Source organism: Algibacter sp. L4_22 (assembly GCF_023473045.1).
Lineage (GTDB): Bacteria > Bacteroidota > Bacteroidia > Flavobacteriales > Flavobacteriaceae > Algibacter.
Genome location: NZ_JAMCOK010000004.1, coordinates 346,028 through 403,698, shown reverse-complemented (window position 1 = coordinate 403,698; position 57,671 = coordinate 346,028). Strand labels below are relative to the sequence as shown.

The window sequence follows — 57,671 nt, the reverse complement described above, 5'->3', positions numbered from 1 at the left end:
TAGATCTATCATATTAACAAATTTACTTATGGATTTATCGCTCAAAAACTTCCTCATAGAAGCTTCTGCATCTGCCGCAGTATTCCATCTTAAAACTATTAAAACCTCATTTTTCTCTTCATTAAATCCACTTTCTCTACTAATAAATCCAGGTTGTTTGAGACTATAATTGCTTAATACCTTAGAATCTTCTTTCCAGAAATCTGAAGCATTAATAGTCCGTTTATACTTAAAACTTAATATTTCAACTATATATGTTCTATTTGAATCTTTATTTGTGTTACAACTTAAAATGGTTGAACACACTAGAAAAATTAAAATGTATTTTATTTTAAATTGTTTAAATAAACTAAACTTTGCATTCTCTGTTTTCATGTAAGCGAATTCTATCTCTATACTGGTTTATAATTCTTACACAAAGGTACGGTAATATAATTACTATTTAATGATACATCATATCTGTTGTATGGTAAATTATATCCAAACAGAAAATTATACTTTAAGCTTAGGTTTAACAAAAAAACCACCTTTTCTTTTTGCTTTATATATCGTTAAAGTAGCCATTACACTCCAAATTAAATTGGAAACAAAAGAAGGCAATGCATTGTAATAATAACAATTAATTGCTATTAAAAGTGCCCCAAAAAGGTTTAAGTACTTAGAGTAGTTAATGTACTTATTATTTTCTACGAGTGTTAGTCCGTAAGCCAGAACTAAAAAGCCAGAACCTGACCATCCCAATACATCAATTAACAATTTCATTTTTCTAAATTTGCTACATTTTTTTGTGGTTAAACTATGAAGCAAATTTGCGGTAAGATGAATAAAGTAAAATGATAAAAATGCATTTTTAAATGGTAATTTTACGCCATTTAAAACTTATTCCTAAACTCTATAGGCGTAATACTTTGATGTTTTTTAAAATACTTTACAAAATTTGTGGGTTCATCAAAACCTAGTATATATCCAATTTCTTTTACACTATCTGTAGTATGTACCAGCAAGCGCTTTGCTTCTAGAATCTATCATTTGTTTTGGAGTAATAGCCATTATTTTTAATGTGGAGCTGTTTAATCGTTTTTGAGTAACGTTTAATTGCATAGCGTATTTACTAACTGCTTTTTGTTCTTTATATTGTTTATCGAGTAAGTCTCTAAATTTAACAACACATTCTAAATCTGGGCCTTTATTAATTTTTGCGCTATATTGATTCTGCCTTTGTCTTTCGGATAATAGTAGTAAATTCTGAAGATAATTTCGAAGAATATCCGATTGATAATTGTCTATATTAGTTTGTAACTCCGTTTCTATAAGTTGAAAAAAGCGATTAAAAATAGACGTTAAACCGTTTACATCAATAGTAGAAATAGAATACAAATCATTAAAAAGCATGCTGCTTCTTAAAAACTTTGTATCGTATTCTGTTTTGCAAAAAAAGTTATCTGTAAATAAAAGCACTAAGCCATCTATAGGCTCTTCACTATCAAAACACTGAACACTATTTTTATCTACAAATAGAATAGAATTTGGTTGTATGTCTATTTGGTTAAAATCGACCATATGCTTCGGCTTCCCTTTTTTAAACCAAATAATCTGATAGAAATCTGTTCGGTGAGGTATAGTTAAATCATCAAATAAATCGATATAAAGTTCCCTTAAGTTCACAAGTTCAAGCTCGTGAGGTAAACCTTCTTTAAAACCATACTTTTTAATTTCTGATGTCACTTACAGTCGTGTTTATTAGAAACGCAAAAGTATGTTATTTTTTAATGCACTCATCCTAAACCAAATTATTGGTTATACTCAATAACTCTTCAGTTTTAGAAACATTATAAACATTTGGATGTGCTGGAGAAAAGTAGCCTTTTGAATCACCTTTATCGTTATCAAAATACAAACCTGAATCATTTTTATAGTCCTCAGGCAATGCTAAATCTGCTAAAATATCAACTCCTTTTTCTGCAGGAGACCAATGTTAACCATACGCTTCTTTAACCATTTTAGTATTTAATAACGAGCCAGGTTTTACAGCTATAATAGTAATTTTAGATTCTTGTTTCGCTAAATTAAAGCTTCACATAGTTAAAGCTAATTTACTTTACGCGTATGTACTATTTTCTGAGTTTTGCGTCTTCCTTATTAAAACAGTATAAGAAACTGGTGCTTGTGCAGCAGAATTTAAATTGATAATTCTTGGTGCTTCTGATCGCTTTATGCTTTCTAATATGGCATTTGTCAAAACATTTGGTACTATTTAATTAACAATGATCCTGATGTCTAATCCCTCTTTTGTTTTAAAAATTCCAACGTTATTTATTAGTACATCAATTCGAGGTATTTCTAAAACAGACTTAATAAAACAAAACAAAAAAACGGTAAGAGTTTCCCCTTACCGTAGTTTTCTTTTTCTAGCAATTTTTATTTTTTATTTAAACGTTTTTAATGATGAACGTAACATCCAAGCCATTTGTTCATGCATTTGCATAATACCGGTAATAAAATCGGCCGTACCTTCATCGTTATGTGCTTCGGCGTTATCACCAATACTTTCTCTTATAAATTTAATCACGGTTTCATGATCTTCTAATAAAACCTTCATAAAACTAGCACTATCGTTAGTGTCTGGTCCGTTTTCTTTCAATTCAGAAAGTTCTATAAACTGTTGCATGCTACCTGGAGAATAAAAGCCTAACATACGAATACGTTCTGCAACTTCATCAATAGTATTTTCTAATTTACCATATTCTTCTTCAAAGAAAACATGCTTACTATGGAAATCGATACCCTCGACATTCCAGTGTGCATTTCTATATTTAGTATACATAACATATTCATCGGCCAGTAGTTGTTTTAACATTTCTACTACCGCTTTTCTATTATCTTTTTCAATGCCTATGGCTGCTGTTATTGTTTCCATTTTCTTTTTATTTTTTTGTTATTATAGTATAAAGATACTAGAAATCAAGCGTTCCAATTAACCCAAAACATTTAATAATTAACTCTAAAAAATTATGGCTTAAAAACTCCATATGTTACGCTTTAAACATAAATTTATTTTTTACCATTCCCAATTACGGTATTCTTCAATCCATCTTTTGTGTTGAGCCATAAATAGTTAAAAAACGATTTCGTTTTGTCGCGCTCTACTTCAATATCACCATATCTGTAACCGTTTACATCCGTTTTAGAGCCATCATTTGTAAAAACGTTAACTAGTGCAGTCAAAGTTTTATTTATGCCTAACCGATCTTCATTTAAAATAGAAAATTTAAAATCCTCATATTTCATTTTCATATCTCCTGTAGATTTAAAATCATTTCCATAAATAGTGAAATACATATCGTGAATCTCCCCAAGAACTCTAACATTAGCCTGAGATTCTAAAAAAGGATTAATTGTAACAGCTTTCAAATCTTTTAAATTAGCCGAAGCGTTAAAAGAATCGGCAGTATCTAATGAGTTAAATTCCCATTTAAATTCCAAAGGAGCTTCTCCCATAAGCTTTGTGGTGACTTTAATTTTCGTTTTCTGCTTATTTATATTAGATAGATTATCGATTTGAGCATCTAAATTTTCGAAAGAAATAGACACAGGATCGATACCTTTATCTACTCTTTCAGAATAAAATACATTAGAATTTTCTATAGAAAAAGTTTCAATATCTAATTGAATTGGTAGGTTTCGAAGTTTTGTTCCATAGAGTAATTTTTTCGTAGTATCATCCGCTAATAGTTTATCTCTAAAAAGATGTAATTCTGAATTATTCAAGCTGAAATTATGAGCAGAAACTAGAAAACTATCATTTACTGTTTTTAATCTAAATTCTGTTGAAGCCCCATCTGTAACTTTAAAATCAACATAATCGTGTTCCTTTACTAATTTTTCAGAAAGTTCCTGTTGTTTATATTTTGAAGTTATAGATAAATCTTCGAATTTTAGGTTGTTATTTTTATATGAAAGCGTTGCTACTTTCAGCATTTCAAAACGACCCAAATCTAAATACAAATTGGTTAACGATAAGTTTGAATTGTGGTAATCAAAAGGTGTTTTATTCTGAAGAAGTAATGAATCTGTTTTAAATTTAGACAATTCAAAAGAAACATTTTCTACAGAACATTTAATACTATCTGAATCTTTTTTGAAAACTATAACATTAGCATTTTCCACATTTACAGCATCAGTATTAAATTGCTTTTTATTCAAAAGTAACCAATAGGCAACATCCTTTATTTTAAGTGTTTCTATAGTTATTTCTGCTTCTGTTTTTTTAGTTTTTAAACTAAAAAACTTTAATTTCATGCTATTAAACTCCATATTACCGAACAGAATATCTAAGTCTAAATCCTCATAGGTTAACTCTAGATTATCTGGTAATTGTTTGGAAACAAGATTAGAAATTAAATGTTTTCCGTAAAGCTGTACTCCCAATATACCTATCAATAAAATACCAACAACCCCAAGAATAACTAGGGGCAGTCGGTTTTTTAATACACTATATTTTTTATTAGATTTAGGATTTACCTTCATCTGTAAATTGTTTAATTAATGGCTCTTTTTCTAATCCCACACTATCAGGTTCTATGTACTTTTTAAATTCGGCAACACTTTTAATTTGCAAATAATTTTTACCATCTAGCACAACTGGATATTTAAGCAATTGGGGTTCATTCACTAGAATTTTTATCCAATCGTGCGCTTCCAAAACGGGTTTGTTTTTTCCATGTTTTTGAATAAAACTAGGGGCATCCGTATTTATCAAATCCATAATCCCTATACCCAACCCGTTAGCCAATTCTGCCCATTGCGTTCCTGTTACCTTGGTCTTGGAAATATCTACTCCTAGCAACTTTTTATCCGATGCATTTGTATAAGCATATACTTGCTTGCCTATAGAATTATCTGAATGATAATAAATTGTAATTTTTCGTTTGTTTTGTGAAATCACGCTCATAATTTTTTAGTTTAGCTAAAGATACCTCGAACCTACTTTTTTGATTAGCTTTATCACATTCTTTTGTAACTCAAAAGAACACCTTAGCCTATTATTGTTAGTCTATTAACTATATTGTCAATGCTAAATAAAATACAATGATTAATACATTCTTATGGATTTTATATGGGGTAATCACCCTCTGGAGCATCATTAGTATTATACTGCATGGTAGCCGGCCAACAAAATCATTAAGTTGGTTTTTGGCCATTTTGGCATTGCCTTTTGCAGGACCTATGCTATACTATTTGTTTGGTGTAAACCGGAGAAAATTTAAGTTCTTTCGTTTAAAGCAAACCCAAAAACGAAAGCTATTTGACGAGAAATATAAAGATATAAAAGAGCTAGAAAATCAAGTAGAATTTAATTCTTCTAAAAACAAAAAACTATCTCACCTTATCGAAAATAGTACATTTCTAGCTCCATATAGTGGTAATGATGCAACTATTCTAAGTGGAGGAAAAGAAACCTTCGATAGTATTTTTGAAGCTATAGAAAAAGCTGAAAAATTTATTCATTTACAATATTATATTTTTTCAGTAGGTGAATTAACAGAACGTTTTTATGAACTATTTAAAACGAAGATTGCACAAGGCGTTGAAGTTCGCTTAATTTATGATTCTTTTGGAAGTTCTGCTTTTCGAGGTAATACTATCAAACGTTTCCGAGATATTGGTGTAAAAGCATATTCTATGATGCCTATTCGGTTTGGAAATCTACTTTTCACCTTGAATTATAGAAATCATAGAAAAATTATTATTATCGATGGAACCGTTGGTTTTACTGGCGGTGTAAACGTATCGGACAAATATATAAAACCCATATCAGACCTTGGAATTTGGAACGATTTACATATTAAAGTAGAAGGTCCTGTGGTGAATAGTTTACACAGAGTTTTTATTAAGGATTACTATTTTGCGAGTCAAGAAGAGCTTCTTCTAAAGGAAAAATATCTTCCAAAAACTGAACGCAAAGGACATCATATCATACAAATTGTTGCAGCAGGTCCCGACTCCAAACAACCAGCTATTATGCAACAATATATTAGTATGATAACGTTGGCCGAAAAATGTATTTGCATTGCCAATCCTTATTTTATTCCAAGTACAGCTGTACTGCAAGCTTTAAAAATTGCAGCACTTAGCGGTATTGAAGTTAAAATATTAGTTCCCAAAGTATCCGATTCTAAAATGGCCAAGTTAAGTATGTTTTCAAGGTTTGAAGAGCTTTTAGAGGTTGGGATTAAAATATACTTGAGATCCGATTTTTCGCATAGTAAAATGATTCTTATTGACGGGGAAATTGCCTCAATTGGATCGGGAAATTTTGACTATCGAAGTTTTGAACATAATTTTGAAACCAATGCCTTGATCTATGATGATGGTTTAACACAACAAGTTGAAAAAGAATTCGATAGTATCTGTGACAAAAATATCCCTCTAGATTATGAAAGCTACAAAAACAGACCAATATGGACACGACTACTAGAGGGGTTAGCCAAATTTTTTAGTCCATTATTGTAAATCTAAATAAATGAAATTCTTAATTTATATACTATTATTTATGAGTGTACAAAACACGAAAGCACAACATATTATACCTGAAGTTATTAAGAAAGAAGCCACTATTGCACTTGCTTATTATCCCAATTTGAAAAATACAGAAGTAGAGTTTCGTTTTAAAAACGATATTAAAAAATCGACTATGCTTGCTCAACCCGTTTTTTGGAGTCTTCTTAAAACACGAAAAAAAAGAAAGTATTTAGTTTTAGTAAGTCGGAAATTTAAAATTTCAGGCAAAGAATTTAAAACTGTAGATGTAGAAAGCGACATTTTAATTGGGTGGTTAGGTCATGAATTAGGCCACATATGCGACTATCAAAATAGAAATAGTTTAAACCTTATTTGGTTTGGAATTAAGTATGCATTTTCCGATAATTATATTAAAGAAGCAGAGCGCACGGCCGATTCTTATGCAGTATCATCTGGTATGGCTGAATATATTTTGAAAACTAAACATTTTATATTGAATAATGCTGAAATTGAAGAAGCCTACAAAGCGCGTATCAAAAAATATTATTTATCTCCAGATGAAATTATGATTTTAGTAAAAGAGCGCGAAGCTAAAGAACAGTAAACTATTTTATAACTTGGATTCTACAAAGGCTTCCCATTCCGCAAATCGTTCTTGCCCCATAACACGTTCCATTTTTACTTGCCCTCCTTTCTTTTTGTGACTTCCGCTCCAATCATGAAAAACAGATGGCAAAACCGTTTTCACTTTTACACCTTCCAAAGCTTTAGAGCGCGCTATTTTATAATTCTTATTAGCATCTTTTAGGAAATTATCTAAGGAATTCACCAATTTAGTGTTATCGACTTCAGATTCGGTTCCTAAATACCAACAATGGTAAAAATCATCATCAATTCTATTCGCACAAAGCGTATACTCAGGAATTTCAATATTAAATTCCTTTTCAAGATATTGTACCGCATCATCAAGTTTATTCACCGATAATTGAGAACCAACAGTATTTAAAAAGAATTTTGTTCTACCTGTAATTTTTATTTCAGCACGTTTGATATCTGTAAACTCAATAGTATCTCCAATAAGATAGCGCCACGCTCCTGCAACGGTACTAATTACCAAAACGTAATCTTGATTCAGCTCCACCTCCGAAATTGATAGGGAAGGCGCATTTTGAACCAATGAACCATCGGTTTGAATATATTCTGGTTTAAAAGGAACAAATTCAAAATAGATACCATTATCGGTTACCAATTTCATAGCATCGGTCTCTGGTCGTTCTTGAAAAGCGATAAAACCTTCGGAAGCTAAATAGGTATCGATAACCGTTATGGGCTTACCTAGAAGTGCGTTAAAACTCTTTTCGTAGGGTCCGAAGGCAACACCTCCAGAGGTATAAACTTGTAAGTTAGGCCAAATTTCATGTATGTTTTTTAAACCATGATAGTCTATAACCTTTTTCAACATGAGTTCTATCCAAGATGGAATTCCACTTAAAGCACCAATATCCCAATCGGCAGCTTTTTCGGCTATACGTTGCACACGTTGGTCCCAATCGTCAATTTGAGCAATTTCTTTACCTGGTTTATAATAGTTTTGAAACCAAAACGGAATATTGCTAGCACTAATACCGCTAATTTCACCTTCTAAAGCATTGTTGTGTTCTTCAAGATGTGTAGAACTCCCGAGCATCATTATTTCTTTTTCAAAAAAATCTGCTGGCAAATCAAAATTTCTTAGAGCAAGAACTTGTTGAATTCCAGCATTACGAATAGATTTAACCATAGCATTTGTTACAGGAATACGTTTACTGGTTTTGCCAGTAGTACCAGAGCTTAGCGCGAAATAATCGGGATTACCTGGCCAAGTAATATCCTTTTTTCCTTCCTGCACATCTTTCCACCAATTTTTGGTTATTTGGTTATAATCATTAAAAGGAACATTGTCTCGAAACGTATTTTCGGGATTATCAGATTTTAGAATATCTTTAAAACTATAACGTTCTCCAAATTTGGTGTCTTTTGCCGTTTCTAACAAATCTTTTAGAACTTCTCGTTGCTCCTCTGCTGCATCAAATTCCGAAGAAATGATTTCTGTTGCATGAATAATTCCTTTAATTATATTTCCTATTATAGCCATTTTTACTGGTGTTATATATTGATATTTCATCTAACCTGCTCACCCATATCAATTAAATCTTAAATTTAATAAAAATTAAACATGCTTCAATACATTAATTGAACAGTTTGCGGATTATTACCTCAAAAATCAATTAAAAACAAAGAATACTTTAGCTGTATCAAAATAATTTTTAATGCAAAAAATATTAAATAACAATCAACAAAAAACCGATGAAACAAAATTGCCCCAACGGTTTTAAACACTAACCAAAATTGTAAATAATTAATTATGCATTAACTACTTGTTCCTTATGTTTCCCCTCTCGGGTTTCTTCTATAATTTTATCAATAAATACTGGTAAATCATTAGGGTTTCTACTGGTAATTAAACCTTGATCTACAACAACTTCTTGATCTACCCAATGCGCTCCTGCATTAATAATATCATCTTTAATACTGTGATATGATGTTACTTTTCTATTTTCAACAACTTTAGCACTTACCAGCAACCACGGTGCATGACAAATGGCAGCAACAGGTTTGTTGCTTTTAAAAAATGCTCTTATAAACTCTAAAACATTATCGTGTGTTCTTAATAAATCGGGATTTGCTACTCCTCCTGGAAGTACTAAAGAATGGTAATCTGCTACATTAGCATCATCTACCAATTTATCTACTATTATAGATTCTCCCCAATTATTATTATCCCAACTTTTTATTTCCCCTTCTTTAACAGAAATGATATCGACTGTAGCTCCTTCGTTTTTCAATGCTCTTAACGGTTCAAAAAGTTCCGATTTTTCAAATCCGTCTGTTGCCAAAATAGCTATCCTTTTATTTTCCAATTTCATTTTATAAATGCTTTTTAATTAATAATAAGTTCACAATCGATATATAAATAACCGATTACTTCAAAATTAAGCTTAAGCTATAAAAATGGTGTGCTCTATCGATAAAATTTTAAACTCATATCATTTTTACAGCATCCAAAAAGATTAGTTAACGTTCCTTTAATTACAATTTATTGACGTTAAAGAACTTAAATAGGGTTACCAACTCTATTAATTCAGTTTAAACCCTTTAATTAATACGTTTCAAAAAAAAAAACTTTTTTAATTGATAATGTAATGAACAAATTTTATTTTTGTTGAATATCAATTAATTGCGAAACGCCTTAGCTTTTAATTCCTACAACCAATGGATCCACATTTAGACCCTTTCTTTGAGTTATCGATGGATTGCTTATGCATTGCTAATTACGAAGGGTATTTTCTTAAAATTAATCCTGCTTTCGTAGAATTATTGGGGTATTCTGAAGCTGAATTAAACTCAAAATTAATTTCAGATTTTATTTATGAAGAAGATAAAGAACGTACAGCTTCAAATAGAAATAATTTAAAAAACAATAAACCTTTAATTAATTTTGAAAATAGATATGTATCCAAATCTGGTAAGATTATATGGCTGCATTGGACAGCTATTCCTGTTGAAAAAGATAAATTAGTATACGCCATAGCTAAAGATATTACTCATAAAAAAGAACTTGAAAATGAGCGCATATCTCATTTAAGTAAACTTAGTGAAGCCAACGATAAACTCAAACAACTTAATTACACAACCTCTCACGATTTAAGATCCCCTGTTAATAATTTAATATCCTTGGTAGATTTATTGGATTTAAGCAAAATAGAAGACCAAGAGACTCTAAAAATACTTAGTTATATAAAAATTTCTGCGGAAGGCCTAAATACCTCATTAAACGCTTACGTTGAAGCCTTTAAACAAAAAAATATTTTAGACGAAAAATTAGAGCTCATTCATTTTAATACCATCTTCCTTAAAGTGCAAAATTCTATAAGCGCTTTGATACAAAAGTCTGGTGCCGAATTTCAATTAGATTTTTCTAACTTAGAAAGGGTCCATTTTAACACCGCTTACATGGAGAGTGTTTTTCTGAATTTTATTACAAACTCCATTAAATATTCCCGTCCTGATGTTCCGCTAGTTATTTCGATAATTTCCGACAAAAAAAACGGAAAAAGTATTTTTAAATATTCCGATAATGGTCTTGGTTTTAACATGGAAAAAGTAGGTCATCTTATTTTTAAATTAAACCAGAGATTTCATGGAAATGAAGATAGTAAAGGTGTTGGTTTATATTTAGTTTATAACCATGTAACCAACCTTGGCGGTAGTATTAACGTGGATAGCGCAGTTAACCAAGGAACTACTTTTACTATTAGTTTTAATGCATAAATTCCATTATTAAAAGTTGGTTTAATCTATCTCAGTACGTTTTTCTATAATTTGTTAAGCTACTTGCTTTATTTACAAAACAACTGTCCTTTTAAATAAAAAATACACCATAAAAATGTTTCTATAGTGCATGTTTTAAAATATTTTGTTTAACAATAATTACAAATCATTAAACATTTTGTATATTTATACCATAATTTTAAGAAGCTTATTTCGAGAAATTACAAATTAAACAGAAAATATGTTCGGACTATTCAAAAAAAAATCGAAAAAAGAAAAATTACAACTTCAGTATGAAAAGCTTTTAAAAGAGTCTCATACCCTATCTACAACAAATAGAAAAATGAGTGATCAAAAAGTATTTGAAGCTGAAGAAGTAATGAAAGTATTGGAAAATTTGAGCTAATATCCTTTGATAAAAATGGCAAAAGATAAAAAACCAGATAATGTAGTTTTTAATACAGAAACCCAAAAGTATGATGCATCAATTAAACCCTATGCTACTTCTGTTGGTGCTCCAGTAATTACGACAACAGATACAATTGCTTGGAAGAATAGAAGTATTACTAAAATAAACCACAAGGTTGAAGCAAAATATTTAGAACTAAAAGCTGAGTACGAAAAAATGATGCAAGAGTTTGAATATAACAAGCTCATTTTTGAGGCTAAATTCACTTTCGAACCTATTATTGGTGAAGTCTACCACCTTTACAAAAGAGAAAATGGAGACTCTTTTCTTTCTATTATAGCTCCTGAACAATGCAAATTTAATCCATTGGGTAGTTTTTATTTAAATGCAGACCAAACCTGGGAAAAAATATAATTTCACCATGACAGAAACAAAAGTATTTACAGAAATAGAATTAGACCGCATTATTGAAATGGCTTGGGAAGATCGCACGCCTTTTGAGGCTATCCTATTTCAATTTGGATTACCTGAAAAAGAGGTTATTAAAGTGATGCGTGGCAACCTAAAAGAGTCTAGCTTTAAACGTTGGCGTAAACGTGTAAATAGCGGAGTGAGTAAAAAGCATTTAAAGAAACGAAACCCAGATATTACTCGTTTTAAATGCTCTAGACAAAAAGCCATTTCTGGCAATAAGATTAGTAAACGTTAATCCAGATAGTTTACCACGAATACTAAAAAATTGAAAATTGTTTATTCAATTATATTATCACTAAAAAACAAATAACTTCTTGAAAAGGCAATCCATAAATATTGTTTGGTTAAAGCGAGATCTTCGCTCGCAAGATCACGAGCCTTTACAAAAAGCGGAACAAGCCGGTATTCCATACCTTATTATTTATCTATTTGAACCTTCTATAATAGAATATCCAGATACAAGCCCGAGACATTTAAAATTCATTTACCACTCTATTTCGGCGTTAAACACAACATTAGAAACTTATAAAAGACGTGTTGAAGTTTTCTACGGAGAAGCTATTACTGTTTTTCAATATTTGAATAACGTATTCGATATCAAATCTATTTTTAGTTATCAAGAAAGCGGAATTCAACTAACTTGGCAACGCGATAAACAGATAACAAAATTCTGTAAAGAGAATACTATTTTATGGCAACAATCTCAACGAGATGGTATTGTTAGAGGTCTTAAAAACAGAAATACATGGAACAAGCACTGGCACCAAACCATGCATACGCCAATTATAAAAAACATCTATTCTGTTTCTAAACTAGCTTCTATTAATCATCATTTTTTCATACCCGAAAAATTAGAAAATCAATTAAAAGCATATCCTAAACATTACCAACCGGCAGGTGAAGTAAATGCTTGGCGTTACTTAAAATCGTTTGCAGCAAAAAGAGGTTTTAATTACCAAAAACATATATCTAAACCTACAGAAAGTAGAATGTCTTGCAGCAGACTTTCGCCCTATTTAGCCTGGGGAAATATAAGTATAAAGCAAGCTTTTCAATTTATAGGCACACACCCAAACGGTACAAAAAACAGCAAAGCATTTTCGGCAATGTTAACCCGTTTGCATTGGCATTGCCATTTTATTCAAAAGTTTGAAGTAGAATGTACCTACGAAACACAATGCATTAATAAAGGTTACGAGCTTTTGTCGCACAATAAAAACGAAGGCTATATCAAAGCATGGAAAACAGGGCACACAGGTTACCCTATAATTGATGCTTGCATGCGTGCTGTAGAGCAAACAGGATGGATTAACTTTAGAATGCGTGCTATGGTCGTGTCTTTTTTAACACTCAATTTAGACCAAGATTGGAGAGACGGCACTTACCATTTGGCGCGGCAGTTTTTAGATTACGAACCAGGAATTCATTTTCCTCAATTTCAAATGCAAGCTGGCACTACAGGCATTAATACCGTACGTTTATATAACCCTGTAAAAAACTCGCAAGAACACGATCCGGAAGGTGTTTTTATAAAAAAATGGATTCCAGAACTAAGCGCTGTTCCAACTTTACACATTCATGAACCTTGGAAAATGACAGCCATGGAACAAACGTTTTGCAACGTTATTATTGGTGAAACCTATCCAAACCCTATAGTAGATTTACAAGAAAGTTCGAGAATTGCGAGAAACAAAATTTGGGGACATAAAAAACACCCTGCTGTGTTGCAAGAAAAGAATAGACTTTTACAAACTCACGTCAATAGAAACTAATGAAAAAGGAAAATCTGCCAGAGAAAATATGTGTGGTTTGCGACAGACCATTTACATGGCGTAAAAAATGGGAGAAAAATTGGAACGACGTTAAATATTGCAGCACACGTTGCAGAAAGAATAAATGAAAAGCATCAACTTAATATTTCCACATCAATTGTTTCAGGAATCACCAATTTTTGAAACCACTGCTCCTATTTATATAATTGAAGAATATTTGTTTTTTAAGCAATACCCGTTTCATAAACAAAAAATAGCGTTTCATAGAGCTTCAATGAAGTGCTACACAGATTTTCTTCGGAATAAAAAAAACCTCGAAGTAAATTATATTGAAGCTATTAACGATTTATCGGATATTAGAAAGTTAATAGTTCAGTTAAGTAAACAAGAAGTAAAACACATTAACTACGTAGACCCAACAGATAATTGGCTTCAAAAAAGGATAGAAAAAACAAGTGAAGAGCACGGCATTTCAACAACCGTGTATACCTCGCCTTTATTCTTAAACACTAAAGATGAACTGGCTAATTTCTTCCGAAAGGATAAAAAGAAATACCATCAATCTACATTTTATACCGAACAGCGTAGAAAAAGAAAGATATTAGTCGATTCGGAAAATAACCCATTGGGAGGCAAATGGAGTTTTGATGCTGAAAACAGAAAAAAATATCCTGCTAAAAAAACACCACCATCTGTTCAGTTTCCAGATAACGACACCTATTATTTAGAAGCAAAAACATATGTAGAAAAGCATTTTTCGAATCACTTAGGTAAACTTACCGAACACTCTCTATACCCTACTAATTTTATAAGCACAAACAATTGGTTACAGCAGTTTTTTGAACAACGTTTTATGGAATTTGGAACTTATGAAGATGCTATAGTTGCAGAAAACTCGATACTAAACCATAGTGTATTAACGCCTATGCTAAACGTAGGTTTGATAACGCCTAAGCAAATAATTGATGCTTGCTTATTATATGCTGAAGAGAACAATGTACCTATTAATTCTACAGAAGGTTTTATTAGGCAAATTACAGGTTGGCGCGAATTTATAAGAGGCGTTTATGAAGCTAGAGGTAGTGAAGAACGCACCACTAATTTTTGGGGATTTAAAAAGAAAATTCCTAAATCGTTTTACGATGGCACCACAGGCATAGCACCTATAGATAAAACTATTAAAAAAGTGCTGCAAACTGGCTATTGCCATCACATAGAGCGCTTAATGGTTTTGGGGAACTTTATGATACTTTGTGAGTTCGATCCAGATGAAGTTTATAAATGGTTTATGGAACTCTTTATTGATGCTTACGATTGGGTAATGGTAACCAATGTATACGGAATGAGTCAGTTTGCAGATGGCGGATTAATGGCGACAAAACCTTATATAAGCGGCAGTAATTATTTAATGAAAATGAGTAATTATAAAAAAGGAGATTGGCAAAACACTTGGGATGGGCTTTTTTGGCGCTTTATGCATACGCATCGCGACTTCTTTTTATCGAACCCTAGATTAGGCATGTTGGTGAAAATGTTTGATAAAATGACCCCTGAAAAGCAAAAGCAACATCTTAAACATGCAGAGCAATATTTAATATCCCTAAAAAACTAATATTATGCTATTTAATACAACACATACTAATGATGCTTTTGTAAAAGAAAGTGAAAACATAGTTGGTAAATCCTTTTCTTTTTTAGAAAAAATAAAAATGAGAGGGATTGGCTCTAGTAGATTTATGATTGAAGAATTAAGCCAGAAACTACAACCAAAAAACCTACAAGATCTTGCCATTAATTATGCTAACATAGAACTAAGGCCAAAAGGAATTATTATTCATTTCACTAATAGGCTCGATCGCTATTCGTGGATAATCCCCTATTATAGATTGGTTACATATAGCACTAAAACCTATACTATACATGCTAACGGACATTTTATTAAGTTCAAGAAAAACAAAAATTATATTGATAATAAAAAATTTACTGATAAAATGATTAACTTAAAAATTAGCTTTTTAAAATTAGATTATTACGATGCTTAAAAGCAATTTTTATCCTGAAATAACAAACTATGAAACAGCTCCTTCTAATATTTTTAATAACAACAAATATGCAAACAAATACTATATTTAAATTTGAAAAAACATCGGATATTACTAATTGGACAGTTGTTAACGATGATGTTATGGGTGGAAAATCGTCGGGAGGATTTTATCTAAATGAAGAAGGAAATGGTGTTTTTAAAGGCCATGTTTCTTTAGAAAACAATGGAGGATTCTCTTCCCTAAGATATCGATTTGATGAAATAAGTACAAAATCCTTTTCTAAAATTATATTGAAAATTAAAGGCGATGGAAAAAAGTATCAGTTTAGAATAAAATCGAAAGCATCTAATAAACACGCTTATATTTCTTATTTCAACACATCAAAAGATTGGGAATCTATAGAATTCTCATTGTCAAAAATGTATCCAACTTTTAAAGGAAGAAGGCTAGATATGCCAAATTACAACGCAAATGATATTGAGGAAATCGCATTTTTAATTGCTAACAAAGCGGCAGAAGATTTTAAATTAGAAATTGACTCTATCGTTTTAGAATAATTAAATTTCACTAATAGATGTAGCAATAAGCTTATTTATTAGTAAGCACTAAAACAAGAAAAGCCAATCTCTTTATCTGAGATTGGCTTTTCTATATATTGAAACTCTAAATTAATCTAGCACAAACTTAAAGCCAGCCGAAATAATACTTGATGAAAACGTAGTATCTCTATCATATTGATAGAACTTTAAATCGATACTTTTTAAACCATATTTCCAGATATGTGCTTTGGCGAAAATATCGGTGTATGAAACTCCAAAACCATATTGATTTGCAGAATATTCTGAAAGATCATAATCTGACGTATAAAACTCATCTGTAGATAAAGCTTCTTCATAAGGATTAAAATAATCTGCTGCAGTTTGATTATAATACCTATACGACGGATAAAGTGTAAACTTATCTGTAATTTTTATTGGCAACTCAATACTCGCCGTATGAGAGTTAATACCCCAATCATCATAATAATAACGATAAAAAGTACGTACGGTTAAAATTTCATTAATGTACCAATTTAAACGTCCGCCAGCAGCCACTTTAAACCTAGAATCGGGTAAGCGCTCCACAGCGTCTGCAAGTTGAAAATTATCTATAAAAGAATCGGCTACATCACCAAAATAGACTCTTTGAAAAGGTGTAGATAACAAACCATCTTGCTGAACAAAATCTAAAGCCAACGAACCTTGTAGATTTTTATGAAGTATTTGTGAGAACCCAAATCCTAACGAATAAGAATTCCGCCCTTTACTATCAAACTCTCCAAATCTAGGGTTATAATTAGTATTGCCCGTAATAGTGTTTTGAGTAAATACTCGATCATTTAAACCATTCCCTCCTGCCCCAAAAGGTCTTAATTCCGTTGGGTAAATAGGATTCCAAGTATCAAGGTACACATTTCCGCTTATACTAACCTCGGTATTCTTTTCATTAAAAAGTTTGGAATACGTTCCACCAAATCCAACAGAAAAATAATCGTACTCTGAGGAAATAGCTAGCTTAGCCGACCAAATATCATTTCTATCGTCAGAGCTATGACTATAACTTCCTGTTAAATTTGCCCAAGTATCACTGCTTGAAGCCCCAGAAGATGCTTGAAACGGATCTGCTGGTCCGTCATCAAAAGGATCTATATTACTCGATGAAGCAGACGTATATGCAGAAATACCTGCATCTATAGTTAACACATCATCATCATTCAACGGGATAGAAACTACAAAAGTTCCTGTAACATCCGTTAATTCTTCGGTACCAATACCTCCACTTACCGCCGCATTATCACCATCTTGACTATAAAAACTAGTTAAAAAATCTATTTCGGTAGTTTCTAAAACCCTTTTTTTATAGACTTTGGTATCGTCTTGCCCTGTTTGTGCGTAACCTTTCACGAAAACGAATACACACAACAAAATTATAAGTTTTTTCAATTTATTTTATTTTTTTAAAATTTCTAAATACAGATATATAATGAGAGTTTTGGTTAATTACAGCCGCAACCACCACCTGTTTTTCCTCCGTTTGCCCCTACTGCTGCTTCTCTATAAGAGTGTGCCGTAGAAATATTACGATCTACTTTTTTATCAGATAATACCATATCTGGATCGTTTATATTCACTTTTTCATATTCTTTAACCACAACACAACTACTGAAAGAAGTGACGATTAATACGCAACATATCAACTTGTTTATCATAATTTATCTATTTCTATATTATTCGATTTTGTTATATTTCCTTTATCATCTATAATGATACATTCTATTTTCGGCAACTGATTTATTCTATCCAACCCCGCTTCTTTTCCCATAACAAAAACCGATGTGGCTAAGGCATCTGCCAGTTCAGCTTTTGGCGCAAAAACAGTAACACTTATAATTCCCGAAGACGGATATCCGGTACGTGGATCTATAATATGTGTGTAGCGCTTACCATTAAAATTAACGTACTTCTCATAATTTCCAGAAGTTACCACAGCTCCATTTGTTATTGGTAGTAAAGCAAACACCTTATTCTTGTTCATGGGGTTTGTAATGGCAACTTTCCATGCAGTGCCATCTGGTTGCTTTCCCCAAGTATTCATATCTCCCGAAGCATTTATAATACCTGAAACTACACCTTTTTCTATAAGCAATGCCTTTGCTTTATCGGCTGCATAACCTTTCCCAATAGCACCAAAACCAATTTTCATGCCTTCTAATTTTAGAAAAATTGTTGTATTCACCTTATCTAAAACTATATTCTGAAACCCTACTTTTGCTACAGATGCTTTTATTTCTTTTTCAGAAGGCATCACCATCATACTACCATCAAACTTCCAAATTCTATCCATTGATGCATAACTAATATCAAAAGCGCCATCTGTTAATCTTGAGATTCGAATAGCTCTTTCAATTAAATTAAAGAGTTCCAAATCAACTTTTACAGGTTTAATGCCTGCATTTTTATTTATGGCACTTGTTTGAGAGTTTTCGTCCCAAGAAGACATCAGTTTTTCAATTCGTATTATTTCCGCGACAGCGCTATCAATATATTTATTCCCCATTATAGAATCGTTTGCTACAACAGTAATATCAAAACGACTCCCCATAAGTTTTAAGGTTCGTTTATAAGGCTGCTGAGCCAAGCAAACCATTGAAAACATAACGAGAAATGAAGTCATTAACTTTTTCAAATTATTTTGTAAAAACATTTAATTCTTTTATATAATTTTCTGGTGTTGTTTTTTTATAACTCGTTTCTCCAAGAACTTCGCCTTTAGCGTTTAAAATCACTACAAAAGGAAAAATGCCATTTTTATTATAAGTTTCTGCTAGATTGGCATTGGCTTTAGTTTGAGCTTCAGGCAACGCATTTTTCTTTCTTTTTGGAAAATCGGCCTGTAACATCACATAATTTTTGTTGGCATACTTTTTAAAAGTATCGGTACTCCAAATTTCGCGATCTAGCTTAATACATGGCCCACACCAATCCGAACCTTGAAAAACAAGTATTATAGGTTTATGCTCTTTAGAAGCAATGTCTTTAGCAATCGTAAAATCTGTTTGCCAATCTTGAGCAACCGCCGTAATTGCACATACCATTGTTACTGCTAAAGTCAATATTATTTTTTTCATTTTATTTATTTATTTTTATTAATGTTTAGTCTCAAATTATGGCCAATCCTATCAACAAATAGATTATTTTTTCATTATTAAACCCCGTTGATAACGCATCATATTTATTTTATTATTTAAGCCAAATTAGCATCAAATAAAGCCCCAATAATAGCTGTTAAGCCCATAGCCAATGTTCCCCAAAACGTAATGCGAAGTATCGCTTTCAATGGTTTTGAACCTCCTGTTCTTGCAGAGGTTGCTCCTAAAACAGCTAAAAACAGAATAGCAAAAGCGTACTGTATATATTCCATAATATTTAAAGGTGCTACAAAAGCAACAAATACGGGCAAAAAACCACCCACGGTAAAAGAAATTCCAGAAGATAATGCAGCCTGTAAAGGTTTTGCTTCCGTCATTTCTGTAATCCCTAATTCATCCCTAGCATGCGCTCCAAGAGCATCATGTACGGTTAATTGTTTAGCAACCTCCAATGCGGTTTCGTGTGTTAAACCACGTGTTTTGTAGATTTCTGCAAGCTCCATCAATTCTTCTTCCGGAGTATCTATGAGTTCTTGTTTTTCACGAGCTAAATCAGACTTTTCAATATCTGTCTGTGAGCTAACAGAAACATATTCTCCTGCAGCCATAGATAATGCTCCAGCAACTAAGCCGGCAACACCTGCAAGTAAAATTGGTTCGCGCGTACTACTTGCCGCAGCAACACCTATTATTAAACTTGCAGTAGATAAAATCCCATCATTCGCTCCTAAAACTCCTGCTCTAAGCCAACCACTCCTGTTTATATAGTGCTTTTCTGTTGTTTGTACTTCCATAACTATTCTCCCAATAAATTAAATGCTCCTTTAGTCAAAAATTTGGTGTATGGCTCAAAATCAGCGATGTTCTCTATAACCGTATACCCGTTATAATTTTCTTTTACGTCTACTTTTATTTGATTGAAATAATAAATATCATCGTCTTTTTCATCTAAAACCAATACAAATGAAAAGCCATCCACGTCAATGATAGATTCATTAGGTAACGCTTTCGCGGAAATAGAACTTGTAATGATATGAGCTTCTACAAACATGCCTACCAAGAAATTATTGTCAGACTCATTTTCTAGATGTCCATGAACATGAATGGTTCTATTGGATTCTATAGATGTACCAACAAGATGAACTTCAGCTTTATAAGTTTCCGATGAAGCTTCCGGGATTTTAAAATCTATTTTTTGCCCTTTTTTAATAGCCATAACATCCTTCTCATAAACAGACAGTTCTAAATGAATATGGTCATTATCGATAATCTCCAAAATGGATGTCGCTGGTGAAACATAAGTCCCTTTAGTAACATTTACCTTGGTAACACTCCCAGAAATTGGTGCAAAAATACTAACCACAGAAGTTATATACCCTGAACGGATTCTTGACGGTGAGATATTAAGCATACTCAGCTGTTTCTCTAAACCTCTATGTTTTGCAACTCCCGTTTTATAGTCACTCTCTGCTTTCAAAAAACTTTTTTGCGAGGTAATGTTTTCAGCTTTCATAGTTACCTGTCTATCGTATTCAGCTTTTAGATAAGTAAGTTGCTCATTCACTTCCATATAGCTTTGCTGCATGGAAACAAATTCAGGGTTTTCAATGGTAACAAGAATGTCACCTTTTCTTACCTTATCACCTATTAATAAAGGTGTGGTTTTAATATACCCACCCATGGTTGCATTTACAACGGCTCTATTTTCTGGAGGAACATCAATCATTCCATTCACACTTACAACATTAGGGAATGCCTTTTCTTCTAGATTAGCTAAAGTCATTTTACTTTGGTCAAATTGTGCTTGCGTCACCTGGATACGGCTGTCTTTTATCGTACTGTTTTCAATTTGAGATTCGGTTGTTTCATTCTTTTTTTCACCACAGCTAAAAAAGGAGAAAACAAGACTGAGTATCACTATTGTATATATATTACGTTTCATAACGTTGCGTCTATAAAGTTAAATAATTAAGGGTTATAATGGTTTGATTGTATGCTTCAAGTTTATCTAAGTGATTTAATTTTATTTCATAAGCACTTTCTAAACTTTGGATATATTGATAGAAATCGATTTCGCCATTTCTAAAACTTCCTTTTGCTGTTTTTAAAATTTCTTCTGAAAGCTTATCACCTTCATTTTCATAATAACTCAACGCTTTTTGAAACTGAGATAACTGAATTTTAAGGGCATTAAACTTTTCATTTAATTGAATCTCATACTCTTTAGATTCTGAAACCGCAGCATCTTCTGCAAAACCTGCCGCTTTAATTCGAGCCGCTTGACCACTAAAGAATATTGGAATTTTTAAACCGAATTGATACCCAGAAAGATTTACTCCTAAACCAGAGTTAGTCCCTTGAAAATAATTAAGACTGATATCTGGCAGCAGTTTATGGTTTTCAAAACGACGTTCGGCTTGTAATAAAGACACTCTATTTTTATAGTATGCAATTTCTGCACTACCATCAATATCAAGAGTATTCAACATGACTTTTAGAGACGATGTATTCGCTATTGTTATCGGTTCTTCAACCTGAATTATTTTTAATAAAACATTATAAACTAATAAAACATCTTTTTGAGCTTCACTATACTTAAGACTAATTTGTTTTTGCTTTGATACTGCTGTAATTTTCTCTAAATAATTGGTTTCTCCAAGCTCAAAACGCCTAGCTGCCACTTTTGCAAAATTAGTATAAAGACTATCTAATCTTTTATAGACGTTTCCCTTTTCTCTAGCAATTTGATATGCATAATAAGCAGCAGTTACTTTTCGCGCAATTCCTTTTTTCTGAATATTATAAGTGCTTGAAATCATTCCATAACGCGCTTGATTAACTTTCTTTTCGGAGAAATAAACCGTTGGAAATTTAAAATCTTGCTGAATACCAAACACTCTTAACGGCTCATTATTACCTGCTAAATTATTTTCATCAAACTCATAATAAACATGTGTTTTATCAAAACTAAAAGCAGTACTAATTAAAGCGTCCGATTCTTTTACTTGTAATCTCCCCGCTTCTAATCCAACATTATTTTCAATAGCCATTGATATAAGATCTTTTAATTTTACACCAGCTTGTTCTTGAGCAAATCCGCTAAATGAAGCCAATAATAAAATAAAACCTAATGTCTTTTTAGAACCTTTTCTGCCAAGTTTGCTCTTTGTGCTATATGGACGATTAAATAAAGCATAAAGCACCGGCAAAACTATTAACGTTAATAAGGTTGCTGTAACCAAACCTCCAATGACCACGGTAGCTAGCGGACGTTGAACTTCTGCACCAGCATTGGTAGAAATGGCCATAGGTAAAAACCCTAAAGCCGCAGCAGCAGCAGTTAATAATACTGCTCGTAATCTATCTTTAGTGCCTTGTTTTATTAGAGCTTCCATACTTTCAAACCCATGATTTTTTAATTCTTTAAAATGCTCTATTAATACAATACCATTAAGCACTGCAATACCGAATAACGCAATAAAACCAACGCCTGCCGATATACTAAAAGGCAAATCACGAAGCCATAATAATAACACACCACCAACTGCAGCTAAAGGAATTGCCGAGTAAATAATTAAAGCTTCTTTTACCGATTTAAAAGCGAAATACAAAAGCACAAATATTAATACCAGTGCAATAGGCACGGCAACCATTAATCTAGATTTAGCGCTTTGCAAATTTTCAAACTGACCACCATAAGTAATAGAATACCCAATAGGCAAATGGATGTTTTCATTTATTAATTCTTGAACATCATCTACAACAGATTGTAAATCACGATTACGCACATTTACACCAACGACAATTCTACGTCTGGTATCATCACGGGATATTTTGGCTGCTCCTTTTTTATAACTGATATCTGCCAATTCATTCAACGGAATTTTTCCACCGGAAGGTAAATCAATATAAAGATTATCAAGATTATCAATATCTTGGCGCTTTTCTTTATCTAGCCTCACCACTAAATCGAATCGTTTTTCACCTTCAAAAACACTACCTGCAGATTTCCCTGCAAAGCCCATAGAAATCATATCATTCAGTTCTTGAATATTAAGCCCATATCTGGCAATTTTAGCGCGATTATATTGTACACTCATTTCTGGTAATCCTGCAATTTTTTCAACAGAAATATCTGCGGCTCCCGGCACATTTTCTATAAGAGCTCCAATCTCGTTTCCTTTTTTTGAAAGAATATCTAAATCATCTCCAAAAATTTTGATGGCGATATCTGCGCGAACACCTGTAATCAATTCATTAAAACGCATTTCTATAGGCTGTGTAAATTCGACTTCCATTCCTGGAATAACTGCTAAAGCTTCTTTAAACTTATCCGCTAATTCATCTTTAGATGACGCCGATATCCATTCGCTTTTAGGGTTTAGCACAATAATAACGTCACTTTCTTCCATAGACATGGGGTCCGTTGGCACTTCTGCCGCACCAATACGCGTCACCACTTGTTTTACTTCTGGAAACTGTTTTAGTAGAATTTTTTCAATTTCGGTAGTAATTTTAACCGTATTACTTAAGGATGTTCCTGTTTTTAAAATAGGTTGAATAACAAAATCACCTTCATCTAAAGTTGGCACAAACTCTCCGCCCATAGTCGAGTATAAATAAATTGAAATCGCTAAAAGAGTACCTGCGATACCTAAAACTAACTTTTTACTTCGCAATGCCCAATCTATTGTTGGCTCATATATTTTATTGAGCCAATTCATTAATTTTACAGACACATTTTTATGAGTTGCATTTGATGGTTTTAAAAATAAAGAGGCAACCACAGGAACATAAGTAAAGCAAAAAATCATGGCACCTATTAGCGCAAAACTAAAAGTTAATGCCATAGGTTTAAACATTTTACCTTCTACTCCAGAAAGCGATAATATTGGAATGAATACAATTAAAATAATAAGCTGACCGAAGATGGCCGAATTCATCATTTTTGATGCTCCTGAAAATGTGATATTATCTTTAAAATCTTGAAGGTCTTCTTTTGACAAAGCACTAATTTCATGCTTTTTCTGTGTCATTTGAAAGGCGATAAATTCCACAATAATTACTGCACCATCAATGATAATTCCAAAATCAATAGCTCCTAAACTCATCAAGTTTGCATCAACACCAAATATGTACATTAAAGATAATGCAAACAATAAACACAGCGGAATAACGGATGCTACCACAAGACCAGAACGCAAATTCCCAAGAAGTAAAACCACAACAAATATCACAATTAAACACCCAAGAACTAGGTTTTCAGTCACTGTAAACGTGGTTTTAGCAATGAGTTCGCTACGGTCGAGAAAAGCATTAATATAAACACCTTCTGGTAACGATTTTGAAATTTCATCTACACGCTCTTTTACGGCTTCAATTACTTTTTTAGAATTGGCATCCTTAAGCATCATCACTTGCCCCAACACTTTTTCACCTTCACCATTCCCTGTTATTGCTCCAAATCGTGTAGCACTTCCAAAACCTACTTTAGCTACATCTTTAATATAAATAGGTAAACCATTTGTGTTTTTAACCACTATATTACGAATATCTTCTAAAGATGAAACCAAACCTTGTCCTCGAATAAAAAAGGCTTGATTTACCTTCTCAATATATCCGCCACCAGAAACACTGTTATTCATTTCCAAAGCTGTAAAAACATCGGTTGCCGAAATATCCATGGCATTCAGTTTTTCTGTATCAATAGCAACTTCATATTGTTTTAAAAAACCACCCCAAGTATTCACTTCCACAACTCCAGGAATCCCCGAAAGCTGTCGCTTTACAACCCAATCCTGTATAGTTCGTAAATCTTCAGCATTATAACGGTCTTTAAATTCCGGTTTTACATCAAGAATATATTGATAAATCTCCCCTAGCCCTGTTGTAATAGGGCCCATTTCTGGCGTACCAAAACCTTCCGGTATCTTTTCGGAAGCCGACTTTATTTTTTCAGCAATAAGCTGTCTAGGTAAAAAGGTTCCCATAGCATCATCAAAAACGATGGTAACTACAGAAAGTCCGAATTTTGATATAGAACGAATCTCTATAACTCCTGGCAAATTTGCCATCTCCAATTCTACAGGATAGGTTATAAATTGCTCCATATCTTGAGTAGATAGATTACGAGAAGTGGTAATAACTTGTACCTGATTGTTTGTAACATCGGGCACAGCACCAATAGGTATTTGAGATAATGAATACAGTCCGAACCCAATAATAAAGACTGTAAATAAGAGAACAATAAACTTGTTCTTTATACTGAAATTAATAATATGTGATAACATTTTTTCATAAAATAATCAATGTGAACATTCCAAAGCCATTACATGATTAAGGAATTAAAATAAAAAAGTTCGTGATTACTTATGATAACCTTGGTGGCTGAAAAAGTCCCTCTAAATGAAGTGCAGAAGAAGGTGCTTGATAATGAAATTGATGTATATTTAATTCTGAAAACTCACCTGTTTTTAATTCTGATTTATGCGTGTTTAGTACAAAAGCCGTAATTGAAGACATGTGGGATTGATGCTGAAAAGGTAATTGCTCGTGATCTTCCTTTTCTTCTTGATGTTCCTTATCATGATCTGCCTTAAGCTCACCATAATGCTTAGAAATAAAAACAAAAACATTATCGCCGTATTGTTGACTATGGTATTGTGCATGCTCAATAAAATCATCGATTTGCGCAATATCCCCAACACATAAGCCAAAACTTTGTATTAGGATAACAAAAGATAACGATATAGAAAATAGTTTACTCACCAATACAAAGGTAATAAATTGAAACTTTCATAACATCTTTTAGTATAAGTTTTTTCTATGACGCCATTTATAAAGACATTATTATCAATAATTCTACTAACAGATTTACAAAATGATTTATAAATAAAAATCAACTCTTTTAATTAGGTTTTGTTAATAAACTAGAACGCGTAGGCATAGAAACCATAGAGTCAAAATAACGATTAAGCATCTTATCCTATTGTGCACTTAAACTATCCAAATCTTTACCTAAAGAAGAACAACTTAATTGATTATTAACGCCAGACTGAACCAAAATGATATTAGGCTTTACACTTTTTTACTGCAACAACTAAAACTAAACATCGTAGTAACCATAACTATTAAAAAATCCTTGCCAAACATATTAAGACTATTCAAGAAAATATCTATTATTAAATTTTTCTTCTGAAGAAATATTACTTTTTTACCTAAATTAAAAAAACTGATAAAGATTATAAACAAAAAAATCCCGCTTAAAAAGCAGGATTCTTTCAATAAAATATATTTCAATTATGCTTATACAAACATTGGTTTGTTATGCATCATATCATTTACTTTTGTTTTTACAGCTTCTAAAGCTGTTTCATCTTCAAAGTTATTAATAACCTCGTCTACAAGCTCTACAATAGCAACCATATCGGTATCATTTAAACCACGCGTAGTAACAGCAGAAACACCTAAACGGATTCCAGAAGTTACAAATGGAGACTTATCATCGAAAGGCACCATGTTTTTATTTACTGTAATATCAGCTTTTACTAAAGCCTGCTCAGCATCTTTACCCGATAAATTTTTGTTACGTAAATCTATTAACATACAGTGGTTATCAGTTCCTCCAGAAATAATATTATAACCTTTAGATACTAATGCTTTTGCCATTGCAGCCGCGTTTTTCTTAACTTGTAATTGGTATTGCAAAAACTCATCGGTTAAAGCTTCACCAAAAGCAATTGCTTTTGCTGCAATAATGTGCTCTAATGGTCCACCTTGATTTCCTGGAAAAACAGCTGAATCTAATAAAGACGACATTTTACGTAAGTTTCCATTTTTAAGTTTAATTCCGAAAGGGTTTTCAAAATCTTTCCCCATCATAATCATTCCTCCTCTTGGACCACGTAGTGTTTTATGAGTTGTTGTTGTTACAATATGGCAATGTGGTAATGGATCGTTTAAGATACCCTTAGCAATTAATCCTGCTGGGTGAGATATATCTGCCATTAAAATAGCACCAACACTATCAGCAATCACTCTAAAACGTTCAAAATCGATATCACGTGAGTAAGCCGAAGCTCCAGCGATTATTAATTTTGGTTGTTCTTTAGTAGCAATTTCTTGAATTTTATCATAATTTAAAACACCAGTTTCTTGCTCTACACCGTAAAATACAGGGTTGTAAAGTTTACCAGAAAAGTTTACAGGAGAACCGTGAGTTAAATGACCTCCATGAGATAAATCGAATCCTAAAATTTTATCTCCAGGCGTTAAACATGCATGATACACAGCTGTATTTGCCTGACTTCCTGAGTGTGGTTGTACATTTACATATACGGCTCCAAACAATGCTTTTGCTCTATCTATAGCAATTTGCTCAACTTCATCAACCACTTCACATCCGCCATAATAACGTTTACCAGGATAACCTTCGGCGTATTTATTGGTTAACACAGAGCCTGCAGCTTCCATAACTTGGTCGCTAACAAAATTCTCCGATGCAATAAGTTCTATACCATTTAATTGGCGTTCTTTTTCGGCTTCAATGAGTTCAAAAATTTGTTCGTCGCGTTGCATATAATGAGTTTGTTTTTTTAATATTCCGCAAAAATAACAAATAGATTACTTAAATTGAGTAATATTCCGTTTTTTACATTTAAGTTTTTAACCAATTTATTAACGGTTAAAGAAAATTCATTTTTAAAGTAATTTTTCGTTGTAAAACAAAAAAATTATGTACGTTTGATAAGAATACAACAACTAGAAAATAAAAAAGATATGCCATTAACAGCGAACAACCCAGATAGAACGTCGTGGCTGCACGTCGATAAAAATTCCGATTTCCCTATACAGAACATTCCTTTCGGTGTTTTTTTAACACGAGACGATATTATAACTATTGGTACGCGTATTGGCGACACCGCTATAGATTTAGGCGCACTACACCAATTAGGCTATTTTGAAGGCATCCCTTTAACCGATGATATTTTTCTTCAAGATACCTTAAACGATTTTATTGCCGATGGCCGTAAAACATGGCGTTTAGTAAGAAATAGAATAGCCGAAATTTTCGATGCTGAAAATGATAGCCTTAAAAGCAATAAAAAACATAAAGAAGTGGTTCTTTTTCGTTTAGATGAAATTGAAATGCAACTACCTGTTCAAATTGGTGATTATACCGATTTTTACTCAAGTAAAGAGCATGCCACCAACGTTGGCACGCTATTTAGAGACCCTGAAAATGCACTTTTACCAAACTGGTTGCATATTCCGGTAGGTTATCATGGGCGTAGCTCTTCTATAATTCCATCGGGTATTCCAGTGAACCGTCCGCAAGGTCAAACTTTACCTAACGGAGCAACCGAACCTATATTTGGCCCTAGTAAATTAATCGATTTCGAATTAGAAATGGCTTTTATTACTACCGATGCTAATGATTTAGGCGAACCAATTCCTGTTAACGAAGCCGAAGAATATATTTTTGGACTCGTTTTACTTAATGATTGGAGTGCTCGCGATATTCAAAAGTGGGAATATGCGCCACTAGGTCCTTTTTTAGCAAAAAGTTTCGCATCGTCCATTTCACCATGGATAGTTACTTTAGATGCACTTGAACCTTACCGTGTAGAAGGTCCTAAACCAATAAAGAAACAACTTGATTACTTAAAATATAAAGGCAAAAAAAGCTACGATATTAATTTAGAAGTTGCCATACAGCCAAAAGGCGCTAAGGAAACCACTGTTTCTAAAACGAATTTTAAACATATGTATTGGAACATGTCTCAACAGTTTGCTCACCACACTGTAAATGGATGTCCTGTAAATTCGGGTGATATGATGGGAAGCGGAACAATTTCGGGACCTACACCAGATTCATACGGATCTATGCTAGAATTAACATGGAAAGGTGAAAACCCAATAAAAATGAAAGACGGTAGCGAACGTAAATTCATAAATGATAACGACACCGTTATTATGCGAGGTTATTGCGAAAAAGATGGCACTCGCATAGGTTTTGGCGAAGTATCTACTAAACTTTTACCTGTTTATAAAAAATAACAATGCTAGTATTAAAAAGCATAAAAAACCTTTCTAATTAAAATTTAGGAAGGTTTTTTTTTATTTTGGCATCACTATTGAAACATAGTTTCAATCCATAAATTTCTATTACTATGAAAAGAGCAATACTTATCCTATTTATAACAATTAACCTTATAGCATGTAACACGGCTAAACAAGTTGAAAAAGCGGTGCATTCTGGTAATTACGATTATGCCATCAATACAGCACTCGATAAACTTAAAACCAATAAATCGAAGAAACGTAAAAAAGAATACATTTTTATGTTACAAGATGCTTTTACAAAAGCCGAAAACAGAGATTTAAACCGAGTAGATTATTTAAAAAAGGAAGGTAATCCAGAAAATTATCAAGAAATCTTCAATCTATACAATGCTTTAAATTCTCGTCAAGAATCCATTAAACCTATTTTACCATTAACCGCCAATGGTAAAAATATAAACTTCGATTTTATAGATTATAGCGATTTAACCATCAATGCTAAAAACAATCTTGCAAATCACATTTATACTAGTAGTTTAAAGTTACTTGATTCTAAATATAAAACAGATATTCGAGAAGCTTATAATAACTTGGTTTATTTAAACAGAATAACACCTCATTTCAAAAATACTAACGAACTTATAAACGAAGCGCAAATACTCGGTACCGATTTTATTTTGGTAACCATAAACAACCAAACCAATCAAATAATCCCAAACCGCTTACAAAGTGATCTATTAAATTTTGACACCTACGGCTTAAATAAACAATGGAGCGAATACCATGCAAGTAAAGCCGAAAATTTTCAGTACGATTATGCCATGCAGCTCAATCTAAAACAAATAACGATATCTCCAGAACGCATTAGAGAACGTGAAATTTTAAGAGAGAAAAAAATTAAAGATGGTACAACCTATAAGCTAGATAGAGAAGGTAACGCCGTAAAAGATAGTCTAGGCAAATACATAGAGATAGATAAAATTATCGATGTAAAATGTAGATTTATAGAAAGTATACAAACTAAAGAAGCTCAAATTTTGGCAAATGTGGTATATATCGATTTAAAAACCAAACAAACTATAGAGAGCTTCCCTATAGATAGCGGTTTTATTTTCGAGAACATATATGCTAAACATTACCGTAAAAAAAATAAGCAAAACGATCAACGCGCCCTAACGATAGAGGACCTAGAATTATTAAAAAACCGACAATTACCTTTTCCTACTAACGAGCAAATGGTGTTCGATACCGGAGAAGATTTAAAACTAAAATTAAAAGAAATTATAAACGGCTTTGGTACAAACTAGCCGAATAAAACTTATAAATACTCCATAAAGAAAAACCTTTGAAGTTATTTCAAAGGTTTTTTTTTATTATTTAAATTACCAAATAGCAGTACTATTCAATAGATTTCTCGTAAGTAAATGTTGTTGTGGTATTAATAACATTTCCATTTACATCAACATATTTTAAATTACCTTCTGTAGAAAACGCTGTGCTTTCATCGTTAACTTCAATTTGAGTTAATTGTGTAGAACAATTAGAAACAATTATTAACCCAGAAGATTCATTCAACCCCCAAGTTCCAGTTATTTCTTGCTCGTTATCACAATCAATAGCCGTCATTCCTCCGGTAAAAGCATAATCTCTATTATCACTAAATTCATATACAATATCTTTTGAGCAATCTGTATATTGAGCAAATAAATCAGTGCTTGGGTTATCTATTTCATCATCCGTTAAATCAATTTCATCTTCTGAAACAACACTTTTCAGCGTCCATTTACCAGTAAAATTAATTTCATTACTAGTTAATTCACCTGTAACATCCTCAGCACATTTTAAATCATTGTCATCATCATTACAACTAATAAATAAAATACTACATGCAATTAAACTTTTCACTAATAAGATACTTTTTTTCATAATTTATATTTTTTTAAAAGATGAATAAAGCACCAAATAGTTGCGTAAAAAAGCTACTTATTTAGCAAAAAAAACATAAAAATATTATCTATCTGGCTCTTAAACCTCTAAGAATTTAAATTAATTAACAATATCGCGCTTAGCCAATTTTGAAGCAATAATACTTATTATTAAAATTTGAGTGGCATGAAATAACATAAGTGGCAATAGTATAATACCGACAGAAGCCATATTACCAAACAGTATTTTAGAAAAAACCGTACCGTGAACTAACGATTTTTTAGTACCACAAAACTGAGCTGTTATTTGATCTTCTTTGTTAATTTTAAGTTTTTCAGCCATAAATTTTGTTAGATAAAAGGCTACAGAAAATAAAAAGAGTACACCTGTAAAAATGGCTAATAAATCTAAAAAGGATACAGAACTAAATATATTATTGTAGAAGGATTCTGAAAAACTCTTATAAATTATTAATAGAATAATAGACTTATCAAAAAGCGTTAATTTACTACTATGTTTTTGGGCAAAACTACCTAGAAAACGCTGTAATAGAAGTCCCAAAATTACAGGTAAAATAATCTGAACAATAAGTTTCATGTAAATCGCAGTAAAGTCGAAATCGGATTGTGCATCATCTACAAATAACCCCATCCAAAGTGGCGTAATCACAATACCTATAATTCCAGATATACTCGCATTAAAAATAGCTGCCGGTATATTGCCCTTGGCCATAGATACCATAACAACCGACGATGATACCGTAGATGGTAATGCCGCCAAAAAAAAGAAAGCCAACCATATAGTTTCTTGTTCTGCATTTTGAATTAACGGACGAAACATTAAAACCAATAACGGAAACATTAAAAAAGTAGACCCCTGCACTAAAAGATGCAATTTCCAGTTTTTAAGTCCTGCCTTCAATTTTGTTGGACTTAATTTAAGTCCGTAGAAAAAGAATATAAGCGAAATTCCTACCGAACTAATTGTATCGATAGGAATTTCACTTTCTTGTGTTCCCCATTGCGGAAAGAAATAAGCTATTAAAATAGTTGCTATAATAGATAGAACAAACTTATCAATCTTTACTTTCATGTACCTTCATCTTAATTTATGCTAAATAAAATAATTACGGCAACATAGCAAAAGATAAAACAACAAAACACTCTAGATATATTAAACCTAGAATATTCTAAATATATAAAATTAAACCAAACTAGCTAAATCCATTTCATTAATAGCTCCGTGACTCTCATGAGCTACCACTACTCCGTTTTTAATAACCAAAAGCTGTGGCGATTGGTGCATAACCTGAAATTTATAACCAACCTCATTAGATATATCACGAAAATTCAACAAATCTAAAAAATACAAATCCACTTCTTTTTCCGTAAAATCATAAGCACCCACAAACTCTTTCATCACCATACTACTAATCCCGCAACGCGTAGAATGTTTAAAGATAATCTGTGTTTTAGTACTCGACTTCTCCTTAATTAAATCCAATTGCTGCAAAGCATTCAAAGGAATCCAAGGCAATACTTTTTCCTCTTTTGATTCTCCCGAATCACCAAAAATTTTACTAAATAATCCCATAGTTAATTTTTTATTTTCATCCCCTTGTAACAGAGAATTTTATACTATTTTTTATTTGGGCGTTACCACAAGGGTCGGGCTTTCACTACTCGCTCCCTCCTATGGTCGGGGAGCTCAAACATGCCGTTCAATCCCTAACGCATTCATCCGCCAAATTAATGTTAAACTCAATTTTTTTTCGAGCTTTTGTTGTCAAAATTAACTACTTTTATAGTACTTAAAATTAAAACTTACCAAAAATAAGTCGACGGGTAAACTAAAACCTTACAAACCGACAAAAAGTCATTAAAAACCGCACCACAACCGCCATTTTGTCCTGTAAATCAACTTGGTAGGGAATTTGAAATATACATTCAAAATAAAACACTAATAAGGTTTTCGCCTTAGCGGAAATCAAAAAACATAACAAGATGAACCTAAACGATTACACCATTAAATCGCAAGAGGCCATTCAGCAAGCGCAGCAAATTGCGCAAGGTCTAGGCCAACAGCAAATTGAAAATGAACACATTTTTAAAGGCATTTTTGAAGTCGACGAAAATGTGCTTCCGTTTATTTTAAAAAAATTAAACGCAAACATTCCTATACTAAAACAAGCTTTAGATAAACAAATAGAAAGCTTTCCTAAAGTATCAGGAGGTGAACTCATGCTTTCTCGCGAAGCTGGAAAAACATTAAACGAAGCATCTATAATTGCAAAAAAATTAAAAGATGATTACGTTTCTATAGAACACCTTATTCTAGCTGTTTTTAAATCGAACAGTAAAATAGCACAAATGCTAAAAGACCAAGGTATTACAGAAAAAGGTTTAAAATCAGCAATCGAAGAGTTAAGACAAGGCGAAAACGTAACCTCGCAAAGCCAAGAAGAAACCTACAATTCGTTAGACAAATACGCAAAAAACTTAAATCAATTAGCAAAAGACGGCAAATTAGATCCAGTTATTGGTCGTGATGAAGAAATTCGTAGAATTCTACAAATTTTATCCCGTCGTACCAAAAACAACCCAATTTTAATTGGAGAGCCTGGAACAGGTAAAACCGCAATTGCAGAAGGTTTAGCGCACCGTATTGTGGATGGCGATATTCCTGAGAATCTAAAAAACAAACAAATTTTCGCACTAGATATGGGCGCACTTATTGCAGGTGCTAAATACAAAGGTGAATTTGAAGAACGTTTAAAAGCCGTTATAAAAGAAGTAACTTCCAGCGATGGTGATGTGGTTTTATTTATTGATGAAATCCACACATTGGTTGGTGCAGGTGGCGGACAAGGCGCTATGGATGCAGCCAATATTTTAAAGCCAGCCTTGGCTCGTGGCGAACTTAGAGCTATTGGGGCAACCACTTTAGATGAATATCAAAAATATTTTGAAAAAGATAAAGCGCTAGAACGTCGTTTCCAAAAAGTAATGGTGAACGAACCAGATACCGAAAGTGCCATTTCAATACTTCGTGGTATTAAAGAAAAATATGAGGCTCACCACAAAGTACGTATAAAAGATGAAGCTATTATTGGTGCCGTAGAACTTTCAACACGATACATTACCAATCGTTTTTTACCAGATAAAGCGATCGATTTAATGGACGAGGCAGCTGCAAAACTGCGTATGGAAATAAACTCTAAACCCGAAGAACTCGATGTTTTAGATCGTAAAATCATGCAACTTGAAATTGAAATTGAAGCTATTAAGCGTGAAAAAGACGAAGTAAAGTTAAAATCACTACGTTCTGATTTAGCTAATATTAAGGAAACTAGAAATGAACTTAATGCCAAATGGAAAAGTGAAAAAGAAGTTGTAGATAATGTACAGAACACCAAGCAAGCTATTGAAAACTTCAAGATAGATGCAGAAAAAGCTGAACGTGAAGGTGATTATGGTAAGGTAGCAGAATTACGTTATGGTAAAATAAAAGAAGCACAAGAACAATTGGAAGCTTTCCAAAAACAATTGGACGAAAAATCGGAAACATCTCTTATTAAAGAAGAGGTTACTTACGATGATATTGCTGAAGTTGTTGCCAAATGGACAGGTATTCCTGTTACTAAAATGCTTCAAAGTGAACGAGAAAAACTATTAAGACTTGAAGATGAATTACACAAACGTGTAGTTGGCCAAGAAGAAGCTATAGAAGCTGTTAGTGATGCCGTTCGCCGTAGCCGTGCAGGATTACAAAATCCAAAAAAACCAATTGGAACCTTCCTCTTTTTAGGGACAACCGGTGTTGGTAAAACCGAATTAGCAAAAGCTTTGGCGGAATATTTGTTTGATGATGAAAATGCATTAACTCGGATTGATATGAGTGAATATCAAGAACGTCACGCTGTAAGCCGTTTAGTAGGAGCACCTCCGGGATACGTAGGTTATGAAGAAGGCGGACAATTAACTGAAGCTGTGCGTCGTAAACCATACTCTGTAGTGCTTTTGGATGAAATTGAAAAAGCACACCCAGATACTTTTAATATTTTACTACAAGTTTTAGATGAAGGTCATTTAACAGATAACAAAGGTAGAACTGCCGATTTTAAAAATACGATTATTATCATGACTTCCAATATGGGTAGTCAAATAATCCAAGATCGTTTTGAAGCGACAAAAGACATCAATTCAGCAATTGAAGCTGCCAAAGTAGATGTCCTTGCGTTACTAAAGCAAACCGTAAGACCAGAATTTTTAAACCGTATTGACGATACTGTAATGTTTACACCGTTAAGCAAAGAAAACATTGTATCTATTGTTGGTTTACAAATAAAAGGTATTACTAAAATGATAGCACAACAAGGCATCACTTTCGATGCTACGCCAGACGCTGTAGCCTATTTAGCAGATAAAGGTTATAACCCTGAGTACGGTGCAAGACCTGTAAAACGTGTCATACAAAAAGAAGTTTTAAATGCTCTAAGTAAAGAGATATTAGCAGGAACGGTAACTACCGATAGTATTATTTTACTAGATGCATTCGATGATAAGTTGGTTTTTAGAAATGAAAATCATTTAGTTAGCGAAGAAATATAATTTTAAAAACAGAAATTTAAAGCTTAAAAAGCAACACAAAACTCATAAAGAGGGATGTGTTGCTTTTTTTTATTCAACGGAATATGAGGAAAACCGTATGAAACACTAAATTCCTAGTGTATTTTAACCAATTCGATGTAAAACAATAAACCTCCATTTAAAACGCTATAAAACAATAATTCAATACACTAAAGAATGTCTACATAACACTTCACTATAGATAAATAATATTACAAACAATACTATTTCCAAAACTTTTCTATGAAAGTAAATAAAATACTACCGTTCGTCTAAAAAATTAAAAATTAAAAAATCGACCAATGGTTAGTTACTAACTTAGCTAAGGAATTACCCTAGAATCTAAATATATAAAAAAATTAGATTTAATAATTCTCCCTCAAAAAAAAAGCTTAACCTAAAAACTCCCTAACATGATTATTTCTGAGTACATAGACTATACTCTATTATCACCCACAACTACCGAAGCCGAAATTATCACGCTTTGTAAAGAGGCAAGAAAAAGTAACCTTAGTAGCATATGCATAAATAGCTGCTATGTTACATTAGCAAAAGAATTACTAAAAGGAACAGATGTGAAAATCTGTTCAACTGTAGGTTTTCCAGCAGGTAGCTCATCTACTGCCACTAAAATATTTGAAGCCACAAATGCTATTAAAGAAGGTGCTAATGAAATTGATATGGTAATCAATCTTGGCTTATTAAAAAGCAGAAATTATGTTTCAGTAATGAAAGATATTAGCGCTGTAAAATTAGCTATTAGTAAAACACCTCTAAAAGTAATTATTGAAATATCGGAATTAAATAAAAACGAAATAGTAAAAGCATCTCAAATTTGTGCCGATGCCAATGCAGACTTTATTACTACATCTACCGGGTTTTCTAAAAGTGGCGCCACTTTTACAGCAGTAAAAATCATTAAAAAAACGGTTAGAGATGCTATAAAAATAAAAGCATCAGGAGGTATAACCAATCTAGAAATATCTCAAAAATTTATAGATATTGGAGTAAGCCGTATAGGTGCATCACCAAATTTAAAGCTTCGTAAAGCACTTTTAAAACTAGGATAAAAAAAACGTTATCCTTTTTATCTAAACGAAATGTTTTGTCCAGAATACTTCTGAGACAAAACATTTATTTACATATCACTCATTTAGAATATTTTTGGATACCCGCCAGTTATCTGGCAATCCCGCATTAAAAGAATGATCTCACCAGAAGGTGTTAACTGAACAGTTCCTGGGATTAATAGTCCTGTTATAATCGGTTTTAAATTATTCTGTAGTGTTTATATCAATTGACACCCCATTCTATTATTGTTTTTTGAAACATTAAACAAACACGAAAACAGTTGATTTTGTTGGGTTTCAGAAAGGTATTCAAATTCGGAGCCTTAATAAACTTCTATACTTTTGAGTTGATATAAGAATCATCAAATGGTATTTTCGTATGTTTTTGAGTATTAATTACCGACAGCGATTCTACTGCTAATTCATCGTTTTTAAATAGCGCGCTAGCCTTTGTTATGTTTTTGTATATACTTTTACTCATCATAACTGTAACGATGTTAAAACCACCTAAAACGGCAAAATAACACCTAAAACCGACTTCAAGTTCCCTGAAACTAAGAACGTCACCAGCTTAAACACGAATAATTACAACATTATCGACTTGCTTTCTATTCAATTTAGCCAACATACTAGCTCTGGAAAGAGCAATACGCGTATTAACATTAAACTGAAACTTAGCACCTGCCATAGTCATTTCTAACACCGCTTTATTTTCCGTATTACCAACTAAGGCATTAGCAATAATAGCCGCCCCTTTTTCAACCTGTAATCTAGGTGTTAATTTAGGAGGTGTAATGAGTGATTTATCCAAACCGCCTAGATATAAAACCCAAGTAAAAACCGATAAAATAGACAGTATAAACAACCTGAGAATAACGCTTAATAATATCACTTTTTGATATGTTTTTTCAGTTGAAATAACAGCTAAATCTATCCCAAAACAAGCATCAGAATACACAGGGATTTCCCATAATACAAAAACTCATTAAACAGCTCCGCTTTTGATTACATAGATTTTATCTATAGTCGAGATTCGTTTAAATAAATTAACTTATTTTTTATATTAAAATCTATTAATGAATTAGATAGGGAGATTACTTGAATAATTTATTTAATATTTTAATTTTCAATTTTATCCTTAAAAATTAAGATACTCTCTAGAATACTTTCATTAATTCCACTTGACTATTCAACCAAAAAAGTATGCAAACCTAAGGATTTATAACGAAATTTGAAAGTCATTAAAACTAACCTATTTTAATTTGATGAAGCGCCAGTTTTTCTTTTAAATTTTGGATCAAATCTACAGCATTTGGAATATCACCCTGAAGACAAAAGCATCAGATAAAACTTCAATCTCAAAACCTTGAACCGTCTTTACTTTTTGTTCAAAAATCATTCTAAAAACATGATTAAACATGTCGGCTTTATCATGAATTACAACATCTTTTTTAAGTTTTGAAACTAATCTTAAATCATCATTATAATTCCAATCCGCAAAAGCCTCATATATTATTTCCGATAGCTAAATTTGCTATTTCCGATTTATACAGTACGTAAAGTTTATTGGTAACATCAATGATTTCATAACCTCTATAATAGCATTGGCTACTTTTTTTATCGGCAGCTGCGAGGTCATAAAACGTACCACGTGGTTTTATAAGATCTAGTCGGGCGCGTTCCGATTATAGAACAGTTAATGAGTCTTTAATTTGATGTTTAACAGAGACATACAAGGCATTACGAACCCCTCACCTACATCAACATTGATATCTATTGTTTTAATTTCCAACAAACTAAGTTAGCAGATTTAAATTAATTTTAGAAAGAATTTAAAGCGTAAATAGCGAAAGAACCTAACCAATGCCCGCCCTCATAACTATCGCCGAAAATACTTGGTAAAGAATGATTCAAATGCTGAATAGCAATAGGTTTAAGATGCGCATATTCAGGTAAATCTTCGGCTATTTTATTTAAACTCCAAGCTCTCGAGAAATTTAAACCATCTAAATGCACCAAATGCCCATCGGTTCTATCAGACACTTTTCCGGTTTCCAAAGTAAAGTTTTTATTTTTTAACTCTGGCAAAAAAGCCTCTAGCCAAGACTTATAATCTTCAATAGGTAATAGTCGCTTCATTAAAGCCGCTTCTTCTAGACAAGGCGATAAAAAATCTGATCCTCCAGGCTCCCAAGACATCGGGCAATTTTCATCTTGTAAAAAGAAATATTCCGCACGTGTTTCAATGGCTAATTTAAAAACTTCATTATTTACAGCTACTGCATAATCGTAAGCAAAGGACATACCAAAAGCTGTATTTCCATGCGTTCCAACTCGCGTTGGATAATTCAGTTTTGGAAGATATGCTGTATATTTTTCAATAATTAAATCAGTAAGAGGCTGAAGATTTTCTTCTAAAACTCTAGCAGTTTCATCATCCCAAGTATGGAGTTCTTCAGCTAACTTTAATAACCAGGCCCAACCATAAGTACGCTCAAAAGACTTATTATATTCCCCTGAAAAATACGCAACTTCACCTTCAATATTTACTTTAGACAAGTTACATAAAAGCCTCATATTTAAATTTTTACTATTTTTTAAATCAGGATTACTCTTTAGTAAACTCACCAAACTCCAATGTCCATGAACAGCAGAATGCCAATCGAAACAACCATAAAATGCAGGATGCAAAATTGCCGGTTTTTTCAAATCCTCGTCGCCTCCTAAGGTCTGCGATAGCTTGTTTGGGTATTCTGAATTAATACAATGAAGCGGTAAAGCAGCCAACTTATTAGCTTGCTCTAAATCGAGTTTTGGAATTTTTAAAACAGTAACTTCAACGGGATCATCTATCGATTTAAAATCCTGCTTTTTGTCCGATTGCTTACATCCTATTAACAATATTATAAAAACTAAAATAAAGCGTTGCATCATAATATTTCATTTAATTATTAAGAGAATCTGTTCTATTTACCTCGATAAAAACCTATCAAAAGATTGCCAATATTTATCTTTATAAATATCAAAACTCACCTTTAACTTACCCGAATATTTTGTTTTAATTTGATAAAACACTTTAGAAGGCTTTCTAAAATCGGTACAAGCAAAGTATATTTCTCGCATATTATCTGCAGTTTGTCTACCAATATTTAAATAACCTTTAGAGTCTTTTAGCTCCTGTAAAACTTCGTCCTCAATGATATTTAACAAATTATAAGTTTCTTCATCTGGCATGCCATTATTACTTAGTCCCGTATATTCCATTTCTAGAACAGCAACCCATGGATGCGATGCTTTGCTATCCCATTGTAATAAATCGGTATTCACAACCGCTAAGAGTGGCAAACCAGACTCCATAGACGCTTCAAAGGCTGAATAACTGTCTTTTTCAGTAGAATGACGTAATCCATCATACTTTTCAATAAACTCTTTTTCACGCCAGATTAAAAAATCCTTTAATTTTTCAATTGGAACTAAATCACTTGTAGCATCAGAAGTATTAACAACACTTAAATTATCGATAATAGATACCGAATTTAGCTCACCTAAAGCATTATCTAAAAACAAATAGATACCATTAGTAATATCTATTCTATTATCTTCACTTAAGCTCTCATGTGTTATTGTAATATCAATTTCATCTGGATAATTATTTAAATCATTAGAATAAAAACGAAGTGTATCCTTACTAAATTTATAAGCGTCTATTTCTATTCCTTGATTTTCAAATCCAGACTCTTGTTTTAAAGCAGTAATTTTCCAACCTTTAATTTGGGGAGCTTCTTCAACTAAATCTTCAACGAAAGCGATATTCTTTAAATCACCATCAGCAGTTAGAATGAGTTCTGCTGTATCTTCATCAAACATGCCAGCTAAAAACCAATATCCCGATTTTAATTCATTTAATTTTTTAGACAAATCAATAAAGAACAACGCATTAACATCACCTTGTTCTTTTATTACTTTAAAGAATGATTTCTCGTTTTTAATAAACCAATTCCAAAAATCAGCATTAGATTTTATAGGATTATCCTTTTTTAGGAACTTTTTAAAAAAATTCATACCACACAAATAAGCGTTCCGTTTTTAAACGAATAATTAAAATTGAAACACTGAAAATTAAATTTAGACTACGACTCTACACGTTCGATTCTTGCGCCAATAGCACGTAAACGCTCGTCTATATTTTCGTAACCTCGATCAATCTGTTCAATATTCTGAATAGTTGATGTTCCTTTTGCAGAAAGTGCTGCAATAAGTAAAGATACACCTGCACGAATATCTGGCGACGTCATGGTTGTTGCTTTTAAAGTCGACTTAAAATCGTGCCCAATAACAGTTGCTCTATGCGGATCGCATAAAATAATTTTTGCCCCCATATCTATCAATTTATCCACAAAGAATAAACGACTTTCGAACATTTTTTGATGAATTAAAACACTTCCTCTAGCCTGTGTAGCCACAACTAGAATGATACTCAATAAATCTGGTGTAAAACCAGGCCAAGGAGCATCGGAGATAGTTAAAATAGAACCATCGATATAACTTTGAATTTGATAACCGTTAGTATGTGCAGGAATATGAATATTATCACCTTGCTTTTCAACGGTAATACCTAATTTTCGAAAAACATTAGGTATCACACCCAAATCGTTCCAGCTTACATTGGTAATAGTAAGTTCACTTTTTGTCATAGCCGCAAGACCAATCCAACTTCCTATTTCAATCATATCAGGAAGCATACGGTGTTCTGTTCCTCCTAAGGTTTCTACACCTTCTATAACTAACATGTTAGAACCTACACCGCTAATTTCAGCTCCCATTCTATTCAGCATTTTACATAATTGCTGTAAGTATGGTTCGCAAGCTGCGTTGTAAATTGTTGTTGTTCCTCTTGCTAAAACAGCAGCCATTACAATGTTTGCTGTTCCGGTAACCGATGCTTCTTCAAGCAACATGTAGGCTCCCGTTAAATATTCGGCTTCTACCCCGTAAAACTGATCTTCTTTACTGTATTTAAATTTGGCTCCTAAATTAATTAAGCCTTCAAAATGCGTATCTAATCTACGACGACCAATTTTATCACCACCTGGTTTTGGAATATATCCTTTACCAAAACGTGCTAATAACGGACCAACAATCATTATTGATCCACGTAATCCGCGACCATCAACTTTAAAAGCATCAGACTCTAAATAATCTAAATTAACTTCATCGGCTTGAAAGGTATAACTTCCTTTACCTATTTTTTCAACCTTAACACCAAGTTTTCTCAACAAGTTTATAAGCTTGTTAACATCTATAATGTCTGGAATATTATTAATTGTAACCAATTCTGGAGTAAGTAGAACGGCACATAGAATTTGTAAAGCTTCGTTTTTGGCTCCTTGAGGTTGGATACTACCTTTTAATTGGTGTCCTCCTTCAATTTTGAATGTTCCCATGCGTAAAAATTAGTAGCGTTTTCTTTGACGGTTATTAGTATTGCCCTTTTTTTGCCCGCCTTTTTTATTGTTATTACTGTTGGCAAACTTCGATTTTGTACGCAACAAACTGCTAGAATCGGATAAATCTTCATCAGAATTTCGAAGATCTATTTTTCCGTCAGACAATTCAAACAAATGACCATAAATAACAGCATCTTCAACCGTATCTTTATTCCAATTTAAAAAACACTTTTTCATGTGATTTGCAATGGTATGGAGTAACGCTTCTTTCAACTCGCCATCTTCCCATGTATTTGCTACATCGATCATGGTTTTAATATTGTTTCCGTAGAAACGATATTTAGGGAAATTTTGAGGATATTCTAGAGGTTCTGGACGCTCTTCGTAAATTTCTTTAGTAGGAATATCATAAGGAGAATCGGCATCTAATTCAAAATTAGCCATGATAAAAAGCTGATCCCAAAGTTTATGCTTAAAATCGGGAACATCACGTAAATGCGGTTGCATATTACCCATTACTGCAATAATACCGTTTGCTAATCTATTACGTTCTTCCTTTGTTCCTCTCGTTTTAGCGTAATTAATCATTTTCTGCATATGTCTTCCGTATTCCGGAATGATTAAATGCTCACGCTCTGTATTGTATTCTAAATCGTCTATCAAAATAATGGTGTAGAATTAATGTTTCTCTGCATGTAGTTGTTATGCATGCCGCAAAATACAAAAAAAATTGAATAGCGCTATTAATATTACCAAATCAATTATTCGGCATACTTATTTATTAACCTTACAAGTAGATTATTTAGGAGCTCAACTTGATATTCACCAACGGTTGGTTCTATATGTTCATTACCAATCCCACTATCATTTGTAATAAAAACGTAGGTTCCGTTAGTTGCAATTGCAAAATAACGCATTAAAAACTCGGTAGATTTATCTATACCACTAGCAGTTACCGGAATTATTTTTACACCATTTTTAGCAGCTGTAATTATAGATTCCTTTAGGCTTTGGTTTATTTCGTCGGTTTGGTGTGGTGGCGCATCTAAAAGTAAAAAAGCAATTCTAGTTTTAGAATTTGTACTCCATTGCAAATCGTTTACCGTTTCGGCTAAAGCAACTTCCACAGCTTCTTCAAAATCACCTCCTCCACCAGCGCTTTGTTCATTTATAAAATTTACTGTAGAGGAAATACTTGATGTAAAATCTGAACGTCTCGTAACATAATCGTCACCTTCATCTCTATAAAAAACAGTTGATGTTAAAATTGTTGCACTTTGGTTATCTTCTTGAACACGGCCAATAACATCGGTTAAATCACTCTTTAAAAACTCAAGTTCATCTCCCATAGAGCCTGTAGCATCTACAATAAATGCAACTTCAATTTTATCTTCGGAAATGGTTGTGTTCTGAATATTAAAAACGTTAACGCCTTCTTCAAATAAAGAAAGATCTTCATTTACAACCTCACCATTTATTTCAATTTTATAATTGGAAAGATCTATAGTTGAGCTTGCTTTATCGCTGTTAAATAAACTTACAAATAAATTAGCTTCGCCAAAATTATCTGTTTTAGCTTCGCTTATGCGCTCATCATCCTTTAAAAGAGAAAGAGACACATTATTTATAGGTAGTGATGTATTTTGATCTAAAACCTGAAAAGCAAAACGCTTTGAAGTGTTGAAACTCCAGTTTTTCTGATATTCTGTATAATCTTGAGTATTTAATATATCGCTCCAATAGCCCCAATTCGTTAAATCGCTCCATTCGCCAGCCGTAATTTGGCCGGCAGCCTCACCATTACCACCATTGCTTGAACCAGATCCAACACCCTTAGAACCATCAGATGAAGAAAGCTCACTACCTTCAAAAACTTCTTCACTTGCACTATCTCCAGTATTACAACTAAATAACACAAAAACAGAACATAAAACTAACACGACTTTCTTCATCTTAAAACTTTTTATTTCAAGATGCAAAAACGAGTAAAAGGTTGCTTCAAATTATAAAATAAAACTTTTTATATATAAAAAATTACCAATGTACTTCTTGGTTTTAGATCGAAGTATAAAAAATTTACGTTTTCACGGAAAGTATAATTTAATAAAAAATTAGAATCCCAACCAAGATAAATACTTGAAAATTTAAAGACTTATTACACCCTCAATTTTATTGGCAACTTCTTTATATTTTTCAATTACAGTTTCTGGTTTTTTCATAGAGACACTAATAGAAACACTGGTATATTTACCTTTTGCAGACTCTTTTGTTTCTATCACTGCTCCCATATCATCAAAAATAGCTTCTAACATTGCTATCTTTTTTGAATCGGAAAGCACAATAAATTTATATAAATATTCCGAAGGCCAAACAGTGGTATCGTATAATTGGGCTTTTAATTTATCGTAAAATTCTTCTGAATTAGGAGGTGTGCTCATTACATATTTATTAAGCTGCAAATATACAGTTTAGTTTCCATTTTTTTTATAGATTATAAATTCCGATTTTTACAAAAAATAAAGCAGCATTGAACACTAAAAAGATTGTTATTACGGGCGGTCCAGGAACTGGAAAATCAACTTTAATTAATGAATTAATAAAAAGAGGACATACTTGTTTAGAAGAAATTTCTCGACAAGTAACCTTAGATGCTAAAAAAGATGGTATCGACCAGCTATTTTTAACCAACCCTTTATTGTTTAGCGAATTACTTTTAAAAGGTAGACGCAAGCAATTTATTGACGCCGAATTATATAAAAATGAAACTGTATTTTTCGATCGTGGCTTACCAGATGTATTAGCATATATGGGTTTTATTGGAGATGATTGTCCAGAAGATTTTATTGAAACATGCAACAACTCTAAATACCATACCGTTTTTATTTTAAAACCTTGGGAAGCGATTTACACTAGTGACAATGAACGTTACGAAAATTTTGATCAAGCTTTAGAAATTCACGATCATTTAGTAAAAACCTACGAAAATTACGATTATAATTTAATTGATGTCCCTTTTGATACCGTTGAAAATAGAACCGATTTTATTTTAAATCATATAAATATGTAAGCGTCCAGAATGGAACACCCAATAAACATATTAGAACGCTATTGGAAATTTACGAAATTCCGACCTAACCAAGAAGCTATCATCAATGCGGTTTTGGCTGGAGAGGATACTTTTGCGCTTTTGCCAACTGGCGGCGGAAAATCGTTATGTTTTCAAATTCCGGCTATGGTTAAAAAAGGGATTTGCATTGTGGTATCTCCTCTTATCGCACTTATGAAAGACCAAGTGCAATCCCTAAACAACAAGGGTATTAAGGCGATGGCGCTTACAAGTGGAATTTCTTACAATGATTTAGATACACTTTTAGACAATTGTGTTTATGGTAATTATAAATTTCTATACCTATCGCCCGAACGTTTACAACAGGAGCTGGTGCAAGATCGCATTAGGTTAATGAATGTGAATTTAATTGCTGTAGATGAAGCGCATTGTATTTCTCAATGGGGAAGCGATTTTAGACCAGCTTACAATAATATTGCCCTTTTAAGGCAGTTGCAACCTACGGTAAATGCTATTGCTTTAACGGCATCGGCTAAACCAGAAGTGATTCAAGACATTGTAAAGCAACTCGATTTTATTAATCCTAAAATATTTAAGCAATCTTTTTTAAGACCTAATTTAGCATATTTAGTTTTTACTGAAAATGATAAATATTACAAAATTGAAACGATACTTAAAAAGTACAAACAGTCCTCTATTATTTATGTTAGAAACAGAAAACTAACCCTGGAATTAAGTGCTTTTTTAGAATCGAAAAAGATATCTGCAACTTTTTATCATGGCGGTTTACATAATAACGACAAGGATAAAAACATGAATGCTTGGATAAATAACCAAAAACAGGTTATGGTAGCCACAAATGCTTTTGGAATGGGAATTGATAAACCAGATGTAAAAACGGTTATCCATATTAGCTTACCAGAAAGTATTGAAAGTTATTTTCAAGAAGCTGGGCGTGTTGGCAGAAATGGAGACAAAGCCTTTGCGGTAATATTGAAAAATGAAAATGATGAAAGCCGGGTTAAAAAACAGTTTCTAGGATCGTTAGCTAGTGTTGATTTTGTAAAACAAGTTTACAGAAAATTATGCAATTACTTTCAAGTACCGTACGGTGAGGGCGAGTATTTATCCTTTGAATTTGATTTTAACACCTTTTGCAAAACCTATAAATTTAGCCCAAGCGCGTGCTATAATGCTTTATTAATTTTAGATCGAAATAGTATCATTACACTTTCTAAGCAATTTAAAAACAAAGTAACTGTCCAGTTCATAATATCAAATTCGGCATTATTTAATTATTTAGATACACATACAGAGTTTAGCATTATCGTAAAATCAATTTTACGCATGTATGGCGGTGCATTTGAGCAGGCTACAAAAATTGCATTAGCTAAAATTGCTGAAAAATCTACAGCTAGTGAACCCAAAATTGTTAATGCTTTAAAGCAATTAGAACGTGACGGTATTATTACTTTAAAACTAGCTGAAACGGATGCCGAAGTTACTTTTATTCAGCCTCGGGAAGATGATAAAACTATAAACAGAATTGGAAAAACTATAGAGCAGCAAAACAATTTAAAACAACAACAAGTAAAAGCAATGCTTGATTATGTTGAAAACGATTCGGTTTGTAAAAGCATGCAGCTCCTCGCCTATTTTGGCGAAACAGAAATTAGTCCGTGTGGAATTTGTTCGGTTTGTACGAATCCAAAAAAGGTAAAAGTATCATCAACCGATATCAAGATTGTAAAAAATCAAGTTATTGAGCTTTTAGAAAATGGAGATCAATCCTCTAGAAAAATTTCCGAAGCCTTAAACACTTCCGAAGAAAATATAAAAAATGTTTTAAAATTACTTTTAGAACATCAAATAATAACAATAACAGCAAGGAATACCTATAAGTTGAGTCATTTATAATTCATCTTGAAGTATTCAAAAAAACAATTTTCTAATAATAAAAAACCAACTTCAATTGTCCTTTTAAATTATCATTAATATATAAGGACAAATAATATAGACTGATACTATGCTAAACTAGTCTAAACAAATACTAGTATAGTTGGTGTAAAATATAATTAAAAATGAAAGATTTAAAAATAGTATTTATGGGAACGCCAGATTTTGCCGTTACCATTTTAAAAACATTAGTAGAAAATAAGCGAAATATTGTTGGTGTAATTACAGCGCCAAATAAACCTGCTGGACGCGGAAGAAAATTAAATGAAAGCGCGGTAAAACAATATGCAAAATCTGTTGGTTTAAATATTTTACAACCTACGAATTTAAAAAACGAAGCCTTTTTAGAAGAATTGAAAGCTTTAAACGCTAATCTACAAATTGTAGTTGCCTTTAGAATGCTGCCAAAAGCGGTTTGGCAAATGCCGGAACATGGTACATTTAATTTACATGCATCTCTACTGCCAAACTATCGTGGAGCAGCGCCTATTAATTGGGCTATTATTAATGGTGACACAAAAACTGGTGTTTCTACGTTTTTTATAGATGAAAAAATTGATACTGGAGCAATGATACTTCAAGAAGAAATAGAAATTGAAGCAGAAGAAAATGTTGGAAGCCTACATGATAAATTGATGTATTTAGGTAGCGACTTAGTTTTAAAAACAGCAGACCTTATTGAAAAAGGTGATGTCAAAACCGTTCCGCAAGCAGAAAATGCAGATATAAAAACAGCATATAAGCTTAATAAAGACAATTGTAAAATAGATTGGACGGCTTCAATTAATGATATTCATAATAAAATACGTGGTTTAAGTCCATATCCAGCCGCATGGTGTACCTTAATTAATGGTGAAGACACCTTGGATATAAAAATTTATAGTGCGAAAAAAGAAATAATTTCTCATAATGATTCCGTTGGAAGTATTCTTTCTACTAAAAAAGAGTTAAAAGTCGCTGTGAGTAAAGGATACATAATTATAGACGATATTAAGCTTCCTGGCAAGCGAACTATGGATGTGAAATCTCTTTTAAATGGCTATCAATTTGAAAATAATTCAAAAATGCTGTAAAGCCTTATTCCTGCTGATGTTATTAAAATAATGTTAAATCAACGCACCTTTATTAACAAATGCTATAAGTTATTAACAAAACCACGGATTTCCCTTGCTATTACTTGTGTGGTTACATAATCCGTATAAATTTGTATAGGATTTAACAAAATGTTTAACCAAATTATTAATAATTAAATTTTATATTATGAACAAAACAGATTTAATCGATGCTATGGCAGAACACGCAGGAATTACTAAGGCTGCTGCTAAAAAAGCTTTAGAATGTGCAATTATTGAAATCGAAGGTGCTTTACAAAAAGGTAACAGAGTTTCTTTAGTTGGTTTTGGATCTTGGTCAGTTTCTAAAAGAGCTGCAAGAGAAGGAAGAAATCCTCAAACTGGTGCTACAATCCAAATCAAAGCTAAAAACGTTGTAAAGTTTAAAGCTGGTGCAGATTTATCAAGTGCAGTAAACTAATTATTTACTTCATAAATATTAAGAAATGCCTTCAATTTTTGAAGGCATTTTTTTTATATATTATGTAAAGACTTGCTTTTTTAATAAATTAATATTAGATTTAATTACTAATTCCTGAAAATATGGTGACTACACAACCAAAAAAAGGTGATTTATTAATAGCAGAACCAGCTATTATTGGAGACGTTTCATTCAATCGCTCTATTGTTTTATTAGCCGACCACACCATAGAAGGCTCTATTGGTTTTATACTAAACAAACCTTTAGAGTATACTATAAACGACTTAATACCAGAGGTCAAGGCTGATTTTAGAGTATACAATGGCGGACCCGTTGAGCAAGATAACCTCTATTTTATTCATAAAATACCACATTTAATACCTAATAGTATTGAAATATCTTTAGGTATATATTGGGGCGGCGACTTTAATAGAGTAGCCGAACTTATAGCCAACAACACCATTAACGAAAACGACATAAAATTCTTTTTGGGCTATTCTGGATGGGATACTAATCAATTATCAAGCGAACTTAAATCTAATTCTTGGGTGGTTACCGAAAATATTTATAAAAAGGATGTTATAGAAAAAAGTTATAAATCTTTTTGGAAAGAAAAAATGCTAGAATTTGGTGGTGAATATAGCATTTGGTCTAACGCGCCAGAACATCCGAGTTATAATTAGATTAACTTACCCTAATTTTAATATTCAATTTCTGAATTAAAAGTTTAGATATTTCTGATTTGAAAGTCTTTTTTCTGTATTTAGCTACTGCTTGAATACCAACGATAACATTAGTAATAAAAATCTCGTCTGCTTTTTGAAGTTCAAATGGAGAAATAGGTTCTTCAACCAACTCATATTCTGGCAAAGCTTTAATAGTTTCTATAATTTGCTTACGCATTACCCCTTTCAAACACCCATTTGATATTGGTGGTGTTTTTATAACTTTTCCTTTTACTACAAAAACATTTCCGTTTAAGGCTTCTATAACTTGCTTATCAGTGTTTAATAATAAACAGTTATCAAGTTTATTTTCTTTTGCATAAATACTACCAACTACATTAAGAACCTTATTGTTCGTTTTTAAGCTCGATAACAAACTCGGTGACACATAATAATCTTTAAACAAATCTACCTCGTAGAAAGCATCCTTTACAACATAAAAATCAGTGTCGATAGGTTTTGCTGTAATTAGAAAACTAATATTGTTTGTTTCGGGTAAATATAACCCGCCTTCGTTTCTAAAAACGGTTAGCTTAACTCTAGAAGATGCATTTGATAAATTATTTGCCGTTAAGGTTTCTAATATTTGTTCTTCTAAAAACTCCATAGTAAAGTTCATTGGGATTTCCATACGCATGATACGCATGGACGCCATAAGCCTGAAATAATGATCTTCCCAAAACAAAAGTTTACCGTAAGATGCTTTTATTGTTTCAAATAAAGCATCTCCGTATGCAAAGCCTCTATTATTAATGGATAATAGTGTATTATCTTCTAAAATATTTTCGTTAAAATTTACCATAAAAAAATCCCATTTTCATTTATTGTGAAAACGGGACAAATATAATCGAAATTATACTTTTTTATATTATGATGAGCCTAATACTTGCTTTAAACTAGAAATTTGATTAGACCAAAGCATCTTAGATTCTTCTACTTCATCGTCTTCAGCATAATCGGTAATCATTAAAGATACGTCTTTGGTTATTTCATCTACTTCAATTCTAATTTCAAAATAATACGAATTACCTTCTTCGTCATCTTCCAACCATCTGAACTTAACACGTTCTCCACTTTTTTTATTTAATAGTTTTGCTTGTTCTTCACTATCATCCCAAATAAAAGTAAACATATCACCTCTTAAGTTTACGTTGTCTGAAAACCACTCTGATAATCCAGAAGGTGTTGATATATATTGATATAATAGTTGTGGTGATGCTTGTATAGGAAACTCTATACTATATTTAACTTTCTCGTCCATATATGATTTAATCTTTATGTTGACAATATATACATTAATTAAGAAGTACCACAGAAAATTTTAATAATATTTTTTCAAGTATTGTTTGTGTAATCTAATAATGTTTATATATTTGCACCCTTGAAAATATGGCGAGGTAGCTCAGCTGGTTAGAGCGTCGGATTCATAACTCGGAGGTCATGGGATCGTGCCCCATTCTCGCTACAATATTTAATCAATTCAAAACAAACGGTTTAGTTCACTCTAAACCGTTTTTTTATGCTTTATACAAACGAATTCATTACATTTGAACACGAAAATGAACACGACTTAGAACACACTTTGGCACACAAAAAGGATTTTTCAGTTCCCAAAATTTACAATGCAAACGGAAATTTAGCAAAACGATGGTATGTCTATTTTTCTTTTAGAGACCCTAAAACAGGACGACTAAAACGCATGAAAAATATTTATGGCACTGCTAATTCTCACAAAAACAAAGAAGATAGACTCGCGCTTCTCACTCGATATAGAAGAAGAGTTCTTAAACTACTTCAAGAAGGTTATAATCCCTATATCGATAATACAGAATTTCATAAAAATAGACTTGCTAAAAAAAGTGAAATTCCAGCTCCTGTAGAACAACCCAAAATTGTTCCTGTTGATAAGCCTCTACCTACGGAAGTGAATATTGAAGCTCCACAACCTCTTAAACAAAAGCAAAAAGAAAAAGTAGCGGATAAAATGACTATTCGTGAGGCTTTTGATTTTAGTTTAGAGCTAAAAGCTAAAGTAATTAATGAAAGATCGCTTCAGGATTACTCCTACTCTACCAATGCGGTTGTAAAATGGCTGAAGGAAAATAAACCAAAAATTAAAACCATAGATCAATTCTCTAAAAAAATAGCTCTAGAGTTTTTAAATTCTGTTTTATTAAAAACAAGCTCTCGAAATAGAAATAACTACAGACTAAATTTGAGCAGTTTAATGCAAACATTGGAAGACAATGAAATTATAGACTCTAACCCTATTAGAAAAATACCTGTACTTAAAAGTACGCCTACCAGAAATAAAACTTACACTACCCAACAACAAGAAAACATATTTAGTTATCTTGAAAAAGAAGATCCTATACTTCTGTTATATATAAAGTTTATTTCTTATAATTTATTAAGACCTGTAGAAGTATGTAGGCTTAAAATAAAGGATTTTGACTTAAAAAATAACACTATCCAGTTTAAAGCTAAAAATAGTCCTTTAAAAACGAAATTAATTCCTAAAATACTTCTAAAAGAACTTCCTGATTTATCAAAACTCAATACTGAAAACTTTCTTTTTACTCCCATAAAAATTGGTGGTGCATGGGATGCCTCAGAAAATAATAGAAGAGATCATTTTTCAAAACGATTTAAGACCGTTGTTAAAAAACATTTTAAATTAGATGAAAATCATGCTTTATATAGTTTTAGACATACTTTTATAACCAAGCTTTATCGGGCTTTACTTGAAAACTCATCGCCGCATGCTGCTAAAAGTGAACTTATGGGCATTACTGGTCATGCATCTATGGATGCTCTTGAAAAATATCTAAGGGATATCGATGCTGAACTACCAAATGATTATTCTGATTTACTTTAATAAATATGGATATTTTTACAACGATAAAAGATAATTTACTTCGACACTATGCCATTTATATACCAGAGATTGCTTTTTCTAAAATTAAAGGAACAATTTACGAGGGCCTATTACCTAAAGAAGCTGCAAACACTTTATTCTATATCTTCAGTACAAAAGAACCCTTTGTAGATATTAATGATGTTTCAATAATTACACTTTTAAGTAAGTCGGACATATTGGAAGGTAATATATTTAAATTATTTGAGGCTAAAAAAGCCTTAGGACCAGAACATTTTCAGGTGTTACTTGACAAGTACAAAGAACATGTAGAAGGTCATCTGTTTATGATTAAATGGATGTATCTTAATATGAATAGAACTTTCGAAAACTTAGATATTAGTATCACCAATATGTTTAAACTTCAAGCCGAGCAATTTCAAAAACATAGTACTGAACTAAACAACCATTTTAAAATTCAGCCAAATAATGTTCCAAATAAAACCATAGTGCTTTTAGAACAATTAAAAGAAACCTATACTAGTGCTGAATTAAAAATCACTAATCCTGATCCTGTAAAAACCTTACCCGTTAGCAAAAGTGCAAAACCAGTAAAAAAACAAAAACTAGAATTTAATGATGATGACATTGATAGGTTTTTATTAAGCTCGGTTTTTAATGTTGATCTCTAAATTTTTGACCGCAAAATTAGTTTAAAAGTGATAAAAAACATTAATTTAGCGTCAAACGAACGTTCGTTTGACGCTAAATTTAAAAAAATGGAATTTTATACCTGCGAGTATTGCTATAAAGAATTTAATCCCAAACGTCGTCGTGTGCAAAAATATTGCAGTAATACTTGTCGATCTAAAGCACATCATGCAAGAAAGAAAACAGAAAATAAACTTGCTACAAATCCTGATAAAGAAACTAAAATAGAAGTCGCAACCACGCCTGTTTTACCAAAAAAAACTAAAGTAGAAGCCATGAGTTTATCTGGTACAGGAAATGCAGCAGCAGGTAGTTTGCTAGCAGATGGTTTAAAATCTATGCTAACTCCAATAGAAAACAAAGCTGCTACTAAAGGTGATTTGGAAAACCTCAAAAAGCAGCTTCTTAATCGTTATTTCAAAATCAATAATTTAGCTCCTAGACATGATGGCGCTCTACCCTATTTTGATATAGATACTGGAGATGTTTTTTATTCTTTTTTTAACTTATAGTATTAGCTTTAGATTTCCAAAATAACCGCACCCTTTTCATTAATGATTTGTTTTGTCCCTTCGAAAGTATCTACTATAGCAAAGCCATTATAAAAAGGTTCCATCATAGCATACCTTTCTTTATATAGTTCCTTTCCTTTTTTATCAATATGGTGCCAACCATTTTCATCTTTTGCTATTGCATAGTTTTTATGAAAAACACCTAAGTCTAAAAACGCTTTATCATTTAGAAAACCCCCATTTTTATCTATATGCTTATAGAACCCATTTAATTGTTTTACGCATGCATAACCATCTTTAAAATCACCAACAAATTTGTATTTTGAATCATAGATAGGGCTCCCATCTAAATCTATATGAAAATAATGATTATTTAAATCTCTAACAGAACATATGCTTTCTTGATAATTACCTGACCAAGCATAGCTTTCACTGTACAAGCGTTCTCCTTTTTCGTTAATATGAAACCATAAGTCATTATTTATTACACTTGCTCGATTAAAATAAAAACCGAATACTCGATCATAACGCTCTTTGTAAACTTCAACACCATTTACATCAATATGATACCAACCGGATACATCTTTAACTGGCGCTATTCCGGGACTATGAAATTTTAAAACGGCATTGTACTCTTTATTAAAAAGTTGCTTGTTAGCATAAGTGAAGTATGTTCCACTTTTTGACACTTTTATTTCTTTATATTTCATTTTCTTAATATTAAAAAATCATTTAAAACCAATACATCAATAGAATTTTGTTTTAAAATTTTTAATGCCTCTTTTGGTGTATTTACAATTGGTTCTTCGTGAATATTAAAACTAGTATTAATCACCATTGGAATCCCTGTTAACTCATAATAATTTTTGATAATATTATAAAAACGAGAATTATCAGCATACCTCACTACTTGTGGCCTTGCGGTATCATCAATATGAACAGTAGCAGGAGCTAATCGTTTATGTTTTTCTGTTACTTTGAAAGTCATAGTCATAAATTGAGCTGTAACGTTATTTACATCCCATTTTTCATACATATCCTTTGCATGTTCTTCCAATACTGCAGGAGCAAATGGCATAAATTCAGTTCTATTAAGTCTCTTGTTTAAACTAGTATTTATATCTTTATTTGTTGGTGCAGCAAGTATTGACCTATTTCCTAGAGATCTTGGACCGTATTCCATTCTTCCATTGAAGTGCGCTATTATTTTTCCTTTTGAAATTAGTTTAGCTATTTCTTTTTCAATATTTTCTGGTAACTTATAATCAATATTTTCTTCTTCTAAAATTAGCCGTATTTCTTTATTTGTATACTTTTTTCCAAGATTTACAGTTTCTAATTTTTTCGGATGAAAATCAGTTTTTAACGTATAATATTCGGTGTAGAGTGCTGCTCCAACAGAAAGCCCACTATCATTCATTGCCGGAAAGACAAATACATTATCAACACAATCTAGTTCTTGTATTTTTTGATTCAATTTCACATTTGCAAATACACCTCCAGCTAGAACGACATTTTTTATTTTTGTTTGTTTAACAGTATTACATATATGCTGTAAGACAACATCCTCTAATCTCTTTTGAACAGCATAAGCTATATCTTCCTTTGAAAATCCTTTTAAAGGCAATCTAAAGCTTAACAACTGTTTTTCTTTCTGTGCTAAATATGCTGCTTCGTTAAAAGAGTTTCCTCCTGTATTTGAGTTAAACCCATTTTGCCACTTTTTTGAAATGTAATCATTAATTTCAAAAGCGACATGTTTAGAAAAAAAGTCTGACTTTTTAGTATCATATTCTATAAACTCTTCAAAAATTGATTCTAACTTTTTATTTGGCTTTCCATAAGCAGCAAGCCCTGTTACTTTACCTTCATGCCTACCACTAATAAACCCGAGGATTTCAGTTATTATCATATAAAATAACCCTGGCGAATAAAACCCATTTAATCGCTTTAAAACTTTTATTTTTCCTGAATCACCAATTGCTGTTATACCTGACATGGAAAAATCACCCATACCATCAATAGTAATTATTGTAGCACATTTCCATGGAGACGTGTGGTAAGCAGAAGAAGCGTGAGCAACATGATGCTCTACATACACTTTCTTAGCATGTTTTAAATTATCAGGTAAGCACCTTTTTAAATCCGTTAACCTATATGTTTCTTTTAAATAATTATTCAAAAAAACTCCTGATTCAAAATAAGTACGCATGGCATACTTTGTTACTGCTTTAAATTGCCACAACGGACTTTTATCAGGCATTGCTACGATATCTATCTCAGAAGCTTTTATTCCACCAATTTTAAAGACATCACTTAATGCATCTACAGGAAATCTACCTTCGTTTTTATTTCTTGTATAACGCTCTTCATCAACTGCTGCAATTATTTCTCCATTTTTCACAATACAAACCCCAGAGTTATGCATCTCTCTTTTACTCTTTGATGAAAAACCATGAATACCAAGTATGTATTTATTTTTCATTTTTTACTGCTACAATTAAGTGTTGAAAATCATTAATTTTTTTAGTTTCTAAAATTGAAAAATCCGCATTTGAAAGCAGGGTTTTATATTCTGCTAAATTTCTTTCAAAACTTTTAGTAATGACATGCATATTTAAAGACAATAAAGCCGCTTCATCTTTAATTTTATCCGTTAAGTTTTCAATAACATACAAAGTCCCATTATGAGGGAGTGCATTATAGGCGTTTTCTAAAATCAGCAACGCTTTTTCGTCATCCCAATCATGCAGTACTCTAGATAACAATATAGACTCGCACAAATTAGGTATAGTAGCAAAAAAATCTCCTGAAACAAGATTTACATCTTCACTAGTTTTACATTTTTCTAAAACCAACTCTAAATCGAACAAATAACAATTCAATTCAGGGTTCTCTTTCTTTATTATTGATATTGCAGCTCCATAACCACCACCAACATCCATCAAACTATCATGCCTACTAAAATCGAAAACATCTGCTATGTTTTTATAATCATCCTTAGCGTATGCAAACATAGCTTTATGATAATTATCTAACTTTTCTTCATCATTATTTAAAAAGTCGAAGTAATTCATTTCGTATTTATTTTCGAAGAAACTATTACCCGATTTAAGTGATATATCTAAATCACTCCATGCCTCCAAGTGATCACCTGACCAATTCAAACAAGCATACTTTAGGCTCTCTGAATGTTTATCTGTCAATAAAATAGACAAACTATTTAATACATACTTATCTTCAATTCTATCTAAAAAATCAATACTCACTAAACCTTTTAACAACAATTCCATATTTTCTTCCGGAACAGCTAATAATTTTGATATCTGATTTTTTGTTTTTCCTGTTTCCTCCAAAACATCAAACAGATTTAATTTACAAGCTGCATTTACAGCCATATATTTCCAGTGCTCGGTGAAAAAGGATTTTAAAAATGCTCTATTATTCATGTAACAACTTTCTTTTTAAATTACCAATTTGTATTTCCGTTAAACCACAAGACATTAAATATTTTATAATACCTCCTTCTTTTTCAACAACATTTAATGCTATTTTTAATTTATCTAAAGACACATCCATTTCACTAGTTAAATAATCGGTATTTAGATTTTCTCTTGGCGATTCTAAAAGAAGATGTAATAACGAAAAAACAATACCTGTTCTATCTTTTCCTGCGTGGCAGTGAATAGCAATTGCACCCGTTTCTTCATCCAAAATGGTTTCAAATGTTTTCTTTATAGCATCTTTACAACCCATAGCAAAAAATCGATACGCAATCTCGTGATTAGAACCTTCGTTATGCTTTTCCTTAAACCATTCTGGTTGGTCCCAAGGATCAAATTGTGCTTTAACATATTTGACCTGATTTAATATTTCATCAGAATAAGAAATGGCAT

At 32.2% G+C, this 57,671-nt stretch carries 60 protein-coding genes, 1 tRNA gene and 1 pseudogene (2 of these 62 running past the window's edge); 24 read left to right on the top strand and 38 right to left on the bottom strand.

The window, feature by feature from the left end; translation table 11 throughout:
• From M4I23_RS13395 to M4I23_RS13360, 8 genes are all read right to left on the bottom strand, one after another.
• Nucleotides 1-375: the 5' portion of a hypothetical protein gene (locus M4I23_RS13395; protein ID WP_249754759.1), read on the bottom strand. Its footprint begins 39 nt before the window's first position; the window shows 375 of its 414 coding nt (coding positions 1-375); it begins with the start codon at nucleotides 373-375; its stop codon lies off the left edge, out of view.
• 117 nt (nucleotides 376-492) lie between these two features.
• Complete coding sequence (locus tag M4I23_RS13390) at nucleotides 493-762, bottom strand: hypothetical protein (RefSeq protein ID WP_249754758.1); 270 nt, start codon at nucleotides 760-762, stop codon at nucleotides 493-495.
• Nucleotides 763-872: 110 nt separating this feature from the next.
• Entirely contained in the window at nucleotides 873-1,004 is a 132-nt protein-coding gene (locus M4I23_RS13385) for an AraC family transcriptional regulator (RefSeq protein ID WP_249754757.1), read from the bottom strand.
• Nucleotides 982-1,725 carry an AraC family ligand binding domain-containing protein gene (locus tag M4I23_RS13380; RefSeq protein ID WP_249754756.1) on the bottom strand — a complete coding sequence of 248 codons (744 nt, stop codon included), beginning with the start codon at nucleotides 1,723-1,725 and terminating at the stop codon, nucleotides 982-984. The genes M4I23_RS13385 and M4I23_RS13380 overlap by 23 nt, the downstream gene beginning before the upstream one ends.
• Nucleotides 1,726-1,780: 55 nt before the next feature.
• Nucleotides 1,781-1,927 (bottom strand): hypothetical protein, encoded by a 147-nt coding sequence (locus M4I23_RS13375; protein ID WP_249754755.1) that lies wholly within the window; start codon nucleotides 1,925-1,927, stop codon nucleotides 1,781-1,783.
• A 498-nt stretch (nucleotides 1,928-2,425) separates the two neighbouring features.
• Entirely contained in the window at nucleotides 2,426-2,917 is a 492-nt protein-coding gene (locus tag M4I23_RS13370) for a Dps family protein (RefSeq protein WP_249754754.1), read from the bottom strand.
• 134 nt (nucleotides 2,918-3,051) lie between these two features.
• On the bottom strand, nucleotides 3,052-4,527 hold the full coding sequence (locus M4I23_RS13365; protein WP_249754753.1) for a DUF748 domain-containing protein: 1,476 nt from the start codon (nucleotides 4,525-4,527) through the stop codon (nucleotides 3,052-3,054).
• The gene (locus M4I23_RS13360; RefSeq protein ID WP_249754752.1) at nucleotides 4,511-4,951 is read right to left on the bottom strand and encodes an arsenate reductase family protein; all 441 of its coding nucleotides are present in this window, start codon (nucleotides 4,949-4,951) and stop codon (nucleotides 4,511-4,513) included. Before M4I23_RS13360 ends, M4I23_RS13365 begins: the two co-directional genes overlap by 17 nt.
• 137 nt (nucleotides 4,952-5,088) lie before the next feature.
• Between M4I23_RS13360 and cls the strand changes: the two genes are divergently transcribed.
• Both cls and M4I23_RS13350 read left to right on the top strand, forming a co-directional pair.
• Nucleotides 5,089-6,513, top strand: coding sequence for a cardiolipin synthase (cls, locus tag M4I23_RS13355; RefSeq protein ID WP_233267561.1), 1,425 nt, complete (start codon nucleotides 5,089-5,091; stop codon nucleotides 6,511-6,513).
• A gap of 10 nt (nucleotides 6,514-6,523) precedes the next feature.
• Nucleotides 6,524-7,126: a hypothetical protein gene (locus M4I23_RS13350; protein ID WP_158850343.1), complete on the top strand. Its 603-nt coding sequence runs from the start codon at nucleotides 6,524-6,526 to the stop codon at nucleotides 7,124-7,126.
• Nucleotides 7,127-7,132: 6 nt separating this feature from the next.
• Here the strand turns inward: M4I23_RS13350 and M4I23_RS13345 are convergent, their stop codons facing one another.
• Both M4I23_RS13345 and M4I23_RS13340 read right to left on the bottom strand, forming a co-directional pair.
• A complete protein-coding gene (locus M4I23_RS13345) occupies nucleotides 7,133-8,656 on the bottom strand; it encodes a GH3 auxin-responsive promoter family protein (RefSeq protein WP_249754751.1) in 1,524 nt (507 codons plus the stop codon).
• 268 nt (nucleotides 8,657-8,924) lie between these two features.
• On the bottom strand, nucleotides 8,925-9,488 hold the full coding sequence (locus M4I23_RS13340; RefSeq protein WP_249754750.1) for a type 1 glutamine amidotransferase domain-containing protein: 564 nt from the start codon (nucleotides 9,486-9,488) through the stop codon (nucleotides 8,925-8,927).
• Between the two features lie 346 nt (nucleotides 9,489-9,834).
• Here M4I23_RS13340 and M4I23_RS13335 point away from each other — a divergent pair, with 346 nt between their 5' ends.
• The 9 genes from M4I23_RS13335 to M4I23_RS13295 all read left to right on the top strand — a co-directional run bounded on the left by M4I23_RS13335 (nucleotide 9,835) and on the right by M4I23_RS13295 (nucleotide 16,150).
• The gene (locus M4I23_RS13335) at nucleotides 9,835-10,893 is read left to right on the top strand and encodes a PAS domain-containing sensor histidine kinase (protein WP_249754749.1); all 1,059 of its coding nucleotides are present in this window, start codon (nucleotides 9,835-9,837) and stop codon (nucleotides 10,891-10,893) included.
• 241 nt (nucleotides 10,894-11,134) lie between these two features.
• A complete protein-coding gene (locus tag M4I23_RS13330) occupies nucleotides 11,135-11,299 on the top strand; it encodes a Lacal_2735 family protein (protein WP_249754748.1) in 165 nt (54 codons plus the stop codon).
• Nucleotides 11,300-11,314: 15 nt separating this feature from the next.
• On the top strand, nucleotides 11,315-11,716 hold the full coding sequence (locus M4I23_RS13325) for a DUF2452 domain-containing protein (protein ID WP_249754747.1): 402 nt from the start codon (nucleotides 11,315-11,317) through the stop codon (nucleotides 11,714-11,716).
• Nucleotides 11,717-11,723: 7 nt separating this feature from the next.
• Nucleotides 11,724-12,011 (top strand): TIGR03643 family protein, encoded by a 288-nt coding sequence (locus tag M4I23_RS13320; protein ID WP_249754746.1) that lies wholly within the window; start codon nucleotides 11,724-11,726, stop codon nucleotides 12,009-12,011.
• Nucleotides 12,012-12,090: 79 nt separating this feature from the next.
• Nucleotides 12,091-13,548 (top strand): cryptochrome/deoxyribodipyrimidine photo-lyase family protein, encoded by a 1,458-nt coding sequence (locus tag M4I23_RS13315; RefSeq protein WP_249754745.1) that lies wholly within the window; start codon nucleotides 12,091-12,093, stop codon nucleotides 13,546-13,548.
• Complete coding sequence (locus M4I23_RS13310; protein ID WP_074935353.1) at nucleotides 13,548-13,676, top strand: DUF2256 domain-containing protein; 129 nt, start codon at nucleotides 13,548-13,550, stop codon at nucleotides 13,674-13,676. The genes M4I23_RS13315 and M4I23_RS13310 overlap by 1 nt, the downstream gene beginning before the upstream one ends.
• Entirely contained in the window at nucleotides 13,673-15,160 is a 1,488-nt protein-coding gene (locus M4I23_RS13305) for a cryptochrome/photolyase family protein (protein ID WP_249754744.1), read from the top strand. Before M4I23_RS13310 ends, M4I23_RS13305 begins: the two co-directional genes overlap by 4 nt.
• 4 nt (nucleotides 15,161-15,164) lie before the next feature.
• Entirely contained in the window at nucleotides 15,165-15,590 is a 426-nt protein-coding gene (locus M4I23_RS13300; protein WP_158850359.1) for a hypothetical protein, read from the top strand.
• A gap of 68 nt (nucleotides 15,591-15,658) precedes the next feature.
• Nucleotides 15,659-16,150, top strand: coding sequence for a CIA30 family protein (locus M4I23_RS13295; protein ID WP_158850361.1), 492 nt, complete (start codon nucleotides 15,659-15,661; stop codon nucleotides 16,148-16,150).
• Nucleotides 16,151-16,261: 111 nt separating this feature from the next.
• Here the strand turns inward: M4I23_RS13295 and M4I23_RS13290 are convergent, their stop codons facing one another.
• From M4I23_RS13290 to glyA, 9 genes are all read right to left on the bottom strand, one after another.
• On the bottom strand, nucleotides 16,262-17,554 hold the full coding sequence (locus M4I23_RS13290; protein ID WP_249754774.1) for a DUF3570 domain-containing protein: 1,293 nt from the start codon (nucleotides 17,552-17,554) through the stop codon (nucleotides 16,262-16,264).
• Between the two features lie 74 nt (nucleotides 17,555-17,628).
• Nucleotides 17,629-17,841 carry a DUF4266 domain-containing protein gene (locus M4I23_RS13285; protein WP_158850365.1) on the bottom strand — a complete coding sequence of 71 codons (213 nt, stop codon included), beginning with the start codon at nucleotides 17,839-17,841 and terminating at the stop codon, nucleotides 17,629-17,631.
• Complete coding sequence (locus tag M4I23_RS13280; RefSeq protein ID WP_249754743.1) at nucleotides 17,838-18,806, bottom strand: FAD:protein FMN transferase; 969 nt, start codon at nucleotides 18,804-18,806, stop codon at nucleotides 17,838-17,840. Before M4I23_RS13280 ends, M4I23_RS13285 begins: the two co-directional genes overlap by 4 nt.
• Nucleotides 18,807-18,819: 13 nt before the next feature.
• Complete coding sequence (locus M4I23_RS13275; protein WP_249754742.1) at nucleotides 18,820-19,260, bottom strand: thioredoxin family protein; 441 nt, start codon at nucleotides 19,258-19,260, stop codon at nucleotides 18,820-18,822.
• Nucleotides 19,261-19,376: 116 nt separating this feature from the next.
• Nucleotides 19,377-20,075, bottom strand: a complete 699-nt coding sequence (locus M4I23_RS13270; protein WP_249754741.1) for a VIT family protein — start codon at nucleotides 20,073-20,075, stop codon at nucleotides 19,377-19,379.
• A 2-nt stretch (nucleotides 20,076-20,077) separates the two neighbouring features.
• Nucleotides 20,078-21,223, bottom strand: coding sequence for an efflux RND transporter periplasmic adaptor subunit (locus M4I23_RS13265; protein WP_249754740.1), 1,146 nt, complete (start codon nucleotides 21,221-21,223; stop codon nucleotides 20,078-20,080).
• Between the two features lie 10 nt (nucleotides 21,224-21,233).
• A complete protein-coding gene (locus tag M4I23_RS13260) occupies nucleotides 21,234-25,571 on the bottom strand; it encodes a CusA/CzcA family heavy metal efflux RND transporter (RefSeq protein ID WP_249754739.1) in 4,338 nt (1,445 codons plus the stop codon).
• A 79-nt stretch (nucleotides 25,572-25,650) separates the two neighbouring features.
• The gene (locus tag M4I23_RS13255; protein ID WP_158850377.1) at nucleotides 25,651-26,049 is read right to left on the bottom strand and encodes a hypothetical protein; all 399 of its coding nucleotides are present in this window, start codon (nucleotides 26,047-26,049) and stop codon (nucleotides 25,651-25,653) included.
• 537 nt (nucleotides 26,050-26,586) lie between these two features.
• Nucleotides 26,587-27,858: a serine hydroxymethyltransferase gene (gene glyA / locus M4I23_RS13250; RefSeq protein WP_158850379.1), complete on the bottom strand. Its 1,272-nt coding sequence runs from the start codon at nucleotides 27,856-27,858 to the stop codon at nucleotides 26,587-26,589.
• 201 nt (nucleotides 27,859-28,059) lie between these two features.
• On the opposite strand from glyA, the gene fahA reads away from it, so the two are divergent.
• Entirely contained in the window at nucleotides 28,060-29,340 is a 1,281-nt protein-coding gene (gene fahA, locus M4I23_RS13245) for a fumarylacetoacetase (RefSeq protein ID WP_158851881.1), read from the top strand.
• A 113-nt stretch (nucleotides 29,341-29,453) separates the two neighbouring features.
• A complete protein-coding gene (locus tag M4I23_RS13240; protein ID WP_249754738.1) occupies nucleotides 29,454-30,650 on the top strand; it encodes a hypothetical protein in 1,197 nt (398 codons plus the stop codon).
• A 91-nt stretch (nucleotides 30,651-30,741) separates the two neighbouring features.
• On the opposite strand, the gene M4I23_RS13235 is transcribed toward M4I23_RS13240, so the two are convergent.
• The 3 genes from M4I23_RS13235 to ytxJ form a co-directional block, all read right to left on the bottom strand.
• Entirely contained in the window at nucleotides 30,742-31,269 is a 528-nt protein-coding gene (locus M4I23_RS13235) for a DUF5004 domain-containing protein (protein ID WP_249754737.1), read from the bottom strand.
• Nucleotides 31,270-31,389: 120 nt separating this feature from the next.
• The gene (locus M4I23_RS13230; protein ID WP_249754736.1) at nucleotides 31,390-32,361 is read right to left on the bottom strand and encodes a bile acid:sodium symporter family protein; all 972 of its coding nucleotides are present in this window, start codon (nucleotides 32,359-32,361) and stop codon (nucleotides 31,390-31,392) included.
• Between the two features lie 111 nt (nucleotides 32,362-32,472).
• Complete coding sequence (ytxJ, locus tag M4I23_RS13225; RefSeq protein ID WP_158850387.1) at nucleotides 32,473-32,862, bottom strand: bacillithiol system redox-active protein YtxJ; 390 nt, start codon at nucleotides 32,860-32,862, stop codon at nucleotides 32,473-32,475.
• Nucleotides 32,863-33,272: 410 nt separating this feature from the next.
• Between ytxJ and clpB the strand changes: the two genes are divergently transcribed.
• Nucleotides 33,273-35,879, top strand: a complete 2,607-nt coding sequence (gene clpB, locus M4I23_RS13220) for an ATP-dependent chaperone ClpB (protein ID WP_249754735.1) — start codon at nucleotides 33,273-33,275, stop codon at nucleotides 35,877-35,879.
• A 431-nt stretch (nucleotides 35,880-36,310) separates the two neighbouring features.
• Nucleotides 36,311-36,967, top strand: coding sequence for a deoxyribose-phosphate aldolase (deoC, locus tag M4I23_RS13215; RefSeq protein WP_158850391.1), 657 nt, complete (start codon nucleotides 36,311-36,313; stop codon nucleotides 36,965-36,967).
• Nucleotides 36,968-37,050: 83 nt separating this feature from the next.
• On the opposite strand, the gene M4I23_RS19955 is transcribed toward deoC, so the two are convergent.
• The 10 genes and pseudogenes from M4I23_RS19955 to M4I23_RS13180 all read right to left on the bottom strand — a co-directional run bounded on the left by M4I23_RS19955 (nucleotide 37,051) and on the right by M4I23_RS13180 (nucleotide 44,852).
• Nucleotides 37,051-37,158: a hypothetical protein gene (locus M4I23_RS19955; protein ID WP_368736183.1), complete on the bottom strand. Its 108-nt coding sequence runs from the start codon at nucleotides 37,156-37,158 to the stop codon at nucleotides 37,051-37,053.
• Between the two features lie 143 nt (nucleotides 37,159-37,301).
• Nucleotides 37,302-37,778 (bottom strand): annotated as a pseudogene (locus M4I23_RS13210) (hypothetical protein).
• Nucleotides 37,771-37,851, bottom strand: a complete 81-nt coding sequence (locus tag M4I23_RS19950) for a hypothetical protein (RefSeq protein WP_368736182.1) — start codon at nucleotides 37,849-37,851, stop codon at nucleotides 37,771-37,773. The pseudogene M4I23_RS13210 and the gene M4I23_RS19950 overlap by 8 nt, the downstream one beginning before the upstream one ends.
• A 419-nt stretch (nucleotides 37,852-38,270) precedes the next feature.
• Nucleotides 38,271-38,480, bottom strand: coding sequence for a LamB/YcsF family protein (locus M4I23_RS19945; RefSeq protein WP_368736181.1), 210 nt, complete (start codon nucleotides 38,478-38,480; stop codon nucleotides 38,271-38,273).
• A 308-nt stretch (nucleotides 38,481-38,788) separates the two neighbouring features.
• A complete protein-coding gene (locus M4I23_RS13205) occupies nucleotides 38,789-39,901 on the bottom strand; it encodes a DUF2891 domain-containing protein (protein ID WP_249754734.1) in 1,113 nt (370 codons plus the stop codon).
• Between the two features lie 36 nt (nucleotides 39,902-39,937).
• On the bottom strand, nucleotides 39,938-41,029 hold the full coding sequence (locus tag M4I23_RS13200) for a DUF695 domain-containing protein (RefSeq protein WP_249754733.1): 1,092 nt from the start codon (nucleotides 41,027-41,029) through the stop codon (nucleotides 39,938-39,940).
• Between the two features lie 68 nt (nucleotides 41,030-41,097).
• Nucleotides 41,098-42,411: a UDP-N-acetylglucosamine 1-carboxyvinyltransferase gene (murA, locus tag M4I23_RS13195; protein ID WP_249754732.1), complete on the bottom strand. Its 1,314-nt coding sequence runs from the start codon at nucleotides 42,409-42,411 to the stop codon at nucleotides 41,098-41,100.
• A 9-nt stretch (nucleotides 42,412-42,420) separates the two neighbouring features.
• On the bottom strand, nucleotides 42,421-43,077 hold the full coding sequence (locus M4I23_RS13190) for a DUF4290 domain-containing protein (RefSeq protein WP_249754731.1): 657 nt from the start codon (nucleotides 43,075-43,077) through the stop codon (nucleotides 42,421-42,423).
• 98 nt (nucleotides 43,078-43,175) lie between these two features.
• Nucleotides 43,176-44,366 (bottom strand): hypothetical protein, encoded by a 1,191-nt coding sequence (locus M4I23_RS13185; RefSeq protein ID WP_249754730.1) that lies wholly within the window; start codon nucleotides 44,364-44,366, stop codon nucleotides 43,176-43,178.
• Nucleotides 44,367-44,558: 192 nt separating this feature from the next.
• The gene (locus tag M4I23_RS13180; RefSeq protein ID WP_158851887.1) at nucleotides 44,559-44,852 is read right to left on the bottom strand and encodes a DUF493 family protein; all 294 of its coding nucleotides are present in this window, start codon (nucleotides 44,850-44,852) and stop codon (nucleotides 44,559-44,561) included.
• A gap of 89 nt (nucleotides 44,853-44,941) precedes the next feature.
• Between M4I23_RS13180 and M4I23_RS13175 the strand changes: the two genes are divergently transcribed.
• The 5 genes from M4I23_RS13175 (at nucleotide 44,942) to M4I23_RS13155 (ending at nucleotide 49,653) form a co-directional block, all read left to right on the top strand.
• Nucleotides 44,942-45,481 (top strand): AAA family ATPase, encoded by a 540-nt coding sequence (locus M4I23_RS13175; RefSeq protein WP_249754729.1) that lies wholly within the window; start codon nucleotides 44,942-44,944, stop codon nucleotides 45,479-45,481.
• A gap of 9 nt (nucleotides 45,482-45,490) precedes the next feature.
• A complete protein-coding gene (locus M4I23_RS13170; protein WP_249754728.1) occupies nucleotides 45,491-47,398 on the top strand; it encodes an ATP-dependent DNA helicase RecQ in 1,908 nt (635 codons plus the stop codon).
• Nucleotides 47,399-47,562: 164 nt separating this feature from the next.
• Nucleotides 47,563-48,510, top strand: coding sequence for a methionyl-tRNA formyltransferase (fmt, locus tag M4I23_RS13165; protein WP_249754727.1), 948 nt, complete (start codon nucleotides 47,563-47,565; stop codon nucleotides 48,508-48,510).
• 187 nt (nucleotides 48,511-48,697) lie between these two features.
• On the top strand, nucleotides 48,698-48,970 hold the full coding sequence (locus M4I23_RS13160) for an HU family DNA-binding protein (RefSeq protein WP_158850413.1): 273 nt from the start codon (nucleotides 48,698-48,700) through the stop codon (nucleotides 48,968-48,970).
• Nucleotides 48,971-49,092: 122 nt separating this feature from the next.
• Nucleotides 49,093-49,653: a YqgE/AlgH family protein gene (locus M4I23_RS13155; RefSeq protein WP_158850415.1), complete on the top strand. Its 561-nt coding sequence runs from the start codon at nucleotides 49,093-49,095 to the stop codon at nucleotides 49,651-49,653.
• 1 nt (nucleotide 49,654) lies between these two features.
• Here M4I23_RS13155 and M4I23_RS13150 read toward each other — a convergent pair whose 3' ends face one another.
• Together M4I23_RS13150 and M4I23_RS13145 are read right to left on the bottom strand one after the other, a co-directional pair.
• Nucleotides 49,655-50,497 carry an aminotransferase class IV gene (locus M4I23_RS13150; protein ID WP_249754726.1) on the bottom strand — a complete coding sequence of 281 codons (843 nt, stop codon included), beginning with the start codon at nucleotides 50,495-50,497 and terminating at the stop codon, nucleotides 49,655-49,657.
• 66 nt (nucleotides 50,498-50,563) lie between these two features.
• The gene (locus tag M4I23_RS13145) at nucleotides 50,564-50,956 is read right to left on the bottom strand and encodes an START-like domain-containing protein (RefSeq protein WP_158850419.1); all 393 of its coding nucleotides are present in this window, start codon (nucleotides 50,954-50,956) and stop codon (nucleotides 50,564-50,566) included.
• Between the two features lie 130 nt (nucleotides 50,957-51,086).
• Between M4I23_RS13145 and M4I23_RS13140 the strand changes: the two genes are divergently transcribed.
• The 4 genes from M4I23_RS13140 to M4I23_RS13125 all read left to right on the top strand — a co-directional run bounded on the left by M4I23_RS13140 (nucleotide 51,087) and on the right by M4I23_RS13125 (nucleotide 53,775).
• Nucleotides 51,087-51,160 (top strand) — tRNA-Met (locus tag M4I23_RS13140).
• Between the two features lie 54 nt (nucleotides 51,161-51,214).
• Nucleotides 51,215-52,573, top strand: coding sequence for a tyrosine-type recombinase/integrase (locus M4I23_RS13135; RefSeq protein ID WP_249754725.1), 1,359 nt, complete (start codon nucleotides 51,215-51,217; stop codon nucleotides 52,571-52,573).
• Between the two features lie 5 nt (nucleotides 52,574-52,578).
• Nucleotides 52,579-53,244 carry a hypothetical protein gene (locus M4I23_RS13130; RefSeq protein WP_249754724.1) on the top strand — a complete coding sequence of 222 codons (666 nt, stop codon included), beginning with the start codon at nucleotides 52,579-52,581 and terminating at the stop codon, nucleotides 53,242-53,244.
• An 87-nt stretch (nucleotides 53,245-53,331) separates the two neighbouring features.
• Nucleotides 53,332-53,775: a hypothetical protein gene (locus tag M4I23_RS13125; RefSeq protein ID WP_249754723.1), complete on the top strand. Its 444-nt coding sequence runs from the start codon at nucleotides 53,332-53,334 to the stop codon at nucleotides 53,773-53,775.
• A gap of 8 nt (nucleotides 53,776-53,783) precedes the next feature.
• Here M4I23_RS13125 and M4I23_RS13120 read toward each other — a convergent pair whose 3' ends face one another.
• The 4 genes in view from M4I23_RS13120 to M4I23_RS13105 are tightly spaced (each overlapping or abutting the next) and all read right to left on the bottom strand, a layout consistent with a single transcriptional unit that may run on beyond the window.
• Nucleotides 53,784-54,485, bottom strand: a complete 702-nt coding sequence (locus M4I23_RS13120) for a WG repeat-containing protein (RefSeq protein WP_249754722.1) — start codon at nucleotides 54,483-54,485, stop codon at nucleotides 53,784-53,786.
• Entirely contained in the window at nucleotides 54,482-56,260 is a 1,779-nt protein-coding gene (locus M4I23_RS13115) for a carbamoyltransferase C-terminal domain-containing protein (RefSeq protein ID WP_249754721.1), read from the bottom strand. Before M4I23_RS13115 ends, M4I23_RS13120 begins: the two co-directional genes overlap by 4 nt.
• Entirely contained in the window at nucleotides 56,250-57,224 is a 975-nt protein-coding gene (locus M4I23_RS13110; RefSeq protein ID WP_249754720.1) for an acetylserotonin O-methyltransferase, read from the bottom strand. The genes M4I23_RS13115 and M4I23_RS13110 overlap by 11 nt, the downstream gene beginning before the upstream one ends.
• On the bottom strand, nucleotides 57,217-57,671 hold the 3' end of the coding sequence (locus M4I23_RS13105; RefSeq protein ID WP_249754719.1) for a tyrosine-protein phosphatase. 967 nt of this gene lie beyond the right edge of the window; the window shows 455 of its 1,422 coding nt (coding positions 968-1,422); its start codon lies off the right edge, out of view; its stop codon occupies nucleotides 57,217-57,219. The genes M4I23_RS13110 and M4I23_RS13105 overlap by 8 nt, the downstream gene beginning before the upstream one ends.

Excerpts from the sequence above, each read along its gene's own strand:
- M4I23_RS13260 (WP_249754739.1), bottom strand. The coding sequence starts at position 25,571 with ATGTTATCACATATTATTAATTTCAGTATAAAGAACAAGTTTATTGTT.
- M4I23_RS13300 (WP_158850359.1), top strand. The coding sequence starts at position 15,165 with ATGCTATTTAATACAACACATACTAATGATGCTTTTGTAAAAGAAAGT.
- ytxJ (WP_158850387.1), bottom strand. The coding sequence starts at position 32,862 with ATGGGATTATTTAGTAAAATTTTTGGTGATTCGGGAGAATCAAAAGAG.
- M4I23_RS13325 (WP_249754747.1), top strand. The coding sequence starts at position 11,315 with ATGGCAAAAGATAAAAAACCAGATAATGTAGTTTTTAATACAGAAACC.
- M4I23_RS13365 (WP_249754753.1), bottom strand. The coding sequence starts at position 4,527 with ATGAAGGTAAATCCTAAATCTAATAAAAAATATAGTGTATTAAAAAAC.
- glyA (WP_158850379.1), bottom strand. The coding sequence starts at position 27,858 with ATGCAACGCGACGAACAAATTTTTGAACTCATTGAAGCCGAAAAAGAA.
- M4I23_RS13370 (WP_249754754.1), bottom strand. The coding sequence starts at position 2,917 with ATGGAAACAATAACAGCAGCCATAGGCATTGAAAAAGATAATAGAAAA.
- M4I23_RS13320 (WP_249754746.1), top strand. The coding sequence starts at position 11,724 with ATGACAGAAACAAAAGTATTTACAGAAATAGAATTAGACCGCATTATT.
- M4I23_RS13120 (WP_249754722.1), bottom strand. The coding sequence starts at position 54,485 with ATGAAATATAAAGAAATAAAAGTGTCAAAAAGTGGAACATACTTCACT.
- fahA (WP_158851881.1), top strand. The coding sequence starts at position 28,060 with ATGCCATTAACAGCGAACAACCCAGATAGAACGTCGTGGCTGCACGTC.
- M4I23_RS13295 (WP_158850361.1), top strand. The coding sequence starts at position 15,659 with ATGCAAACAAATACTATATTTAAATTTGAAAAAACATCGGATATTACT.
- M4I23_RS13305 (WP_249754744.1), top strand. The coding sequence starts at position 13,673 with ATGAAAAGCATCAACTTAATATTTCCACATCAATTGTTTCAGGAATCA.
- murA (WP_249754732.1), bottom strand. The coding sequence starts at position 42,411 with ATGGGAACATTCAAAATTGAAGGAGGACACCAATTAAAAGGTAGTATC.
- M4I23_RS13205 (WP_249754734.1), bottom strand. The coding sequence starts at position 39,901 with ATGATGCAACGCTTTATTTTAGTTTTTATAATATTGTTAATAGGATGT.
- M4I23_RS13350 (WP_158850343.1), top strand. The coding sequence starts at position 6,524 with ATGAAATTCTTAATTTATATACTATTATTTATGAGTGTACAAAACACG.
- M4I23_RS13340 (WP_249754750.1), bottom strand. The coding sequence starts at position 9,488 with ATGAAATTGGAAAATAAAAGGATAGCTATTTTGGCAACAGACGGATTT.
- M4I23_RS13285 (WP_158850365.1), bottom strand. The coding sequence starts at position 17,841 with ATGATAAACAAGTTGATATGTTGCGTATTAATCGTCACTTCTTTCAGT.
- M4I23_RS13170 (WP_249754728.1), top strand. The coding sequence starts at position 45,491 with ATGGAACACCCAATAAACATATTAGAACGCTATTGGAAATTTACGAAA.
- clpB (WP_249754735.1), top strand. The coding sequence starts at position 33,273 with ATGAACCTAAACGATTACACCATTAAATCGCAAGAGGCCATTCAGCAA.
- M4I23_RS13345 (WP_249754751.1), bottom strand. The coding sequence starts at position 8,656 with ATGGCTATAATAGGAAATATAATTAAAGGAATTATTCATGCAACAGAA.
- cls (WP_233267561.1), top strand. The coding sequence starts at position 5,089 with ATGATTAATACATTCTTATGGATTTTATATGGGGTAATCACCCTCTGG.
- M4I23_RS13125 (WP_249754723.1), top strand. The coding sequence starts at position 53,332 with ATGGAATTTTATACCTGCGAGTATTGCTATAAAGAATTTAATCCCAAA.
- M4I23_RS13270 (WP_249754741.1), bottom strand. The coding sequence starts at position 20,075 with ATGGAAGTACAAACAACAGAAAAGCACTATATAAACAGGAGTGGTTGG.
- M4I23_RS13330 (WP_249754748.1), top strand. The coding sequence starts at position 11,135 with ATGTTCGGACTATTCAAAAAAAAATCGAAAAAAGAAAAATTACAACTT.
- M4I23_RS13280 (WP_249754743.1), bottom strand. The coding sequence starts at position 18,806 with ATGACTTCATTTCTCGTTATGTTTTCAATGGTTTGCTTGGCTCAGCAG.
- M4I23_RS13310 (WP_074935353.1), top strand. The coding sequence starts at position 13,548 with ATGAAAAAGGAAAATCTGCCAGAGAAAATATGTGTGGTTTGCGACAGA.
- M4I23_RS13110 (WP_249754720.1), bottom strand. The coding sequence starts at position 57,224 with ATGAATAATAGAGCATTTTTAAAATCCTTTTTCACCGAGCACTGGAAA.
- M4I23_RS13230 (WP_249754736.1), bottom strand. The coding sequence starts at position 32,361 with ATGAAAGTAAAGATTGATAAGTTTGTTCTATCTATTATAGCAACTATT.
- M4I23_RS13155 (WP_158850415.1), top strand. The coding sequence starts at position 49,093 with ATGGTGACTACACAACCAAAAAAAGGTGATTTATTAATAGCAGAACCA.
- M4I23_RS13150 (WP_249754726.1), bottom strand. The coding sequence starts at position 50,497 with ATGGTAAATTTTAACGAAAATATTTTAGAAGATAATACACTATTATCC.
- M4I23_RS13265 (WP_249754740.1), bottom strand. The coding sequence starts at position 21,223 with ATGAAACGTAATATATATACAATAGTGATACTCAGTCTTGTTTTCTCC.
- M4I23_RS13185 (WP_249754730.1), bottom strand. The coding sequence starts at position 44,366 with ATGAAGAAAGTCGTGTTAGTTTTATGTTCTGTTTTTGTGTTATTTAGT.
- M4I23_RS13360 (WP_249754752.1), bottom strand. The coding sequence starts at position 4,951 with ATGAGCGTGATTTCACAAAACAAACGAAAAATTACAATTTATTATCAT.
- M4I23_RS13180 (WP_158851887.1), bottom strand. The coding sequence starts at position 44,852 with ATGAGCACACCTCCTAATTCAGAAGAATTTTACGATAAATTAAAAGCC.
- M4I23_RS13390 (WP_249754758.1), bottom strand. The coding sequence starts at position 762 with ATGAAATTGTTAATTGATGTATTGGGATGGTCAGGTTCTGGCTTTTTA.
- M4I23_RS13335 (WP_249754749.1), top strand. The coding sequence starts at position 9,835 with ATGGATCCACATTTAGACCCTTTCTTTGAGTTATCGATGGATTGCTTA.
- M4I23_RS13145 (WP_158850419.1), bottom strand. The coding sequence starts at position 50,956 with ATGGACGAGAAAGTTAAATATAGTATAGAGTTTCCTATACAAGCATCA.
- M4I23_RS13240 (WP_249754738.1), top strand. The coding sequence starts at position 29,454 with ATGAAAAGAGCAATACTTATCCTATTTATAACAATTAACCTTATAGCA.
- M4I23_RS13235 (WP_249754737.1), bottom strand. The coding sequence starts at position 31,269 with ATGAAAAAAAGTATCTTATTAGTGAAAAGTTTAATTGCATGTAGTATT.
- M4I23_RS13275 (WP_249754742.1), bottom strand. The coding sequence starts at position 19,260 with ATGAAAAAAATAATATTGACTTTAGCAGTAACAATGGTATGTGCAATT.
- fmt (WP_249754727.1), top strand. The coding sequence starts at position 47,563 with ATGAAAGATTTAAAAATAGTATTTATGGGAACGCCAGATTTTGCCGTT.
- M4I23_RS13200 (WP_249754733.1), bottom strand. The coding sequence starts at position 41,029 with ATGAATTTTTTTAAAAAGTTCCTAAAAAAGGATAATCCTATAAAATCT.
- M4I23_RS13135 (WP_249754725.1), top strand. The coding sequence starts at position 51,215 with ATGCTTTATACAAACGAATTCATTACATTTGAACACGAAAATGAACAC.
- deoC (WP_158850391.1), top strand. The coding sequence starts at position 36,311 with ATGATTATTTCTGAGTACATAGACTATACTCTATTATCACCCACAACT.
- M4I23_RS13160 (WP_158850413.1), top strand. The coding sequence starts at position 48,698 with ATGAACAAAACAGATTTAATCGATGCTATGGCAGAACACGCAGGAATT.
- M4I23_RS13115 (WP_249754721.1), bottom strand. The coding sequence starts at position 56,260 with ATGAAAAATAAATACATACTTGGTATTCATGGTTTTTCATCAAAGAGT.
- M4I23_RS13130 (WP_249754724.1), top strand. The coding sequence starts at position 52,579 with ATGGATATTTTTACAACGATAAAAGATAATTTACTTCGACACTATGCC.